The organism is Longimicrobium sp. (genome assembly GCF_036399935.1).
Classification (GTDB): Bacteria; Gemmatimonadota; Gemmatimonadetes; order Longimicrobiales; family Longimicrobiaceae; genus Longimicrobium.
The window spans coordinates 1-57671 of sequence record NZ_DASWMD010000055.1; the positions used below are offsets into that span (position 1 = coordinate 1).

At 70.0% G+C, this 57671-nt stretch carries 46 protein-coding genes and 1 tRNA gene (1 of these 47 running past the window's edge); 24 read left to right on the top strand and 23 right to left on the bottom strand.

All coding sequences use genetic code 11. From position 1 onward, the window contains the following. Positions 1-67 precede the first annotated feature (67 nt). Genes VGB24_RS16955 through VGB24_RS16965 form a run of 3 tightly spaced genes read left to right on the top strand, consistent with a single transcriptional unit; the run spans position 68 to position 1397 of the window. Complete coding sequence (locus tag VGB24_RS16955; protein WP_331074131.1) at positions 68-364, top strand: hypothetical protein; 297 nt, start codon at positions 68-70, stop codon at positions 362-364. Further along, a complete protein-coding gene (locus VGB24_RS16960) occupies positions 361-1209 on the top strand; it encodes a 1,2-phenylacetyl-CoA epoxidase subunit PaaC (RefSeq protein ID WP_331074132.1) in 849 nt (282 codons plus the stop codon). Before VGB24_RS16955 ends, VGB24_RS16960 begins: the two co-directional genes overlap by 4 nt. Then, a complete protein-coding gene (locus VGB24_RS16965) occupies positions 1209-1397 on the top strand; it encodes a hypothetical protein (RefSeq protein WP_331074133.1) in 189 nt (62 codons plus the stop codon). Before VGB24_RS16960 ends, VGB24_RS16965 begins: the two co-directional genes overlap by 1 nt. Before the next feature lie 127 nt (positions 1398-1524). On the opposite strand, the gene VGB24_RS16970 is transcribed toward VGB24_RS16965, so the two are convergent. Then, positions 1525-4014 carry a TonB-dependent receptor domain-containing protein gene (locus VGB24_RS16970; protein WP_331074134.1) on the bottom strand — a complete coding sequence of 830 codons (2490 nt, stop codon included), beginning with the start codon at positions 4012-4014 and terminating at the stop codon, positions 1525-1527. 900 nt (positions 4015-4914) lie between these two features. On the opposite strand from VGB24_RS16970, the gene VGB24_RS16975 reads away from it, so the two are divergent. Both VGB24_RS16975 and VGB24_RS16980 read left to right on the top strand, forming a co-directional pair. After that, positions 4915-6048: a GRAS family protein gene (locus VGB24_RS16975; protein ID WP_331074135.1), complete on the top strand. Its 1134-nt coding sequence runs from the start codon at positions 4915-4917 to the stop codon at positions 6046-6048. Positions 6049-6294: 246 nt separating this feature from the next. Next, on the top strand, positions 6295-6837 hold the full coding sequence (locus tag VGB24_RS16980) for a hypothetical protein (protein WP_331074136.1): 543 nt from the start codon (positions 6295-6297) through the stop codon (positions 6835-6837). Positions 6838-6913: 76 nt separating this feature from the next. Here VGB24_RS16980 and VGB24_RS16985 read toward each other — a convergent pair whose 3' ends face one another. After that, positions 6914-8326 carry a surface-adhesin E family protein gene (locus VGB24_RS16985; RefSeq protein ID WP_331074137.1) on the bottom strand — a complete coding sequence of 471 codons (1413 nt, stop codon included), beginning with the start codon at positions 8324-8326 and terminating at the stop codon, positions 6914-6916. 189 nt (positions 8327-8515) lie between these two features. Further along, positions 8516-10390, bottom strand: coding sequence for a DNA ligase D (gene ligD / locus VGB24_RS16990; RefSeq protein ID WP_331074138.1), 1875 nt, complete (start codon positions 10388-10390; stop codon positions 8516-8518). A 260-nt stretch (positions 10391-10650) separates the two neighbouring features. Here ligD and VGB24_RS16995 point away from each other — a divergent pair, with 260 nt between their 5' ends. The 3 genes from VGB24_RS16995 (at position 10651) to mazF (ending at position 13781) form a co-directional block, all read left to right on the top strand. Next, complete coding sequence (locus VGB24_RS16995) at positions 10651-13080, top strand: zinc-dependent metalloprotease (RefSeq protein ID WP_331074139.1); 2430 nt, start codon at positions 10651-10653, stop codon at positions 13078-13080. Between the two features lie 117 nt (positions 13081-13197). Next, a complete protein-coding gene (locus tag VGB24_RS17000) occupies positions 13198-13440 on the top strand; it encodes an AbrB/MazE/SpoVT family DNA-binding domain-containing protein (RefSeq protein WP_331074140.1) in 243 nt (80 codons plus the stop codon). After that, positions 13434-13781, top strand: coding sequence for an endoribonuclease MazF (gene mazF, locus VGB24_RS17005; RefSeq protein ID WP_331074141.1), 348 nt, complete (start codon positions 13434-13436; stop codon positions 13779-13781). The genes VGB24_RS17000 and mazF overlap by 7 nt, the downstream gene beginning before the upstream one ends. A 167-nt stretch (positions 13782-13948) precedes the next feature. On the opposite strand, the gene VGB24_RS17010 is transcribed toward mazF, so the two are convergent. The 3 genes from VGB24_RS17010 to mpl form a co-directional block, all read right to left on the bottom strand. Then, the gene (locus VGB24_RS17010) at positions 13949-15322 is read right to left on the bottom strand and encodes a cytochrome P450 (protein WP_331074142.1); all 1374 of its coding nucleotides are present in this window, start codon (positions 15320-15322) and stop codon (positions 13949-13951) included. 122 nt (positions 15323-15444) lie between these two features. After that, a complete protein-coding gene (gene lepB / locus VGB24_RS17015) occupies positions 15445-16299 on the bottom strand; it encodes a signal peptidase I (protein WP_331074143.1) in 855 nt (284 codons plus the stop codon). Between the two features lie 512 nt (positions 16300-16811). Next, positions 16812-18266, bottom strand: a complete 1455-nt coding sequence (gene mpl, locus VGB24_RS17020) for a UDP-N-acetylmuramate:L-alanyl-gamma-D-glutamyl-meso-diaminopimelate ligase (RefSeq protein WP_331074144.1) — start codon at positions 18264-18266, stop codon at positions 16812-16814. Between the two features lie 146 nt (positions 18267-18412). On the opposite strand from mpl, the gene arfB reads away from it, so the two are divergent. The 4 genes from arfB (at position 18413) to VGB24_RS17040 (ending at position 21555) form a co-directional block, all read left to right on the top strand. Further along, positions 18413-18850: an alternative ribosome rescue aminoacyl-tRNA hydrolase ArfB gene (gene arfB, locus VGB24_RS17025; protein WP_331074145.1), complete on the top strand. Its 438-nt coding sequence runs from the start codon at positions 18413-18415 to the stop codon at positions 18848-18850. A gap of 356 nt (positions 18851-19206) precedes the next feature. Continuing rightward, complete coding sequence (locus VGB24_RS17030) at positions 19207-20229, top strand: hypothetical protein (RefSeq protein WP_331074146.1); 1023 nt, start codon at positions 19207-19209, stop codon at positions 20227-20229. 274 nt (positions 20230-20503) lie between these two features. Further along, positions 20504-20743, top strand: coding sequence for a GlsB/YeaQ/YmgE family stress response membrane protein (locus tag VGB24_RS17035; protein ID WP_331074147.1), 240 nt, complete (start codon positions 20504-20506; stop codon positions 20741-20743). Between the two features lie 32 nt (positions 20744-20775). Next, positions 20776-21555 carry a DUF892 family protein gene (locus VGB24_RS17040; protein ID WP_331074148.1) on the top strand — a complete coding sequence of 260 codons (780 nt, stop codon included), beginning with the start codon at positions 20776-20778 and terminating at the stop codon, positions 21553-21555. Positions 21556-21639: 84 nt separating this feature from the next. Here the strand turns inward: VGB24_RS17040 and VGB24_RS17045 are convergent, their stop codons facing one another. Continuing rightward, entirely contained in the window at positions 21640-21858 is a 219-nt protein-coding gene (locus tag VGB24_RS17045; RefSeq protein WP_331074149.1) for an MbtH family protein, read from the bottom strand. Between the two features lie 272 nt (positions 21859-22130). Between VGB24_RS17045 and VGB24_RS17050 the strand changes: the two genes are divergently transcribed. The 4 genes from VGB24_RS17050 to VGB24_RS17065 all read left to right on the top strand — a co-directional run bounded on the left by VGB24_RS17050 (position 22131) and on the right by VGB24_RS17065 (position 26302). Continuing rightward, entirely contained in the window at positions 22131-23312 is a 1182-nt protein-coding gene (locus tag VGB24_RS17050) for a glycosyltransferase family 1 protein (RefSeq protein WP_331074150.1), read from the top strand. Then, on the top strand, positions 23309-24403 hold the full coding sequence (locus VGB24_RS17055) for a lysylphosphatidylglycerol synthase transmembrane domain-containing protein (RefSeq protein WP_331074151.1): 1095 nt from the start codon (positions 23309-23311) through the stop codon (positions 24401-24403). The genes VGB24_RS17050 and VGB24_RS17055 overlap by 4 nt, the downstream gene beginning before the upstream one ends. Before the next feature lie 84 nt (positions 24404-24487). Continuing rightward, complete coding sequence (locus VGB24_RS17060) at positions 24488-25213, top strand: RNA polymerase sigma factor (protein WP_331074152.1); 726 nt, start codon at positions 24488-24490, stop codon at positions 25211-25213. Positions 25214-26029: 816 nt separating this feature from the next. Further along, positions 26030-26302 carry a hypothetical protein gene (locus VGB24_RS17065; protein WP_331074153.1) on the top strand — a complete coding sequence of 91 codons (273 nt, stop codon included), beginning with the start codon at positions 26030-26032 and terminating at the stop codon, positions 26300-26302. Between the two features lie 95 nt (positions 26303-26397). Here the strand turns inward: VGB24_RS17065 and VGB24_RS17070 are convergent, their stop codons facing one another. Both VGB24_RS17070 and VGB24_RS17075 read right to left on the bottom strand, forming a co-directional pair. Beyond that, positions 26398-27447, bottom strand: coding sequence for a Gfo/Idh/MocA family protein (locus tag VGB24_RS17070; RefSeq protein ID WP_331074154.1), 1050 nt, complete (start codon positions 27445-27447; stop codon positions 26398-26400). A gap of 35 nt (positions 27448-27482) precedes the next feature. Then, on the bottom strand, positions 27483-29105 hold the full coding sequence (locus tag VGB24_RS17075) for an alpha-amylase family glycosyl hydrolase (protein WP_331074155.1): 1623 nt from the start codon (positions 29103-29105) through the stop codon (positions 27483-27485). 573 nt (positions 29106-29678) lie between these two features. Between VGB24_RS17075 and VGB24_RS17080 the strand changes: the two genes are divergently transcribed. The 6 genes from VGB24_RS17080 to VGB24_RS17105 all read left to right on the top strand — a co-directional run bounded on the left by VGB24_RS17080 (position 29679) and on the right by VGB24_RS17105 (position 40867). Continuing rightward, positions 29679-32651, top strand: coding sequence for a SusC/RagA family TonB-linked outer membrane protein (locus VGB24_RS17080; protein ID WP_331074156.1), 2973 nt, complete (start codon positions 29679-29681; stop codon positions 32649-32651). Positions 32652-32697: 46 nt separating this feature from the next. Further along, entirely contained in the window at positions 32698-34278 is a 1581-nt protein-coding gene (locus tag VGB24_RS17085) for a RagB/SusD family nutrient uptake outer membrane protein (protein ID WP_331074157.1), read from the top strand. A 107-nt stretch (positions 34279-34385) separates the two neighbouring features. Next, positions 34386-35975 (top strand): alpha-amylase family protein, encoded by a 1590-nt coding sequence (locus tag VGB24_RS17090; protein ID WP_331074158.1) that lies wholly within the window; start codon positions 34386-34388, stop codon positions 35973-35975. A 23-nt stretch (positions 35976-35998) separates the two neighbouring features. Continuing rightward, positions 35999-38044 carry a glycoside hydrolase family 97 protein gene (locus VGB24_RS17095; protein ID WP_331074159.1) on the top strand — a complete coding sequence of 682 codons (2046 nt, stop codon included), beginning with the start codon at positions 35999-36001 and terminating at the stop codon, positions 38042-38044. A gap of 71 nt (positions 38045-38115) precedes the next feature. Continuing rightward, the gene (locus VGB24_RS17100; RefSeq protein ID WP_331074160.1) at positions 38116-39312 is read left to right on the top strand and encodes an alpha/beta hydrolase-fold protein; all 1197 of its coding nucleotides are present in this window, start codon (positions 38116-38118) and stop codon (positions 39310-39312) included. Positions 39313-39490: 178 nt separating this feature from the next. Then, positions 39491-40867 (top strand): MFS transporter, encoded by a 1377-nt coding sequence (locus tag VGB24_RS17105; RefSeq protein ID WP_414676732.1) that lies wholly within the window; start codon positions 39491-39493, stop codon positions 40865-40867. A gap of 125 nt (positions 40868-40992) precedes the next feature. Here the strand turns inward: VGB24_RS17105 and VGB24_RS17110 are convergent, their stop codons facing one another. Next, positions 40993-43692, bottom strand: coding sequence for a hypothetical protein (locus tag VGB24_RS17110; protein WP_331074162.1), 2700 nt, complete (start codon positions 43690-43692; stop codon positions 40993-40995). A 7-nt stretch (positions 43693-43699) separates the two neighbouring features. Then, positions 43700-45322 carry a sodium:solute symporter gene (locus VGB24_RS17115; protein ID WP_331074163.1) on the bottom strand — a complete coding sequence of 541 codons (1623 nt, stop codon included), beginning with the start codon at positions 45320-45322 and terminating at the stop codon, positions 43700-43702. Between the two features lie 276 nt (positions 45323-45598). On the opposite strand from VGB24_RS17115, the gene VGB24_RS17120 reads away from it, so the two are divergent. After that, positions 45599-46819 carry an ROK family transcriptional regulator gene (locus VGB24_RS17120; protein WP_331074164.1) on the top strand — a complete coding sequence of 407 codons (1221 nt, stop codon included), beginning with the start codon at positions 45599-45601 and terminating at the stop codon, positions 46817-46819. Between the two features lie 8 nt (positions 46820-46827). Here VGB24_RS17120 and VGB24_RS17125 read toward each other — a convergent pair whose 3' ends face one another. Together VGB24_RS17125 and VGB24_RS17130 are read right to left on the bottom strand one after the other, a co-directional pair. After that, a complete protein-coding gene (locus VGB24_RS17125) occupies positions 46828-48048 on the bottom strand; it encodes an ROK family transcriptional regulator (RefSeq protein ID WP_331074165.1) in 1221 nt (406 codons plus the stop codon). 161 nt (positions 48049-48209) lie between these two features. Beyond that, positions 48210-48581: a helix-turn-helix domain-containing protein gene (locus tag VGB24_RS17130; protein ID WP_331074166.1), complete on the bottom strand. Its 372-nt coding sequence runs from the start codon at positions 48579-48581 to the stop codon at positions 48210-48212. A gap of 182 nt (positions 48582-48763) precedes the next feature. On the opposite strand from VGB24_RS17130, the gene VGB24_RS17135 reads away from it, so the two are divergent. Further along, on the top strand, positions 48764-49600 hold the full coding sequence (locus VGB24_RS17135; RefSeq protein WP_331074167.1) for a YaiO family outer membrane beta-barrel protein: 837 nt from the start codon (positions 48764-48766) through the stop codon (positions 49598-49600). 1 nt (position 49601) lies between these two features. Here the strand turns inward: VGB24_RS17135 and VGB24_RS17140 are convergent, their stop codons facing one another. The 10 genes from VGB24_RS17140 to VGB24_RS17185 form a co-directional block, all read right to left on the bottom strand. Then, entirely contained in the window at positions 49602-50033 is a 432-nt protein-coding gene (locus VGB24_RS17140) for a hypothetical protein (RefSeq protein WP_331074168.1), read from the bottom strand. Next, complete coding sequence (locus VGB24_RS17145; RefSeq protein WP_331074169.1) at positions 50027-50659, bottom strand: nucleotidyltransferase domain-containing protein; 633 nt, start codon at positions 50657-50659, stop codon at positions 50027-50029. The genes VGB24_RS17140 and VGB24_RS17145 overlap by 7 nt, the downstream gene beginning before the upstream one ends. A 173-nt stretch (positions 50660-50832) precedes the next feature. Then, positions 50833-50903, bottom strand: a tRNA-Gln gene (locus VGB24_RS17150). 37 nt (positions 50904-50940) lie between these two features. Then, positions 50941-51849 carry a 4-(cytidine 5'-diphospho)-2-C-methyl-D-erythritol kinase gene (locus VGB24_RS17155; RefSeq protein ID WP_331074170.1) on the bottom strand — a complete coding sequence of 303 codons (909 nt, stop codon included), beginning with the start codon at positions 51847-51849 and terminating at the stop codon, positions 50941-50943. Continuing rightward, positions 51839-52900 carry a lysylphosphatidylglycerol synthase transmembrane domain-containing protein gene (locus tag VGB24_RS17160; protein WP_331074171.1) on the bottom strand — a complete coding sequence of 354 codons (1062 nt, stop codon included), beginning with the start codon at positions 52898-52900 and terminating at the stop codon, positions 51839-51841. The genes VGB24_RS17155 and VGB24_RS17160 overlap by 11 nt, the downstream gene beginning before the upstream one ends. 13 nt (positions 52901-52913) lie before the next feature. After that, entirely contained in the window at positions 52914-54374 is a 1461-nt protein-coding gene (locus VGB24_RS17165) for an Hpt domain-containing protein (protein ID WP_331074172.1), read from the bottom strand. A gap of 17 nt (positions 54375-54391) precedes the next feature. Beyond that, positions 54392-55117: a pyridoxine 5'-phosphate synthase gene (locus VGB24_RS17170; protein WP_331074173.1), complete on the bottom strand. Its 726-nt coding sequence runs from the start codon at positions 55115-55117 to the stop codon at positions 54392-54394. After that, positions 55114-55998: a Rossmann-like and DUF2520 domain-containing protein gene (locus tag VGB24_RS17175; RefSeq protein WP_331074174.1), complete on the bottom strand. Its 885-nt coding sequence runs from the start codon at positions 55996-55998 to the stop codon at positions 55114-55116. Before VGB24_RS17175 ends, VGB24_RS17170 begins: the two co-directional genes overlap by 4 nt. After that, positions 55995-57254 (bottom strand): GTPase HflX, encoded by a 1260-nt coding sequence (gene hflX, locus VGB24_RS17180; RefSeq protein WP_331074175.1) that lies wholly within the window; start codon positions 57252-57254, stop codon positions 55995-55997. The genes VGB24_RS17175 and hflX overlap by 4 nt, the downstream gene beginning before the upstream one ends. A 235-nt stretch (positions 57255-57489) precedes the next feature. After that, positions 57490-57671, bottom strand: the 3' portion of a protein-coding gene (locus tag VGB24_RS17185) for a type II toxin-antitoxin system HicB family antitoxin (protein ID WP_331074176.1). 34 nt of this gene lie beyond the right edge of the window; the window shows 182 of its 216 coding nt (coding positions 35-216); its start codon lies beyond the right edge, outside the window; it ends in the stop codon at positions 57490-57492.

Here is a 57671-nt window from a genome sequence, read left to right on the forward strand (position 1 = left end):
GTAAACTGCACGAGGCGCCACGCAGTTCCGCACTCACGCACTCACGCACTCACGCACTCGTCCTTCCGTGATCGAACCCGTCTTCGAAGTCTTCGCCCGCAAGAACCGCGGCGAGCCGCTGCGGCACATCGGCTTCGTGAACGCCATGAACGGCGACCTGGCCCGCGTGTACGCCTGGAAGGAATACGACGAGCAGAACTGGGAAGAGATGTGCGTGATCCCGCGATCCGCCATCATTCCCGTGGACCCCGAGCACAGCACCTTCGTGACGATGATGGGACAGGACGGCGCACAGGAGATCGTCCACGCGCGCGGCACCGGCTCGTACGGCGGCAGCGAGATGGCCGTGAAGGAGGCCCGATGAGCGTCGCCTCTCCGGAAGCCCGCATCGAGTCCGCCTCGGAGCTTTCCGACGAGTCGCGCCAGGCCCTGGGCGACCTGATCCTGTCGCTGGCCGACAGCAAGCGCGTCCTGGGGCTGCGCTACAGCGACCGCATGCTGGGCGCGCCCACGCTGGAGGCGGGGATCGCCGCGTCGTCCATGGCGCAGGACGAGTGGGGCCACGCGCGCCTCACCTATGCGCTCCTGGGCGACTTCGGCGACGAGCCCAAGGTGCTGGAGCACGAGCGCCCGGCCGCCGAGTACCGCAGCCACCCCGCGCTCGACGCCGGTTTCGAATCGTGGAGCGACTTCATCGCCTGCATCCTGCTGATCGACACGGCGCTCGCCACCCAGTACGGCGCGCTGGCCGACAGCCGCTACACGCCGGCGCTCAACCGCGTGCAGAAGATGCTGGACGAGGAGCGCTTCCACTTTCAGTACGCCGCCGGCTGGGTGCGCAAGATCGCCTCGATCGACGAGCTGCGCCCCGAGCTGCAGGACTCGCTCTGCCGCTACATGCCCCAGGCGCTGCTCTGGCTGGGGGATGATGCGGCCCCGGGCACGCAGCGGCTGACGAGCGAGGGGCTGTCCGCGTACGATCCAGCGACGCTGCGCCAGCGCTTTCTGGCCAAGGTGGGGCCGGTGCTGGAGGAGATCGGGATGGGGGATGCGCTGGACGTGTCGCGCGGCGCGGAGGGCTTCGCCTGCGGCGCGGCGCTGGACTGGACAGGATGGAACGAGCGCACCCGCCGCACGGGCGGCGAGCTGGACGAGGTGACGGCCGCCCGCGCCCGCGGCGACAAGAACCGCGCCCTGCTGCTGGACTGATGCCCGAGCCCCGCGCCGAACCCGCCCGGGTGGACGGGCTCCCCGAGTCTGCCCCCTGCCCGTTCTGCGAGGGAACGGACACCAGGCTGCTGAACCCCTTCGGTGGACAGCTCTCGGTGGCGCAGTACTGGTGCAACCGCTGCCGCACGGGCTTCGAGTTCATCAAGTGGGACGACCACGACGACTGACCCGAACGGAAAACAGCAGCACGCAGAGGACGCGGAGGATGACGGAGAGGACGCAGAGAACCGAATGGGGTTCTCTGCGTCCTCTCTTTTTACTCTGCGTCCTCTGCGTGAAACCGCCGTTCCGGGATCAGAGGCCGCCGAACGGAGTGCCGCCACCGTCCTGCTGCTGCGGCGTCTGCCGCACGCGCGGCGGCCTGCCGAAGGTGTACTGCAGCGTCAGGTGCAGTGCGCGCGAGGTCTGCGTGCGCTCCGTCAGCTGGATGAGGTTGTCGTCGCCCGCGCGGATGCGGAAGCGCATCGTGTTGAACGGGTCCGACAAGCGCAGCGTCAGGTTCATCCTCTCGCCGTACAGCTTCTGCCGGACGGACAGGTTGGCCATCTGCACGGCGTCGAAGCGCCCGCCCTCGATCTGCATGGGAGCGCGGTACTGGTACTGCGCCGTGAACGAAGTGCGGGGCGTGACGTTGTAGGTGCCGTTGAACTTCGCCATCCACGTCACCGCGTCGGTGGCCAGGCTCGACTCACCGCCGGTGCCCGACGTGACCATCTTGAAGACGTTGAACGACGCCAGGCCGTTGAACGTCTGGCCCAGCCGCAGCGATCCGTTCATGTCCGCGCCCCAGGACGTACCCGTGTCCAGGTTCTTGAAGCTTACCGACGTCACCTCGCGCCCGTTCACGACGTCGTCCGTGTCCACGACGGCGCGAATGATGTCGGTGGTGCGGCGGTAGAAGGGCGAGAACTGGAGCGATCCCAGCGCGCCCGAGTGCTGAAGGCTCAGCTCCAGGGCGTCGGTGTACTCCGGGTTCAGCCGCGGGTTGCCCACGAAAACGTTCTGGATGTCGAAGAACGTGGGGAACGGGTTCAGCTGCCCGCTGCCGGGCCGGTTGATGCGGCGCGAGTAGCTGAGCTTGGCCTGCGTGTTGTCGCTCGCCTTGTAGCTCACCAGCCCGCTCGGAAAGAAGCTGGTGTAGTCGTACGGAAAGCTTTCCCCGGAGTTGGCCAGCGAGAAGTCGCGGCTGGCGTACTCCGCCCGCAGCCCGCCCTGCAGCTCCAGCTTGCCGATGCCGCGGCTGTACACGCCGTAGATGGCGTTCACGGTCTCGTCGAACTCCAGCGCGTTGCTCAGGTCGCTGGGCGCCCACACGCCGGTGCCCAGCGCGTCTTCGCGCACGTCGAAGTCACGGTCCAGCAGGCGCGAGGTGCCCTTGTACCCCGTCTCCAGCTTGGTGCGCTGCCCGAACGACCGCGTGTAGTCGGCCTGGGCGGTGAACTGGTACATCGTCAGCGCGGTGACGTTCTGCTCCGCGTCCCTCAAGCCCAGGCCGGGGGCCGTCTGGCGCCAGAGATCCACGCGGTCCTCGTCGGCCAGGCGATTGGCGCGCAGCTCGGCCGAGAACTCGTGCCGCTGCGGCTGGTACGTGCGCTTGAAGGCCAGGGTGTAGTCCGCCATGAAGGCGTCGGTCTGCGTGTCGCGCACCCGCTGGTACTCGTCCAGAAGCAGCCGCGAGCCGTTGAACACGCCGTAGGCGCTCAGCGCGTTTTCGTTGGAGTTGCGCAGGTTCAGGGCGAGCGCGTTGGAAACCACGTCACGCTCGTTCAGCCGGTAGTCGAGGGTGGCGTTCAGGTTGTGGCCGGCGTTTCCGTTGCCGCCGGTGATGTCCTGCTCCGTATAGGAGAGCGGAGTCCCGCCGGACAGCCGCGTGCGGTCGTTGACGCCGCCCACGGTGCGGTCGTCGGTGCTGTAGCCGTAGCTGCCGAAGAAGGTGACGGCACCCGCCTGGTATCCCAGGTTGCCCGACCCGGCGTAGCGGTCCGCCGTGGACGCCGCCAGCTGAAGGCCGCCGCTGACGCCCAGGTCCACGCCCTGCTTGAGGACGATGTTGATGATGCCGGCCATCCCCTCGGGATCGTACCGCGCCGACGGATTGGCGATCACCTCCACCCGCTCCAGCGTGTTGGCGGGAAGCTGCTTCAGGTAGGCGGCCAGCTGCGCGCCGCTGATGGGCGCCGGGCGGCCGTTGATCTGCACGACGACCCCTTCGTTCCCGCGCAGGCTCACCTTACCGTCGGAATCAACCTGCACCGACGGCACCGACTCCAGCACCTCGCTGGCGCTGGTGGCCGCGGGGGCCACGTCGCGCACCCGGTAGGCGTTGCGGTCCGGCGCGATGGTGACCTGCTGCGCCTGGCCCGTCACCTGGATGGCGTCGAGCATCACGGCGGCGCGCGGCAGGCGGATGCTTCCCGCGTTGGCCCGCGGCGCGGCGGGCGTGACCGTGAAGGTGGAGGTCTGGGCGGCGTACCCCATCATGCTCACCCGGAGCACGTAGTTGCCCGGGCGCAGCCCGTCGATGCGGAACGACCCGTCCGGGCGCGCGATGGCGCCGGCAACGAGCGTGGAGTCTGCCGCCCTGCGCACCGCCACGCTGGCCGAGGCCACGGCGGCGCTGGTGCCGGCGTCCACCACCGTGCCGCGGACTTCTCCGGGGCCGGCGGCGGGGGGCTGGGGTGCACCGCCTTGCTGGGGCGGGCGCTGGGGGGGTGTCTGGGCCAGGAGCGGGCCGCCGCCGCTCAGGAGCGTGCAGGCAAGGGCGGCGAACAGGAATCTCTGCATCGCAGGATCTCTCGGGGTTGATGGGTGAGCGCTGTACCAGCCTACTAGTACACTAACGATCCAGTACGGTGGAGGCAAGGGTTTCGTTTCGAGCCGGTGACTTCGGGCGGGCGGAAGTCACACAACGTTCGCTACGAGACCTGCAGGCCGAAGGTTTCGGAAATGCTCCGCCGTTGGTCAAGTACTTTACATCACAAACCACTTTCACGCAAGAGCGACGTGCGGGGGCAGACGACTGAGCGAGGCGATGTCATCCTGAGGCCCAGGCGCGCCGTACCAGCCCTGAAGACGAGCTTCGCGGGCCGAAGGATCCAGCCCGGGGCACGTACAGGCCCGGGCGCGGCAGCGGTCACGGAGCCCGGGCCTCGGCTGCCTGTCGGGGCCCTCACCCGGCCGCGCTGACACGCGTGCCACCCTCTCCCACAAACAGCGTGGGAGAGGGGGTACACCCCAGGGTCGGGTGCCTCGGTCGGGCTTCAACTCTCCCGGCGGGCGGCCCATCCGCCGCAGAACTGTGCGGGAACGCGGCATCATCACCCGACACGCCGATTCATGTGTGGCGCCGTTGTCTCATCCTCGCGGATGAACCTCGAATCCGATTGTCCGCTCGGTGGCGGGAAATGTGTAAAAAATATTCCGGATTTTTACTATCCACTGTGTTCACCTGCGTTTGATCGGTGGTGTACAAGTACCACCTGTGGCGTCAACTAAATCCACTTTACAGGGGTGTTTACCCCCGCTAAGTTGTGCGAACGCCACGACGTAATCTACGCGCGCTAACCCGCCACTGCCTTTCCTTCCCGCCGAGGCGAGAACGAAAGCGCAGGGCCGCACCAGCCGGCTGGCTGGGCGGCAAACCCCCGGCGCACCCGCGCCCATTCCGCACAGAGGAACCCTCGCATGGAAACTCGCAAGTACGCCTTCCTTGTGGCCGTGGTGCAGGAACACCTGGCCGGCCGCGACTCCGTTGCCCGCGACCTGCTGGCCGGCCTGGTCGACGGCCAGCTTCAGCCCGGGCGTCCCGAAGACCTTCGCTACTTCATCTTCGCCTCGGCGCTTTCGCGGCGGCTGCAGTCCGACAAGTCGGCCGAGATCAACCTGTACCTGCGCCAGTACGAAAAGACGCAGATCACCCTGTTCAACCTGCTGGCCGAGCACCTGCCCACCGTGGCCATGGCCGGCCCGCTGGCCAACGAGGTGCTGGCGAGCTTCGTGGGCGGGCACGACGAGGTGACGCTGCTGGACGTGGGCATCGGCTCGGGGCGGCAGGAGGTGGCCCTGGTGCACCTGCTGGCCCAGCGCGGCACCCTGCCCCGCAAGCTGAACGTGATCGCCATCGAGCCCGACGCGGGAAGCCTGCTGGAGGCCTCCTTCAACCTGGGCGAAGCCGCGGAGACGCTGGGCTTCGAGCTCGCCTTCTTCCCCGTGCACAAGCTGGTGGAAGACCTGGACGAGGCCGACTGGGCGGAGTTCGCCTCGTTCGGCGCGCCGCTGGTGGTGCTGGGCGCCTTTGCCGTGCACCACGTGCGCTCGGCCCCGGAGCGGCGGACGCGCGACGACCTGTTCCACCGCCTGCGCGAGCTCGAGCCGGATGCGGTGGTGCTGTGCGAGCCCAGCAGCAACCACGACTCCCCCGACCTGATGGAGCGGTTCCAGGCCGCCTGGCACCACTTCGGGCTCACCTTCGGCCTGATCGACGCGCTGGAGGTGGACGAGCCCACGAAGGCGGCGATGAAGATGTTCTTCGCGCGCGAGATCGACGACATCGTGGGCAACGCCGAAGAGGCACGCTTCGAGCGGCACGAGCCGGTGGACAACTGGGTGCGCCGGATGCGCGACGCTGGCTTTGAGCCCTACCCGGAGCTGGAGGCGTTCCAGGGCCGCGAGTCGGGCGGCGTGCGCGTCCGTGCGCGCGACGGCTACCTGGGGCTGGACCACGGCGACGAGACGCTGGTGGCCATCGTCTGCGCCACGCCGGGCGTGCTTGCCGGCGTCGGGGCCCCGCACCGCGCCGAACTGCAAACAGTCGCCTGAGGCGATCGGGGAGAGGCGGAGCAGGCTCCCGCTTTCCGACATCGGCGGCACAGACGGAATCTGTTCATCCAGTCCACTCCCTCTCGCCCGCAACCGTAACGGGCGAGGGAACATGGCCGCCGCGTCCTTGACAGGGGACGTGGCGGCCACATTTATTGTCATTCGCTCCATCCGCGTCACCGCGATGAATCGCCGCCGTCCTCGCGCGCGGCGGTCCGGCGGCTCTCCCCGAACCATCCCTGGCCCGTGACCAACCTTGACCGCATCCCCCTGGACGCCACCGTCAGCGGGGGCAACATCCTTTCCATGCTGGCCGCCATGGGCCCGTTCCGCCGACGCGGCGAGCAGATCCTGGGCGACCACGGAATCCGGGAGGTGACTCCGGCGGACTGGTATCCGCTGCGGCCGTACGTGGATTCGCTGCTGATGATCGGCGAGAAGATGGGGCCCAACACCCTCTTCCAGATCGGCCGGCAGATTCCCAACCACGTGCCGCTGCCGCCGGGGATCGACACGTTCGAAAAGGTGATGGGGTCGTTCGGCATGGCGTACGACATGAACCACCGCGGGGTGAAGCAGGGCGTGATCCCCTTCACCATCACCGATCCGCGCCACGGCACCATCACCACCGGCACGCCGTACCCCTGCGACTTCGACCGCGGCGTCATCCAGGGCTTCTTCGCCAAGCTGCTCTCCACCCGGCCTATCGTGGACCCGGTCGAGGGGCTGCCCTGCAAGGCGCGGGGCGGCGAAACCTGCACCTACGCCATCACCCTTCCCGCGCACTGACGCGGCCTGGGTGATGGACGAAGCCCCGCGGCGCACCTGGCGCCGCGGGGCTTCTTCGTATCGGGCAGGGGAACCGTCAGCGGGCCATGTACTCGCAGACGGCCTCGCCCGCGCTCCCGGCGGAGATGCTGCCCCACTCCGTCCACTTGGTGGGGCGGTCGTCGGACTCGTAGACCTGGCGCGTGCCCAGGTACTGGAGGATCTGCACCAGCCGCACGCGCCGCCGGCTGCAGTCGTAGTCCAGCTGCATCATCTCGCGGTCGTACGTGTCGCCGTACTGGTCGGTGGTCGGCTCTTCGTACAGGCGGCGCAGCCACACGCGGTACGTCCGCTCCGCCTGGGTGGCGATGCGCGTGCGGTCCAGCGTTTCGCGGTAGGTGCCGGTGGCGCCCACGGGCAGCCACCGCTCGTCCTCTTCGTCCGCAGCCGCGGCGGTCCGTGCCGGCGCGGCCTCGGCCCGGCGCACCAGCACCGTGTAGCTGCCCGTTTCTTCTTCGTCGAAGGCGCGCACGGCGATCACGTACTCGCCGTCCGCGGGCGCGGCGAGGGTCAGGCGCGAGTTGGTGCCGCCGGCGCCGTCGTCGTCGGAGCCCAGCACCTCCAGCCCCTTGCCCTGCCCCACGCGACCCACCGCCACGAAGGTATCGAAGTCGTTGGACCGCACGGAGATGGTCACGCGCTCCCCGCTTCGGGCAGTGAGGCGGTAGGCATCGAACCAGCCGCCGCCCTCCACCCGCTGGTCGCCGCTGCGCAGCGCACCCGTCACCGACTCGCCCACGGCAACCCGGCGCAGGCCATCCACCGACTCGATCGCGAATCCACGTGCACGCGTGGCTCCCTCCGCCGGAAAGGCCACCCGGCCGGGCGCCGCGGCCACCAGCGCCTGCACGTCGGCCAGGGGCACGGCGAAGTTCAGGTTCTGGCCGTCGCGCAGCACGGCCACGCTCACGCCCACCAGCTCGGCGCGGCGGTTGAGCACGGGCCCGCCCGACGATCCCTCGGAAAGCGGCGCGGTGATCTGCATCACCCGCTGCCCCTGCAGAACCCGAAACGCGCTGACGATGCCGTCCGACACGGTGTTGGTGAGCCCCTCGGGCGCGCCGATGGCCAGCACCGATTCACCCACTTCCGGGGGCGCCGCGGCCAGGGGGATCGGCGGCGCGGCGGGGGCCATTGCGGGGAGGATGGCAAGGTCCGACGTGGTGCTGATGGCCTCGGCGTGGTCGGCCGAACCCAGCAGCTTGTCGTCGCGGTCGTACACCCGCACCCGCGCGGCGCCTTCCACCACGTGGGCGTTGGTGACGATGCGCCCGCCGCGGATCACGAAGCCGCTGGCGATCCCCGTCTCCTCGCCGTCGGCGTCGAACGTCTTGATGGATACCACCGCGGGCGATGCGCGCTGCACCACCTGCGGAATCGGCAGCTCCTGGGAGCGCGCCACCGCCGGCAGGGCGGCGGCGCAGAGGGCCAGGGCAATGAATGGGCGCATGCGGACGGATCTTCCTGCGTGAGTTTTCGGAACCCGGTGAGGGCGCTCCCCAGAAACGCAAATCCGGTGCACCCCGGCCCCCCTGCCGTAACCCCAGTCACGGGCCAGCGTTCCACGCGCTCCGATCCGCCGGCTCGGGCGTGCCGCTGGGATGCGGCCGGGGCCGTGCCGCCTCACCTGTGGCGCGGCTCACCCAAGGGCCGACTGGCTCCACAGGTCGCCCACGGCACGGAGGCGCGCGGGCATCGTTTCCACGGTGAAGTCCAGCGGATCGAGCACGTCGGACAGCTCGCTCCAGGCGAGCGGGGCGGAGACGGTCAACTCCGGCGTGGCGCGGACGGCGTAGGCGCCGGCCACGTTGGCGCCGCGGCGCGACATCAGGTGGTCCACGTACACGCCGTCCCGCGGCCGGGCCGTCGTCGATCGCTCCACCGTCGCCAGGCCCGGCGCGCGCCGGGTCACCTCGCGCGCCAGGCGCTCGGCCACGACACCCGCCGCGCGCACCGTGGTTCCGGGAGGCAGCAGGGCGTAGACGTGCAGGCCGGATCGCCCCGACGTCTTCAGCCGGCTCTCCAGCCCCGCGTCGCGCACCACCTCTCCCGCCACCCGCGCGACTTCGACGACACGGCTGAACGACGCGGCCGGCATGGGATCCAGGTCCAGCACCACGTAGTCCTGCTCGTCGACGCCAGGGACGCGCGCGTGCCACGGATCGTGCGAGACGGCGCCGCGCGCGATGGTGAACAGGAGCGTGGCCAGGTCGCCGCCCACCAGCATCCGCTTCCGCTCGCGCCCCACCTGCACCTCGTCGACGCGTACCCCGTCCGGCGTGTCGGGTGGGGCGCCCTGGCGGTAGATCGGCCGCTTGCTGGGTGATCCGGGAAAGTAGGCCACGGCCAGGGGCCGGTCGCGCAGCACGGGAAGGACGCAGGGCGACATCTTCACGTAGTACCGCAGCAGGTCTCCCCGCGTGAACCGCGAGCCTGGATAGGCGGGACGCGCGAGGCCCGCGACGTCCAGCATGGCCCCGTCCACCTCGATCGTCCCGCTTCCCTCCCCTTCCTCGATCTCCCGCAGCGCGGCCTCGATGCGTCCCAATCCGCCATCGTCCGCACCCTCCGTCGCGTCACGCAGCAGGTCCGCGCCGGCCTTGTCGTCGCGCAGCCCCAGGAAGGTGGAATCGCGCAGCTTTCCCGCGGCGGTCCACTCCGAGTAGCGGATCTCCGCCACCAGGACCGGGTCGGCCCAGTGGTGCGCCTGCACGAGCCGCGGCTTCGGATCGAACGGGCTCGTTGAGCGCTCCAGCTGCTGCAGCCGGGCGTGCAGCGACCGCAGCATCCGCTCGCTGAATCCCTTTCCCGTGTGGCCGACGTAGCGGAGCCGGCCGTCGCCGCCGTACCGGCCCAGGAGCACGGCCCCCAGCTTCCGCGCCGGGTGGGTGGGGTCCGTCCATCCGCCGATGACGAATTCCTCCTGCGGCGCCAATTTCACCTTCAGCCAGTCGCGCGAGCGGATGCCGGGCTGGTAGCGCGCGCCGGTGCGCTTGGCGACGACTCCCTCCCACTGCTCGCGGCGGGCGTCCTCCATCATCGCCCCGCCGTCCGGCGAGGTGGCGCCCAGCCTCACCCGGTCCGTCTCGCGCCCGTCCAGCACGCGCTCCAGCGACGCCCGCCGCTCCGCCCAGGGCCGCGGCACCAGCGGGTCGCGGCCGGTGAGCAGCAGGTCGTAGGCGACGTACGCGGCCGGCTGCTCGCGCGAAAGGCGCGCGATGGAGCGGGGATTCTCGGTGTGCATGCGGCCGGCGAGCGCCTCGAAGCGAACCACCTGGCCCGCCCGCAGGGCGACGATCTCCCCATCCAGCACCAGGTCGGCGCCGTGGCGTTCGCGAAGCTCGCGGAGGGCGGCCAGCAGCTCGGGAAACTGGTGAGCCTTGTCGTTGCCGTTGCGGGTCAGCAGCACCACGGCGCCCGCGGTGACGACGGCGATGGCGCGAATGCCGTCATACTTGGGCTCGAACGTCCACTCCCCGCCCGCCGGCAGGTCGCGGGCGAGCGTTGCGAGCATGGGGCGGAACTCCGGCGCCGCGGCCACGTCAGCCCGCGCGGTGCGGCAGTGGATGGGGCTCCATTTTGACTACTTTGTCCACTATAATTCCTCTGGGGACTTCCGTCGTCCACATCGCACACACGTTGGCTACTTTGTAGCGATAGGGCCCTTGCAGCGCCTTTTCGTGTTGCCGGAACCGCCTTCGCGCACCTATAGTTGCGCGGCCCCTCGCACGTGTACTTTCCCAAGCAAGGCTTATGCGATCCGCACCGCGATTCGTGACCGCAGCCGGTCTGGCCCTCGCGCTGTTTACGGCCTCCCTGGACGCCGCCGCGCAAGGTCCGCTCCCCTCCATCGCCGAAAAGACGCGCGGCATGGACCGCCGCGACGGCTTCGTCCCCGTGTACTGGGACGCCGCCGCCGGCAAGCTGTGGATGGAGATCCCCCGCGCGGGCGAGGAGCTGATCTACGTGGTCTCGCTTCCGTCGGGGCTGGGCTCCAACGACGTGGGGCTGGACCGCGGGCAGATCGGCGGCGAGCGGCTGGTGCGCTTCGACCGCGTGGGCCCGCGCGTGCTGATGGTGCAGCCCAACCAGGCGTACCGCGCGGTGAGCGACGACCCCGACGAGCGGCGCGCGGTGGAAGAGTCGTTCGCGCAGTCGGTGCTGTGGGGCTTTACCGTCGGAGCCGAGACGGAGGGGCGGGTGCTGGTGGATGCGACGGACTTCGTGCTGCGCGACGCGCACGGCGTGATCCCCGCGCTCAAGCGCGCCCGCCAGGGCGACTACAGGCTCGACGCCACCCGCAGCGCGCTGTACCTGCCGAACACCAGGGCCTTTCCGCGCAACACCGAGGTAGAGGTGACGCTCACCTTTACCGGCGACGCCCCGGGGGCCCTCGTCCGCACCGTGGCGCCCACGCCCGAGGCCGTCACGGTGCGCCAGCGGCACTCGTTCGTGGCGCTACCCCCGCCGGGGTACCAGCCGCGCCGCAGCGACCCGCGCGCGGGCTTCTTCGGCATCTCGTTCTTCGACTACGCCACGCCCGTCGGTGAAGAGGTGGTACAGCGCTACATCTCGCGCCACCGGCTGGAAAAGCGGGATCCCACCGCCGCGGTCAGCGAGCCCGTGGAGCCCATCGTCTACTACGTGGACCGCGGCGCGCCCGAGCCCATCCGCTCGGCGCTGGTGGACGGGGCGCGCTGGTGGAACCAGGCGTTCGAGGCCGCCGGGTACCGCGACGCGTTCCGGGTGGAGGTGATGCCCCCGGGGATGGACCCGCTGGACGCGCGCTACAACGTCATCCAGTGGGTGCACCGCTCCACGCGCGGGTGGAGCTACGGCAACACCGTCACCGACCCGCGCACGGGCGAGATCATCAAGGGCCACGTGTCGCTCGGCAGCCTGCGGGTGCGCCAGGACTACCTGCTGGCCGAGGGCCTCCTGGCGCCGTACGCCACCGGGACGGAGATCCCGCCCGAGATGGAGCGGATGGCGCTGGCCCGCATCCGCCAGCTTTCGGCGCACGAGGTGGGGCACACACTGGGGCTGGCCCACAACTACGTGGCCAGCGCACAGGGCCGCGCCTCGGTGATGGACTACCCGCATCCGCAAGTGAGGCTGCGCGCGGACGGCACCATCGACCTGTCCGAGGCGTACACGGCCGAGATCGGCGCCTGGGACAAGCTGGCCATCACCTGGGGATACCAGCACTTTCCCGCGGGAACGGACGAACGCGCCGCGCTGGAAGGCATCCTGGCCGACACCCGCGGCCGCGGGCTGACGTTCGTGACGGACGAGGATGCGCGCGCGCCCGGCGGGCTTCACCCCCAGGCCCACCTGTGGGACAACGGAGCCGACGCCGCCGCCGAGCTGCGCCGGACCATGGCGGTGCGGCGCGCGGCGCTGCAGCGCTTCGGCGAGCGGGCCATCCGCGCCGGGCGGCCCCTGGCGACCATCGAAGAGGCGCTGGTGCCGCTGTACCTTCACCACCGCTACCAAGTGGAGGCGGCCGTCAAGGTGCTGGGCGGAGTGTCGTACACATACGCGCTGCGCGGCGACCGCCAGGACCCGCTGACGCCCGTTCCCGCCGGCGTGCAGCGCGCCGCATTCGAGGCCCTGATGCTGACGCTGGACCCGGCGGAGCTCGCCATGCCGCGGCCGCTGCTGGAGCTGATTCCCCCGCGCCCGTTCACGTACGGCGCGCACCGCGAGCTGTTCGACCGTTGGACGGGGCTGGGCTTCGACGCGGTGTCGCCGGCGGCCTCGGCGGCGGACCTGACGGTGGGGCTGCTGCTGAACGACGAGCGCGCCGCGCGGCTGGTGCAGCAGAACGCGCTGAACCCCGCGATGCCGGGGCTGGAGTGGACGCTGGACCAGCTGGTGCGCGGCACCTTCGCGCGGCGCCATGCCGACCCGTACCTGGCGGAGATCGACCGCGCGGTGGAGCGCGTGGTCGTGGACCACCTGATGCGCCTGGCGGGCACGGCGCCCATGCCGCAGGTGCGCGCCGTCGCCGCCGGGCAACTGATGCAGATCCGCACCAGTTACGGCTTCGAACACACTCCGAACAGCCCCGAGCAGGCGCACCGCGCCCTGCTGACGGCCGACATCACGCGCTTTCTGGAGCGCGACTACACCCCGGAGCAGCGCATCGCGCCACCCACCATCCCGCCGGGCGCCCCCATCGGCGACGACGGCGAGTTCTGAAATTCAAACCGGCCCCGCGGATCACCTCCGCGGGGCCGGTTTTGTTCTCGGCAGCCTTGTCACGTTTGTACGAATTGATTATCTTGCGTGTAGCAAACAAGTACTCAGGAGGAAGCCATGCGCGCGCAGATTCAGCAGTGGGGGCAGAGCCTCGCCCTCAAGATCCCGAACACCTACGCGGCTGAAACGGCCTTGTCCTCCGGGTCGGAAGTCGAAATGACCGTTGAGGACGGCCGGCTCGTGATCACTCCCGGCACGAAGCCCCGCTACACGCTCGAGGAACTGGTAGCGGGAATCACACCGGAGAACCGGCACGCGGAGATCGACACCGGCCCACCGGTCGGCAATGAGGTATGGTAGCGGGCAGTTACACGCCTGATCGAGGCGATTTGGTCTGGGTCACGTTCAATCCCCAGAGTGGACGTGAACAGGCCGGTCGCCGTCCTGGCGTGGTGCTGTCACCAGCATTCTACAACGGCGCTTCGGGGCTGGCGCTTGTCTGCCCGATTACAAGCAAGGCGAAAGGCTATCCTTTTGAGGTGGCTCTGCCCAGCACGGGCGCCATTCGTGGAGTTGCACTGGCCGATCAGGTAAAGAGTCTCGATTGGCATACACGACGGGTCGAGTTTGCCGAACGTGCTCCGCGCGACTTCGTGGTCGAGGTACAGGAGAAAATTGCAATCCTCCTTGGCGTTAGATAAGGACATCCCTGAGAGCAGGAAGGAGCCCCGAAGCTAAAACGCGCTTCGGGGCTCCTTTCACCTCCAAGAACAAACCCCTGACCCGCAGGCCAGGGGGACCCGGGATTCTACCCCCGGGGATGACGCTTTCAATATACACACAAAGCGCGAGGGCTGTCGAGCCCGCCTCATCTAACCGATTCCACCCGCATCTGCACGCCGATGGCGCGCAGGGTGATGCGGGGCTGGGGGGTGGGCGCCGCGCCGGCGACCGGGCGCAGGCGCCAGCGGCGAGCGAGCGTGGCCAGGGCGAGCACCCCCTCCATCCACGCGAACCCCTCGCCGATGCACTTGCGGGGCCCGCCGCCGAACGGAAAGTACGCGTAGCGCGGGTGCGACGCCTCGGCGTCGCCCAGCCAGCGCTCGGGGCGAAACTCCAGGGGCTCGCTCCACCAGCGCGGGTCGCGGTGCACCACCCAGGGGCTCACCAGCACGATGCTCCCCGCGCGGATGCGGTAGCCCCGCGCCTCGAAGTCCTCCAGCGGCTGCCGACCGATCGTCCACGCTGGCGGATACAGGCGCATGGACTCCGCCAGCACCGCGCGCGTGTACGGCAGCGCGGGATAGTCGTCCGCGCCCGGCGCGCGGCCGGCGAGAACGGTGCGCAGCTCGTCGTGAAGGCGCGCCTCGGCATCGGGGTTCTGCGCCAGCAGGTGCCACGTCCACGCCAGCGCGTTGGCGGTGGTCTCGTGCCCCGCCAGGAAGAGCGTCAGCATCTCGTCGCGCAGCTGAAGGTCCGTCATCCCGCCGCCGTCGCCCTCCTCGTCGCGCGCCGCCAGCAGAAGCCCCAGCAGGTCGTCGCGGTCCTCGCCGGAGCGGCGGCGCAGGTCGATGGCGCGGTAGATGGTGGCGTCCAACTGGCGGCGCGCGCGCTTCATCCGCAGGGTGCCGGGCACGGGCAGCCGGTCCAGCAGCGGCGCGAACGGGTTGTGAAGCCGGTCGAAGAGCGCCAGCGAGTCGGTGAGCGAGCGGTTGATCTCCTCCGCCTCGGCGCCCACGTCCGCCCCCATCAGCGTGTCGCCGGCGATGTCGAGCGCCATCCGGGTCATCTCGCGCCCGGTGTCGAACTCCATCCCCGGCCGCCACGACTGGGCCGTGCGTTCGGCGTGGCGCACCATGGCGGCGGCCATCGCCGCGATCTTTTCCTTGTGGAACGCGGGCTGGGCCAGCCGCCGCTGGCGCAGGTGGAACTCGCCCTCGCTGGTCAGCAGGCCGTTGCCCAGCAGCACGCGCGCACGCTGCAGCGCCAGGCTCTTGATGAAGTTGCGGTGGTGGGTGACCAGGACGTCGCGGACCAGGTCCGGGTGCGTCAGCAGGTACGCGCGGCGGTTGGCCAGGTGGAACATCACCACGTCGCCCCAGCGGGCGCTCATCCGCTGGAAGTCGCCCAGCGGGTCGCGGCGAAACGCCAGCAGGTGACGCAGCGAGGGGCGCTTTTCCGGCCCGGGGGGATCGGGAAGGTGCGCGAGGTTCGCGGGGGCTGCGGGAAGCGTCAGGCTCATCGGGGTCGGCCGGGATCTCGTTCACCTGCAGGAACGCGGAAGCGCCAGGGATCTCTCCCCGGCGCCTCCGCGTCTTTCGTACCCGCACGTCCCCGGCCCGTCCCGCCACCGGCCGAACGCTTCTACCGCACGCGGTCGAAGAACCGGCCCCAGCGCGCGGCGGTGATGGGCCGCGGGAACGCCGCATCCGCATCCATCTTGTCGTACGAGAAGTAGATGAACAGCGGCTTTCCGCGGATGTCCACGCGCGGCACCGGGCCCATGAAGCGCGAATCCAGCGAGCGGTCGCGGTTGTCGCCCATCAGCCAGTACTTGCCGGCCGGAACCACCAGCGGCCCCCAGTTGTTGCGGCTGGGGCGATAGGCGCGCTTGTCCACGGACGGCACTAGCAGCGGATAGTGGTTGTGCGAGCCGTACGCGTCGGTGCGCACCGTGGGGTCCATCATGATCCCGGCCCCGAACTCGGGGATGGGGTCGTCGCCCTCGTCCAGATAGCGCGCGTAGGCCTCGTCCAGCCGCTTGCCGTTGCGGTACATCACCTTGTCGCGCATCTGCAGCGTGTCGCCGGGAACGCCGATCACCCGCTTGACCACGTCGATGCGCGGCTCGTTGTACCCCGGGCGGAACACCACGATCTCGCCCGGGTGCGGGTCGCGGATGGAGGGAAGCTTGATGCTGGTGAACGGGATGGTGGCGCCGAACAGCGCGTTGTTCGCCATCAGGTAGTCGCCGATCAGCAGCGACTCCTCCATGCTTTCCGAGGGGATGGAGTACGCGGTGATGATGAACGTGCGGATGACGAAGAACAGCAGCACGGCCCAGAGCACGGACTTGATGCCCTCGACCGCGCCACCCGCGCTGGCGGTCGCCCCGCTTTTGACGGCCTTGCGAGCCCGCTGGCCCTTGAGCGGCGCGGACTGGTGCGGCTCGGCGTCGGCGCGGCGGCGCGAGGGAGCGTCGTTCGGGGGTTTCGCCACGATCGGTATCTCGGGGAAAAGCGGCCGGCGCCGTCGGTGAGGGCGGACGGCCGTTGTGGCATCGGGATCACAAACGATAGCCGCCGCGCGGTCGTGCTGGCAACCACGCGGCGTGCGCTCCCGTGTACGCCGGTGCGCCCGAAATGTTTCGGCACGCCTCCAACGGTGTCTCACACGATATACACGGAGGAAAAGCGGAGGGCACGAGCGCCCCGCGCTGTCATCCCGAAGGAGCGCCCCCGCCCCACCTGACCTCACACCGCGGTACGCAGCGACTGAGGGATCCGCCACACACTCGGCGGATCATCCCCGCGGCCCGCCCGGCTCAGACCTGTCTCCTCTGATGACGAGAGACCGGGCACGGAGCAGCCGCGGCTCCCTCGCGTCGCGCACGCTGTGTGGCGGATCCCTCGGTCGCTGCTGGCAACGGCGCAGCCGCGGGTTCGGCTTGGCCGCTCCGTCGGGATGACAGCGACGGGTTCTGCGTGCGTCTTGTCAGAGTCCGAGACGCCCTACGAGCCCAGCGCCTCCAGCAGCTTGCCGTGGATGCCGCCGAAGCCGCCGTTCGACATCACCAGGACCACTTCGCCGCCCTTGAACTCGGGGGTCAGGCGGGCGACGATGTCGTCGGGCTCCGGGATGAAGTCGGCCGTCTTGCCCTCGGCGCGCCAGGCGTCCACCAGCTCGTGCGGGTTCATCGCCGTTTCGGCGGTGTAGCGCTCGGGATGGAAGAGCCCCGCCAGCACCACCCGGTCGGCCCCGGCGAACGACAGCCGGTACGCCTCCTGGAATTCGCGGCGCTGCGCCGTGTAGCTGCGCGGCTCGAACACGGCCACGATCGGCCGTCCCGGGTAGCGCTGCCGCACCGCGTCGATGGTCTCGCGCACGGCCGTGGGGTGGTGCGCGAAGTCGTCGATCACCGTTACCCCGCGCACCTCGCCGCGCACCTCCATCCGCCGCTTGACGCTGGCGAAGGTGCGCAGCCCCTCGAGCACGCCCTCGCGATCGGCCCCGACGGACTCCGCCGCGGCGATCACTGCCAGGCAGTTTCGCACGTTGAAGGCGCCGGTCAGCGGCGTGCGCACTTCCCCCCACTCCTCCCCGTCGTGAAGCACCGTGAAGCGCGTGCCCTCTTCGCCGAACGACACGTCGCGCGCCGTCCAGCGCGGGTGCCCGTTTGCCCCGGCGGAGTCGTCGCCGTAGCCGAACGACTCGATGGGCGCGTGCGACGCGGGGGCCAGCTCGCGCACCAGGGGCGAGTCCCATCCCGCCACCAGCGCGCCGTTGCGGGGCACCAGGTTGATGAACCGCGAAAAGGCGAAGTTGTAGGCGATGTCGTCGCGGTAGATGTCGGCGTGGTCGAACTCGATGTTGTTGACGATGGCCGTGACGGGCAGGTAGTGCCACATCTTGGGGCCCTTGTCGAAGTACGCCGTGTCGTACTCGTCGCTCTCGATGGCGAAGAACTCCGAGTCCGTCAGCCGGAACGAGGTGCCGAAGTTCTCGGCGATGCCGCCGATGAGGAACGACGGGTTGAGCCCGGCCGATTCCAGGATCCACGCCAGCAGCGACGTGGTCGTGGTCTTTCCGTGGGTTCCCGCCACCGCCAGCACGTGCTTGCCGCGCAGGAACTCGTCCTTGATGACCACCGCCGCGGCGGTGTAGTGAAGCCGCCGCTCCAGCACCGCCTCCAGCTCGGGGTTGCCGCGCGAGATGGCGTTGCCCACCACCACGATCTCGGGGTTCACGTCCAGGTTGGCGGGCGAGTACCCCTCGGCGTAGTCGATGCCCAGGCCGCGGAGCTGCGTCGCCATGGGCTCGTACACGTTCTCGTCCGAGCCGGTCACCCGGTGCCCGGCGGAGCGCAGCAGGCCGGCCAGCGACGCCATGGCCGTCCCGCCGATGCCGATCAGGTGGTAGTGGCGCGGCGTGCGGGCGCTCGTCTGGGACACGGTGGGCTGCGGCATTCCGGCGTTCTCCTCTCGGGTTCGGGTCAGGGCGGCAGGGGCTTTGCCAGAGGCGTGCCCGCCGTCACGAACGGAGTAGATTGTGGCCGCGCCGCACGCCCGGCACCGCCGCCGGCCGCCAGAACCAATCCGGGAAGCGCCAGGGGATGAACGAAGAGACGGTCCTGCAGATCAACGACTCGCTGTGGATTCCGCGCGCGGAGCTCGGCTACAAGGCCACGCGGTCGGGCGGCCCCGGCGGGCAGCACGTGAACACGTCGTCCAGCCGCGTGGAGCTTACCTGGGACGTCGGCGCGTCGCCCAGCGTGACGGAGGAGCAGCGGGCGCGCATCCGCGAAAAGCTGGCGAACCGCATCAGCGGAGAGGGCGTGCTGCTGCTGGCCGCCAGCGACGAGCGAAGCCAGCACCAGAACAAGGAGCTGGTCACCGGGCGCTTCGTGGAGCTCGTCCGCCAGGCGCTCATTATCCCCAAGCCGCGCAGGAAGACGCGCATTCCCCGCGCGGCGAAGGAGGCGCGGCTGCAGGACAAGAAGCAGCGCTCGGAAACCAAGCGCAACCGCGGGTCCATCCGGCACGACGAATAGACGGCACTGGATCCCGCAGGAGCGGAGGTGACCCAGAAGCCGGGGCTCCTGATGGCACGAGAATGCCACCGTGTCCCGGCTGGGGCGCCGTCTCCCCAGCATCTCCGCTGGACGTTCCAATCAAAAACCCTCGTAATCCCGCACGTGACAGGGGGTTAGCCCGGCGTCGCCGATCCGGAGCCCGCCTTGCGTACGGTCGATTTCGAACGTGCCACCATGGTGGCACGGTGGTGGTCGAACACGCTCACGATTCGGCTTTCCAGCAAGACAAAGCTTGGTCCGCGCGCGCCTGAGCCGACGCGCCGCGGAATCTGGGGTCCGGCTCGCTCATCCCCCTTATGACCACGGAGGCAATCATGCGATCGATCGCGCGCTGGATCCGAAGGTCCGCAGTGGCTTGGTGCCTTGGCCTGGCACTCGCGCCGGAGGCCGCCGCACAGGTGGCGCCGCGAGACTCTGTTTTCCGCTACAACGTAAAGTTCGTCTGCGGGCCGTACCGCGAGGCGAACGGCGTGATGGCCCTCGGGCAGTACTTCACCGCCATCAACGTACGGAACCTCTCGTCGAGTGAAGTGGTGATCCGCAAGCGCTTCGCGCGGTCCGAACCGTTGGAGCGCGCGGGACAGCTCTCGCCCACTTTCAGGTCGCCGCTGCCCGCTGGACGCGCACTGAACATCGGCTGCCAGGACATTCGGGACCATGCAGGCGTTCCACCCACTGCGTTCGCCGAAGGCTTCGCGGAGATCGACAGCGAGCGCCAGTTGGAGGTAACGGCGGTCTACACGGCAGGCCCTTGGCAGCGGCCTGGTCAGACGCCGTCGGTATCGACCATGGACGTGGAGGATTGCCGCGGCGTTCGGGTCGCGGTTCAGCCCTGTCCCGCCCTCCGGGACTCGCTGCACACAGGGGTGGCCAACTGGAGGGTGGTGAGTGATCCCGCCGGATCCACGCAGCCCTACGCTGCCCAGGTCGTGGCGCAGCCCCCTTCGAGCTGGAGCCAGACGCATGCGGCTCCGGCGCGGTGGGTCACGGGCCACACGGAATCGACCGGCGTGACGGTGTACGAAGTCGATTTCTGCCTTTGCGAGGACTTCGCCGACGTGCGGCTCGACCTGGCGATGCTGGGCGACAACCAGATCACCGAGGTACGCCTCAACACCAACCCGGTGACCGGCACGAACCTGCCGCAGCCCGCGGGCAACCCCGCCGGCAACTTCAACGGCGCGAACCTGGGCACCCTGAGCCTCACCACGGGGTTCGTGGCCGGCACCAATACCCTGCGTGTATCGGTCCGCAACGCCGGGGGAGCTACCGGGCTTGTCGTGAATGCCCGATTGAGAGGACGCCGGGGCGCCTGCCCTGGAGGCGCGGGAAGTTGAACCCAAGCAGTCGGCGAAGCCTCCGCGGCGACGGAGGAGGGCTTCGCGAGTTGAAGCGCCGGAGCAGGGGCCGCCTCGCGAGGGCCCCTGCTCTGCCAGCGACTGCTCGGCGGGATGACCCTGAGGAAGTAACGGCCAGGGTGCCCTTTTGCATTCGGGCGCAAAGGCTTTGCGGCGACTGCCCGATTCGGCACGGAGTCTGCGTTGAGCGGCGCCCGACGGCGGGTCCAGGGGGAGCCGCCGGGGTACACGAAAATCAGAGGGGGAGGGGCTCATGTTGTGGATGATCCTGATCGGCCTGGTCGCCGGCGCCATCGCGAAGCTCATCATGCCGGGGCGCGACCCGGGCGGCATCATCGTCACCATCCTGCTGGGCATCGCCGGCTCGCTGGTGGGCGGCATGCTGTTCGGCGGGAGCGACAACCGGGTGGGCCTCATCGGGTCCGTCGTGGGCGCACTGATCCTGCTGTTCCTGTACCGGCTGGTGGTGGGACGCCGCCGCACGCACGTCTGACCTGAACCCCAATCACCCCGGAGGCGCACGCCATGCCCGCGACGGAATTGAAGGAGCTGCTGAAGCACGAACTGGGCGACATGCTCTACGCCGAGCAGAAGATCCTTCGGATGCTCGGCGCCATGAACAGGGAAAGCAGCAACCCCAAGATGAAGGAGCGGCTGGACGAGCACCTGACGGAGACGTACGAGCAGATCGAGCGGCTCAAGCGCGCCTTCGAGGTGATCGGCGAAGAGGCCGTGGCGGAAAAGTGCCACGCCGCCATCGGCCTCAAGGAGGAGCACGACTCCTTCGTCCGCGAAGAAGAGCCGTCGCCCCCCATGCTGGAAGCGTTCGACCTGGGCAACGGCCTGCGCGTGGAGCACTACGAGATCGCCGGCTATCGCTCGGCCATCGCCCTGGCCCAGGCCCTGGGTGAGAACGAGTGCGTGGCGCTGCTCACGGAAAGCCTGCGTGAGGAAGAGGCCATGGCCAGCTTCATCGAGCGCAGCGCGGTCCGCTCGCTGAAGCTGATCTCGGCCACGATGGAAGAGGGCGAGGACGGCGAGGAGGAAGAGGCGCCGAAGCGCGGAAGTTCGTCCGGCGCCAGGACCGCCAGCAAGACGGCGGCGAAATCCAGCGCCAAGTCTGGCGGCAAGGCGGCCGACACCGGTGCGAAGACGGCGAGCAAGTCGGCGTCGGGCAAGGGCGGCGCGGCCAAGTCGGCCAGCAAGACGGCGTCGAAGTCGGCCAGCAAGTCGGCGTCGGGCGGCGCCAAGTCCGGCTCCGCCCGGAAGACGGCGGCCAAGAGCGGCGGGCGCGCCAAGGGCTGACCCGGCGGCGTGCCGCAGCGAGCGAGGCCCCTTCCCCGTGGTTCCGGGGGAAGGGGCCTCGCTCGTTCGGGTCCTTCGGAAGGCTCAGCCGAGGCCGGCTTCGGCCATCTTGTCGCGGAGGCTCTTGGGGCGCATGTCGGTCCACACCTCTTCGATCCAGGCCAGCACCGCGGGCTTGAGCCCCGGGGTGCCTACGGCGGTCCAGCCCAGCGGCAGCTCGCGGTCCGCCGGCCAGATGGAGTACTGCTCCTCGTGGTTCATCACGGCGGTGTAGATGGTCGTATCCTCGCGCTCGTCGGACATCAGAATCCTCTCTGGCAAATCAGGAAAGTCCGGCGGCGCGGACGCGGCCGGGGTTGCGCCCGCCGGAAGTGCACCCCGCCGCGGGGAGCGGGGGCGGGTGCGCGGAATGGCGGGCAGGGGTGGATGCCGGTGAATGTATGCCGCACGGAGAGGGTGTCAAGCGACGGCGGATTTTGGGTGTGCCCTTCCCTGCATCCACCCTCAGCCTGTCTGCCGCGGCACCGGCGCGGTAGATTGGCGGGGCGTTCCCGCCGCAACCCGTTCAGCCAGCCGTGCAGCCGACCGAATCCGACGTGCCGGGCCGCCGCCCCCTGAGGGTGGTGTACTTCACCGAAAGCCTGCTTCCCCACGTGGACGGCGTGTCGCGGACGCTGGCGCAGCTGTTCGGGTTCCTGGAGCGGCGCGGGGTGGAGTTCCGCGTCTACTCGCCCTTCGTGCCCGGGCCCGAGGTGTCGTGGAGCGGGCGGGTGAGGCCGGTGAAGTTCGTCCGCTTTCCCCTGTACCCCGACTACCGCGTGTCGCTGCCGCTGGGGCGGGGGATCGCGCGCGAGCTGAAGGAGTGGGGGCCGGACCTGGTTCACCTGGTGAGCCCCACGCCCATGGCGTCGCGGGCGCAGACGTGGGCCGAACGGAACGGCGTGCCGGCGGTCAGCAGCTTTCACACGCACTTCGTCTCGTACTTCCGCTACTACGGCGTTCCCACGCTGGAGCCGTTCGGGTGGTGGATGCTGCGCCGGTTCTACGCACGGTGCCGCAAAGTGTACGCGCCGTCGCACAGCATGATCGCCGAGTTGGCGGACCAGGGGATCGGCAACACCGAGCTGTGGTCGCGCGGCATCGACCTGGCCCGCTTCTCCCCCGGCCACCGCGACCCGGAGCTGCGCCGGCAGGCGGGCGCGGAGGGCGAGGTGCCCATCGTGCTGATGGTCAGCCGGCTGGTGAAGGAAAAGGACATGGCCGACCTGGTGCGGATGGACCGCATCCTGCGGCAGCGGGGAAACCAGTACCGGCTGGTGCTCGTAGGAGATGGGCCCATGCGCGGCGAGCTGGAGCGCGACCTGCCCGGCGCCTTCTTCGCGGGGCACCAGTCGGGCGAGGGGCTGGCCCGGTGGTACGCCTCGGGCGACGTGTTCGTCTTTCCGTCCACGACCGAAACGTTCGGCAACGTGGTGGTGGAGGCGCAGGCCTCGGGGCTGCCCACGGTGGTGGTGAACCGCGGCGGCCCGCCGGATCAGGTGCAGCCCGGCCGTACGGGGTTCATCGCCCGTCCCAACGACCCGGATGACCTGGCCCTGGCCGTCGAGAAGCTGCTGCGCGACCCGGAAGGCCGCGCGCGGATGGGCGCGCAGGCCCGCGCCGCCGCCGCCGAGCGCGACTGGGCCGCCATCAACGGCCGCCTGCTGGAAAGCTACGCCCGAGTGATCGCCACCCACCGTTCGCCCCGTCGCCCATGACGCCCACGGCAGCGCCCGTAAACGAGCCCGGCAAGCTTTCACGGCACCTGGACCGGGTGCTGCGGATGGCGATGTTCCTGGTGCCCTTCGGCGTGCTGGGCAACTTGGCGCTGTCGTGGTTCGCCACCGACCACGACGTGCTGCGGCAACTGGGCAGCCTGGACCGCCGCTACCTGTACCTGGCCATCGTCCTGGCGCTGTTCCCCTGGGTCACCAACACGCTGCGCCTGCTGATCTGGGCCCGCTTCATCGGCCACCGCGTCAGCTTCCGCGACATGTTCCGGGTGACGCTGGGGGCCGAGCTCACCTCGTCGGTGTTCCCCACCTCGTCCGGCGGCGAGGTGTTCCGCTGGGGGATGATGGTGCAGAAGGGCATTCCCCAGGGGCAGGCGGCGTCCATCGTCACGCTGGGGTACATCGAGGACCTGGTGTTCTTCGCCTTCGCCATCCCCGCCTCCATCATCATCTCCGAGGCGTGGGAGCTCCCCGTGCTGCGCTCCATCGGCCGGGAGCTGCGGGGCAAGGTGCTGCTGGTGGTGGTGGGGGTGGCCGTGCTGATCGTGCTGGTGCGCCTGCTGTTCCGCGCCATCCTCCGCGGCGCGCTGGGCGAAAAGGCGCGGGCGTGGGGGCTGAAGTTCGCCGGGCGCTTCAAGCGGCGCACGCGCAAGACGCGGCACGACTTCCGGACGGTGAGGGACCTGGTGATCACCCGGGGCAAGAGCCGGTTCGTGCTGGCGGTGCTGATCACCGCCGTACAGTGGACCTGCCGCTACTCGGTGGTCACCGCGCTGGCGTACTTCTTCAAGGCGCCGGTGGACCCGGTGCTCTTCTTCCTGCTGCAGTGGGTGATCTTCACGGGAATGATGTTCGTTCCCACGCCGGGTGCGTCGGGCGGCGCCGAGGCCATGTTCTACGTGGTGTACCAGGCCCTCCTCCCCGCGGGGCTGATCGGGATCGTCACCGCGCTGTGGCGGATGCTGACCTTTTACCTGAGCCTGGCGCTGGGGTCGGTGATCTTTTTGGCCTTCAACATCGCCGATGCCCGCACGCGCGTACGCCAGCGGCGCCGGGACGTTCCCGAACGTGTGTAAGTGCCAGATTAACAACGGGTTAACCAGGGCGGAACGCTGTCCCAACCCTCGACAAAAGCTCGCCGGGGCGTTAGATTCCTCGGCATGAAGACCGCAATCGACCTCAGCAAGACGGCCGCGCTTTTCGAAGCGCCCACGCACGCCCCTGGCCGGGGGCTGCGTACCGACCGTGTGCGCCTGTCCAGCATCGAAGGGCTGGACGAGGTGAACCGGGAGCGGGCGGCGCTGCGCGACCTGGCCGACGAAGAGCTGTTTACGCGATATACGCAGGGCGACCAGGCCGGTTTCGACGTGCTGGTGCAGCGGTACGAGCCGCGGATCCAGGGCTTCCTGCGCAAGCGCTTGAACGACGAGGAGCGCGTGGCGGACCTTACGCAGGACACCTTCCTGCGCATCCACCGCGCGCGTGAAAGCTACGATCCCAGCCGCAAGTTCTCGACGTGGATCCACACGATCGCGAACAACCTGCTGAAGAACGAGTTCCGCAACCGCTCCCGCCGCCGCGAGACGGCGTTCTCGGAGCTGCGTCCGGATGCCACGTCGTCGGGGGCCCCGGCCCGCCCGGTGGAGTTCGCCAGCGGCGCGGCCGACCCGTCGCGCGAGGCGTACCGCAGCGAGCTGCGCAAGGCCATCGACATGGCCATCGAGCGGATGGACGAGCACCACCGCATTCCGTTCGTGATGCGCGAGGTGGAGGACCGCACCTACGAGGAGATCGCCGAGGAGATCGGCATTCCCGTGGGCACGGTGAAGAGCCGCCTGAACCGCGCCCGCAACTCGTTCCGGATGCTGCTGCCGGTTCCGGTCTGAGCTTCGGCGTGAGGGTGTGATTCGGCCCGTCCCGGCAGCTGCCGGGACGGGCCGAACTGCGTTTGGGGGAACCGCGGTCGCTACGGTTCCCCCTCCCCCGGCCCCTCCCCCGCAAACAGCGCGGGAGAGGGGAGAACTTCGGGCGGGGTTCGACTCGGTGCCGGTGCATGCCCCTGGGAGCCCCCTCCCCCCGGCCCCTGTCCCCCGCTGCGCAGGGGAGGGGGAGACCTTAACTGCGCTTCGGCCGGCCTTGCGCACCCTACAGCCCCGAGGGCCAGGAACGGTGCGCTTCGGGGGGAATCGGCGCATGCCCCTGGCGGCCCTCTCCCCCGCAAGCGGGGGAGAGGGAGAATTCGATTGCGCTTCGGCCGGCCTCACGCACTCGACTGCGCGTGCAGTCCGCGAAGGCGGACTTCGGGCCTTTGTTGCCGCGACTTCAGTCGCCCCAGCAGGGCCACGGCCTCTGCTCCTGTGCTGCCGCCCCGCCTCGAAACCTGAAGTGTACCCCCTCTCCCACGCTGTTTGTGGGAGAGGGTGGACGAGCATAAGCGAGGACGGGTGAGGGCCTCAGCGGAGCCGAGGTGAAGGCACCTGTAACCGCTGCCGCGCCCGGCCTTTTACGTGTCCGCGGCTAGATCCTGCGGCCGCGACGGGTGTGCTGCGGGTGGGTTCGGCGGGCTTGGGCCTCAGGACGACAGGCGGTGGGGGTGCCCCGGGGAGCCGAGGCGCAACCGGACCTCTTGCGCTCGGCGAGGGTATCACTAATTTGGAAGGAACTCTTCCAATTACGAACCGCATAGGTTTCTGGAGGTGCGCGTGACGACCATGATCGCCCAGGCGAAGGACCCGGCCCTGCACCAGGCCGAAAATCTGACCGGCTTGCTCTTCTCGACCCCCAAGGACCTGCGCCACAAGGCCGAGGAGGTGCTGGGACAGCTCTTCGTACCCATCGAGGTGCTGAGCGCCGGCGAAGAGTCCGCCGACATCGTCCTGCGGCCCTCCGGCCTCGGCGAGATCCACGTGCACGCCGAGCGCGAGCGGCACTGGTACCCGTACCAGGTCACCCGTGTGGATACCGTGGTCCGCTGATCGGCGGGTCTAGCGCGGAGGCACGGAGGCCGCGGAGAACTGCAGGGGAAAAGGGAGCGGGGGATTCGCATCGGCGCGAATCGCCCGCTCTTCGTTCAGCGGAGCTGGACGACGGTGCCATCGTCCGATGATCTACGTGCCGCTTCGATGATCTCCAGGCCGGCGATGGAGTCCATCGGGTCCACGGGGGGCGGGGCGCCGTCCCGCAGCGCGGCGGCGATGCCGGCGTAGAAGGCGCCATAGTCGCCTCGCTCGGTGCGGACCGGCGTCCACTCGTCCCCGGCGCCCAAGCGGCCCCAGTCAGCCTCCGGCTCTTCGCCCCAGCCGGGGCCGGGACGCTGCCCCGCCTTCAGCGCCGCCTCCTGCACGTCCAACCCGCGCTTCACGTACGCCGCCCGCGTGCCCAGCACGCGCATCCGCGTTCCGTGCTCCGCGGCGGTGGCGCTCACGTGAAGGTGCGAGCGGACGCCGGACGCGTGGGTGAGCGCCACGAACGCGTCGTCGTCCACCCGCACCCCCGCGCGCCGCGCGCCCACCTCGGCGTAGACGTGCGTCACGGGTCCGAAGAGCACCAGCGCCTGGTCTACCAGGTGCGGTCCCAGGTCGAACAGCGTCCCGCCCGCCCCGGCGGGATCGGGGTCCTCGCGCCAGCCGCCCTTGGGCGTGGGCCGCCACCGCTCGAACCGCGACTCGAAGCGGAAGACGTCCCCGAGCGCCCCCTCCGCCATCAATCGCCGCAGGGTGAGGAAGTCCCCGTCCCAGCGGCGGTTCTGGTAGACGGAGAGCAGCAGCCCGCGCTCGCGCGCCTCGTCAGCCACTTCCCTGCCCTCCGCCGCGGTGGCCGCCATCGGCTTGTCGATCACCACCGCCAGCCCCTCCCGCAGCGCCGCCCGGGCCAGGGGAACGTGGGTCCGGTTGGGCGAGGCGACCACCACCAGGTCCATCTCGCCCGCCCGCTCCCACAGACGGTCCGCGGAATCCACCACCTCCACGCCGGGATTCTCCGCCCGGGCCTGCGCGGCGCGATCCGCGTTGGAGGTGACGACGAACGCCAGCCGCATCCCGCGCGTCGTGGCGATCAGCGGAGCGTGGAACGCAGACCCGGCTAGCCCGTACCCGATCAGCCCTACCCTGATGTCTCCCATCCCTTTACCTGTTTGGTCTGACGCGATTCTTTTCGTCAGCGACGCAGAGCAAGCTCGAAGACGTAGGTCTCGAACGGCTCCAATGCGGCGACCGGAATCCACCCGGCGAGCCGCCCGTCGCGCCTCACCGGGACGGAGGATGCTCGCCCGCCGCCGAGCAGCGGACGCGCAACGTAGCGGCCTGGCGGAAGGACGGACGCGGACGACGAAAGCGCCGCGCCCGAAAGCCGCTGCGCTCCCAGGTTCGCGACGACGAGCACCGTCTGCCCCTCCGCGCGCCGCAGGTACGCGAGCGCGGAGCCCCGGTTGGCGTCCAGCGCAATGAACTCGCCCGCCGAGCCCAGCGCCGGATGGGCCGCGCGCAGGTGCACCAGCCGGCGGTAGTGGTTCAGCAGCGATGACGGATCGCCCTCCTGCGCCTCGACGTTGGCGGTCAGCGAGTCGGGCTGCAGCGGCTCCCACGCGGTGCCGGTCGTAAAGCCCACGCCCGGGCGGCGGGCCCAGTGCATGGGGGTGCGCAGCCGCGGGTCCGGCTTGTCGGCCGCCATCCCGATCTCCTCGCCGTAGTAGACGAAGGGGATGCCGGGAAGCGTCAGCAGCAGCGACGCGGACAGGCGGGCGCGCGCTGCGTCGCCCCGGAACTCCGTCATCGTGCGCGTCTGGTCGTGGTTGCGCTGGAACGACGCCCAGCGCCCCGGCGGAATGTCGCGCTGCACCCGCCGCACGGCCGCCACCAGGCTGTCGCCACGCCCGGAGCGTACCGCGCCGAGCAGCGCGTCAGACACCTCGAACGCAAAGTAGGCGTCCAGCTGGTCGGGATAGTAGCGCAGGACCGCGCCCATGCTGTCCCACACCTCGCCCACGGTGAACGCGCCGGGGCGGATGCGCTGGATGTACGCCTGGTAGTCGCGCAGCCAGGGGTGCGTGCCCGGGCCGTGGCGCGGGTCCGTTCCCTGCTCGAAGAAGTGCCCCACCGCGTCCAGCCGGAACCCGTCGACCCCCATCTCCTCCAGCCAGAACCGGGAGATGCGCTCCGCCTCGGCGCGCACGGCGGGGTTGTCGAGCCGCAGGTCGGGCATGCCGCTCCAGAACAGGCCGTAGTAGTACTCGTCGCGGGTGGGCGCCTTGTGCCAGGTGGGCACCGTCCACCCCTGCGTCCTGCCCTGCGTGGGCGACCAGGTGAACCAGTCGCGGTACGGCGATGCGGGGTCCAGCAGCGCCGACTTGAAGTACGGGTGCTCCGACGACATGTGGTTCAGCACCAGGTCCACCACCACCGCGATCCCGCGCCGGTGCGCCTCGGCCACCAGGTGCTTGAAGTCGGCGTTGGTGCCGTACTCGCGGTTCACCTCGTAGTAGTTGGTGACGTCGTACCCGTGGTAGCTGGGCGACTGCGCCACCGGCATCAGCCAGATGCAGCGGGCGCCCAGGTCGCGTTGCGCCGCGGGATCGCCGTCGTTGATGTAGTCCAGCTTGCCGGCCAGGCCGCGCAGGTCGCCCACGCCGTCACCGTCGCTGTCGTGGAAGGAGCGGACGAACACCTCGTAGCACACTCCGCCGCGGCGCCAGTCGGCCGTTACGGCGGCGGGGGCCTGCGCGGCCAGCGGGGGCACGGGGGACAGGAGCAGGGCGCAGAGCGCCACGGCGATGCGACGCATGGTGGGTCCTGTGGGGAGGAGAGGGGGAGCGGGACGCGGATGGGGCGGATCGTAGCACGGGCACCACGCGCCGAACAAGGCCGCCATCCGCCAGCCCGCGCGCATTCGGACGGATTCGTGGACCGGGGCGCGGACCGGTCCCCGTTCAGCCCGGCGCGGTCGCTGAACCGGGCGCCGATGGAAGCTTGCAGGCGCCCGCCGCGAATTTGTAAAAACGTGTGCCAAATTCCCGCAGGCACGTAGCACCACCGCCTCCGGAACCTTTTACGATGTTGACATTCCGAGTTTGGCAGCTTACGATACAAATCATCCAGCCCGTGTTCCGCCGCACCCCGTCCCACGATCCAGTCCGATTCCGCCAGGCGAGCCAGAGAGGCTTCCGGAATGCTGCTCGTAGGACACCAGTGCGCCCCACAAGATCACGCCGGTACCGCTCCGGGCTTCCCCGCTCGCCACACGAAGGCGGCGATCGGGGGTGGATGCACCACTTCCCACCTCTGCGAGGTCACACCCATGGCACTCGGTCGTCAGTTTTTCCTCGCGCTTGCCGCCTGCCTTCTCGGGGCGGTGCCGTTGAGCGCGCAGTCGGGCACCGTCACCGGGCGCGTCGTCGAAGGGACGACGCAGGAGCCCCTGGCGGGCGCCACGGTGAGCGTGACCCAGCGCACCACCGTCAGCGGCGCGGACGGCCGCTTCACCGTGGGCGGCGTTCCGGCCGGCACCCACACCGTGCAGGCCACGCGCATCGGCTACGGCACGGTTTCTCGCACGGTGACGGTGGCCGCCGGCCAGACGGCCACCGTGGACCTGTCGCTGTCGTCGCAGGCGGTGCTGCTGGAGAGCGTGGTGGCCATCGGCTACGGCGAGCGCCGCATCCGTGACGTCACGGGCTCGGTGGCGCCGGTTTCCGAAGAGCAGTTCAACACCGGCCGCGTGGTGAGCCCCGACCAGCTGATCCAGGGCAAGGTGGCCGGCGTGCAGGTGGTGAGCACCGGTGAGCCGGGCGGCGGAAGCAGCATCCGCATCCGCGGCGGCACCTCGGTGAACGCCAGCAACGAGCCGCTGATCGTGGTGGACGGCGTGCCGCTTCAGCCCGGCGGCGGCCTGTCGGCGGGGCGCAACCCGCTGAACTTCATCAATCCGCAGGACATCGCGCGGATGACGGTGCTCAAGGACGCCTCGTCCACCGCCATCTACGGATCGCGCGGCGCCAACGGCGTGATCATCATCGAAACCAAGACGGGAGCTTCCACCGGTCCCCAGTTCCACTACGGCAGCTCCGTCTCGGCCTCGACGGTCACCCGCTCGCCCGAGCTGCTGAGCGCCACGGACTTCCGCGCCGCCGTCACCGAGTACGCACCCGGCCGCGTGGGCTTCCTGGGCAACGCCAACACCGACTGGCGCGGCGCGGTGGAGCGCGACGCCAGCGGCCAGGAGCACGAGCTGGCCATGTCGGGCGCAGCCGAGAACCTGAACTACCGCCTGTCGCTGAACTACCTGGACCAGCAGGGCGTGCTGCGCGGTTCGGAGACGGAGCGCGTGTCGGCCGCGGTGAACTACAACCACCGCATGTTCGCCGACCGCCTGAACGTGCGCGCCAACGTCCGCGGCGCCCGCACCGACGACGTCTTCACCCCGGGCGGCGTGCTGGGCAGCGCCACCGTGTTCGACCCCACGCAGTCCATCCAGACCGCCACCGGGGGGTACTACGAGGCCACGGCGTTCCCGCTGGGCCCCAACAACCCGCTGGCCGAGCTGGCCCTCGCCGTGGACCAGGGCACCACCTACCGCAGCGTCGGCAGCATCGAGGGGCAGTACCGCATGCCCTTCCTGGAAGGGCTGTCGAGCACCCTGCGGGTGGGCTACGACGTGGCCAAGTCGGAGCGGCGCCGCTTCTTCCCCAGCATCATGCAGTCGCAGGTGGAGAACCGCACCACCTGCACGCGCACCGCCACGGACCCGCCCTGCCCCACCGGCTTCGTGGACCGCAGCAACCCCAGCGAAACGGCGGGGCTGCTGGAGGCGTTCGCCAACTACACCACCCGCCTGTCGGCGCTGAACAGCGACATCGACGCCACGGCCGGCTATTCGTACGAGACGTCGCGCGGCGACCGCCCGTACTTCTACGCGCGCGGGCTGAGCACCGACCTGCTGGGCACCAACGGCATTCCCACCGCGGTGGAGAACGTGTCGCGGGTGGACGTGGACGAGAGCAAGCTGGCGGCCTTCTTCGCCCGCGTGAACTACACCCTCGCCGACCGCTACCTGCTGACGCTGAGCGTGCGCCGCGACGGCTCGTCGCGCTTCGCCCCCGGCAACCAGTGGGGCACGTATCCCGCGGCGGCGCTGGCGTGGCGCCTGGGCGACGAGGCGTTCATGGACCGCTTCGGCTGGATGTCGGACCTGAAGCTGCGCGCTTCGTGGGGCATCAACGGCAACCAGTCCATCGGCAACTACCTGTGGGTGCCCAACTACCGCATCGGCGACGCCTTCACGCAGGCGCAGTTCGGCGACCAGTTCATCACCACCATCCGCCCCACGGCGGTGGACCCCGACATCCAGTGGGAAGAAACCACGTCGTACAACCTGGGCCTTGACTACGGCCTGTTCGACGACCGGCTGACGGGCTCGGTGGAGTACTACACCAAGGACACCGACGACCTGATCTTCACCGTTCCGGTGGCGGCGGGCACGTACGTCTCGAACTTCGTGACCACCAACGTGGGCAGCGTCCGCAACGAGGGCGTGGAGTTCAGCCTGAACGCGCAGGTGCTGGATGCGCCCCGCGGCGGCTTCACCTGGAACGCCAGCTTCAACGCGGCGCACAACACCAACCGCCTGCTGACGGTGAACCCCTTCGGCGGCGGGGCCGAGCAGATCCTGGTGGGCGGCATCGCCGGCGGCGTGGGCGCCAACATCCAGGTGCTGCAGCCGGGCTCGTCGGTGAACTCGTTCTTCGTGTACCGGCACCGGCGCGACGGCGCGGGCAACCCGGTGTACGCCGACACCGACGGCGACGGGCAGATCGAGGACATGGAGCTGTACGAGGACGTGAACAACGACAAGAACATCACCTTCGACGACCGGGTGGCCATGCACGACCCGGCGCCGGACTGGACGTTCGGCCACACCTCGAACATCGGCTTCCGCAACTTCGACCTGGGCTTCACCCTGCGGGCGCAGACGGGCAACTTCGTCTACAACAACCTCGCCTCCAGCCAGGGCTACTACAACGCCCTGAACGCCGCGGGCGGCCTGGTGAACCTGCACTCGTCGGTGCGCGAGTACGGCTTCCGCGAGCCGCAGTACTACTCGGACGTGTACGTGGAGGACGCCTCGTTCCTGCGGATGGACAACCTGACGCTGGGCTACACGATCCCCGAGTTCCGCGGCGTGCAGCAGATGCGCCTGTTCGGCACCGTGCAGAACGTGTTCACCCTCACGGGGTACAGCGGCGTCGACCCCGAGGCGGGACTGAACGGCATCGACCTGACCATCTACCCGCGCTCCCGCACCCTGACGGCTGGCATCAGCTTCGGGTTCTGAACCGCGCCGGCGTGAACTCAACGCATAGACGAGGACTGATACAGCCATGAACATCAAGGCGTGCAAAACGCTGATCGTCGCCTCGGGGCTGCTGCTGGCGGCCGGGGCGTGCACCGACCTGACGACGGAGCCCAAGAGCTCCGTCAGCGGCGGAACCGTGTTCTCCGACCCCAGCTCGTACCGCGCCTTTCTGGCGAAGCTGTACGCGGGGCTCTCGGTGACGGGCCAGGAGGGGCCGGCGGGCTCGGCCGACATCTCGGGGATCGACGAGGGCTTTTCGCAGTACCTTCGCCAGTACTGGTCGCTGCAGGAGCTTCCCACCGATGAGGCCATCATCGGGTGGGGCGACCCGGGGCTGCCGGAGATGAACCGCCAGGGGTGGACGGCGAGCAACCCGTTCGTTTCGGCCCTGTACTACCGGATCTTCTTCCAGGTGGCGCTGGCGAACGAGTTCATGCGCGAAACCGCCGACGACCGCATGGCCGAGCGCGGCGCGGGCGCCGAGCTGCGCGCCCAGGTGGCGGGCTACCGCGCCGAAGCGCGCTTCCTGCGGGCGCTGAGCTACTGGCACGCGACCGACCTGTTCGGCAACGTGCCCCTGGTCACCGAGGCCAACCGGTCGGGCGCCGAGCCCCCGGCGCAGGCCACGCGGCAGGCGCTCTTCTCCTTCGTCGAAAGCGAGCTGAAGGCCATTCTGCCGCAGCTGCCGGCGGTGGGCCAGGCCGAGTACGGCCGCGCCGACCAGGGCGCCGCGCAGATGCTGCTCGCCAAGCTGTACCTCAACGCGCAGGTGTACACCGGGCAGGCGCGCTACGCCGAGGCCCGGGCCGCGGCCGAGGCCGTGATCGGCTCGGGCGCGTACCAGCTGGACAACGACTACCACCACCTGTTCCTGGCCGACAACCACACGTCGCCCGAGATCATCTTCCCGATCACCTTCGACGGCCGCCGCACCCGCACCTGGGGCGGGATGACGTTCCTGGCCCACGCGGCCGTGGGCGGCAACATGAACGCGGGCAGCTACGGGCTCGACGGGGGCTGGTGGGGGCTGCGGCTGAAGCCGGAAGCCTACGCCTTCTATCCCTCGAACGGCGCGGACCGGCGGTCATCGTACTTCGTGATGCAGAACTCCGTGACGATCAGCGACGTGGGCGACTTCTTCCAGGGGGTCGGGGCGCCCAAGTTCCGCAACATCACGTCGGCGGGCGCGGCGGGGTCGAACGCCACCTTCCCCGACACCGACTTCCCCATGTTCCGCCTGGCCGACGCGTACCTGATCTACGCCGAGGCGGTGGTGCGCGGGGCGGGCGGCAGCCGGCCGACGGCGCTGGGGTACATCAACCAGCTGCGTACGCGCGCCTATGGCAACGCCAGCGGCAACATCACCGACGCGCAGATGACGCTGGACTTCATCCTGGCCGAGCGCGGCCGCGAGCTGCTGTGGGAGGCCCAGCGCCGCACGGACCTGGTGCGCTTCGGGCGCTACACCGGCGGGGCGTACGTCTGGAGCTTCAAGGGCGGCGCTCCGGCGGGAACGGCCACGCCCGCGCACCTGGACCTGTACCCGATCCCGGCGGCGGAGCTTTCGGCCAACCCCAACCTGAGCCAGAACCCCGGCTACAACTGAGCCGGCACGGCCCCGGAGCCATCCGGGGCGCGGACTGACGTTTTCCTGCAGCTCCGCCGCCCCCGCGGCGGGGCTGCAGCCCTTTGTGGACCTGGTGGACGATCGCCATGCCTCTTCTTCGATTCCGGCCCGGCGCGGCCTGCTTCCTGGCCCTGGCCGTGCTGGCCGGCGGCTGCAAGGAGCCCGTCGGGCCCCCGCCGCCCATCGTCGAACCGCCGCCCGCGCGGCCGTCGCTGCCGCAGACGTACCGCGCCAGCGGCCACACGGCGGCGGGCGACGTGTTCGTTCACCTGTTCGAGTGGCGGTGGACGGACATCGCCGCCGAGTGCGAGGCGGTGCTGGGGCCGGCGGGCTACGAGGCGGTGCAGGTGTCTCCGCCCCAGGAGCATGCCGTCATCAGCGGCCACCCCTGGTGGCAGCGCTACCAGCCGGTGAGCTACAGCCTCGCCCGCAGCCGCTCGGGAACGCGCGCCGAGTTCGTCGACATGGTGACCCGCTGCAAGGCCGCGGGGGTCGACATCTACGTGGACGCGGTGATCAACCACATGACGGCGGGCGCGGGCACGGGGAGCAACGGCACCGTCTACACCAAGTACAGCTATCCCGGCCTGTACTCTCCGGGCGACTTCCACGGGGAGTGCGGCGTCCACGACTACGGCAACGCCGCCAACGTGCAGGACTGCCAGCTGGTGGGGCTGGCGGACCTGAACACGCTGCTGCCGGAGGTGCGCGGGAAGATCGCCGCGTACCTGCTGGACCTTTCGCGCATCGGCGTGGCGGGGTACCGCATCGATGCCGCCAAGCACATGCAGCCGGTGGACCTGGACTCCATCGTGGGCCGGGTGAACCGCGCGCTGGCGGCGGAGGGGCGCCCCCTGCCCTACTACTTCGCCGAGGTGATCGACTACGGCAACGAGGGTGTGTCGCGCACCGACTACTACGGGCTGGCCTACGCCTCCGGCGGCGCGGCCGACATCACCGAGTTCAAGTTCCGCGGCGTCGGCGAGAAGTTCCTGGGCGCCAACGGGGGACGCCTGGCGCAGCTGAACCCCAACGGGACCGCGGGGAACCAGTTCTCCGTGGGCGCGTGGGGATTGATGCCGTCGGACAAGGCCGTGGTGTTCCTGGAAAACCACGACACCCAGCGCGACGCGGCCGGCATCGGCTACCGCTCGCCCGTGCCGTTCCGGCTGGCGAGCGTGTGGATGATGGCGCAGCCGTACGGCTATCCCTCCATCATGTCGAGCTACGCCTTCACCCTGGGCTCGGGGCGCGACACCGGCCCCCCGTCCAACGCCGCCGGGGAGACCAACCCCGTGAGCTGCGTGGCCAGCATGGAGGCCGCGCAGAGCGGGCAGTGGGTGTGCGAGCACCGCGATCCCACGATCCGGCGGATGGTGGGCTTCCGCCGCGCCGTGGCCGGCACGGACCTGAACCGCTGGTGGGACAACGGCGCCAACGCTATCGCCTTTTCGCGGGGCGACAAGGGGTTCGTGGCCATCAACCGCGAGGCCGCGGCGGTGGACGTCGCCACGCCGACGGGGCTGGCCGCGGGCACCTACTGCGACGTGATCACCGGCGGCAGGGCGGGTGCCGCCTGCGCCGGCACCTCCGTGACCGTCGCAGCGGGGGGCGCGGTGCAGTTCAGCCTGCCCTCCAACACCGCGGTCGCCATCCACGCCGGTACCCGCCTTTGAACGGACGCATGAGGAGAATGCAGATGCACGCTCGGATGTGGCCCCTTCTGGTGGGCGCGGCGCTGGGCCTGAGCCTGTCCGCCGTCCCCGCGGACGCACAGGATTCGCTACGCGTCGCCTCGCCGGACGGGAAGAACACGGTAACGGTACACGTTCGCGAAGGCGGCCTGTACTACGCGGTCAGCCGCAACGGGCAGCCGGTGCTGCTTCCCTCGCGGCTGGGCTTCGCCTTCCGCGGCGGCGACTCGCTGCGCAGCGCGCTTCGCATCACCGGCAGCTCGCGCAACACGGTGGACCAGAGCTGGACGCAGCCGTGGGGCGAGGTGGCGCGCGTGCGCGACCATCACCACGAGCTGCGCGTGCGCATCGCCGAGGACCGCGCGCCCAACCGCCGCTTCGCCGTGGTGTTCCGCGCCTTCGACGACGGCGTGGGCTTTCGCTACGAGCTGGCCGACAGCGCCGGCTTCCGCGACTTCGAAATGATGGAGGAGCTGACGGAGTTCGCCCTGGCCGACAACGCGCGCGCCTGGTGGATCCCCAGCAACCGCCCCGAACCCGACCGGCAGGAGATCCTCTACTCTTCGTCGCCGGTCAGCCGCCTGGACTCGGTGCACACGCCGCTGGCGCTGCAGATGACCAACGGCGTGCAGGTGGTGATCCACGAGGCCAACCTGGTGGACTACGCCGGGATGTACCTGGCGCGGACGTCGAACCGCACCCTGCAGTCCACCCTGGCGCGCTGGGCGGACGGCGTGGCGGTGCGCGGCCGGGCGCCGTTCGTCACTCCCTGGCGCACCCTGCAGCTGGCGGACCGGCCGGAAGACCTGCATCCCTCGGTGCTGACGCTGAAGCTGAACCCGCCCAGCCGCATCGCCGACACGCGCTGGATCACGCCCATGAAGTACAACGGGGTGTGGTGGGGACTCCACATCAACACCGAGACGTGGGGCCAGGGGCCGAAGCACGGCGCCACGACGGCCAACGTCAAGCGCTACATGGACTTCGCCGCGGCCAACGGGTTCGGCGGCACGCTGGTGGAGGGGTGGAACACGGGGTGGGACCAGGACTGGTTCAACACCATGAAGGCCGACTTCTCCTTCACGCAGTCGTACCCGGACTTCGACCTGGCCGAAGTGGCCGCGTACGCACGCCAGCGAGGGATGACGCTGATCGGGCACCACGAGACGGCCACGATGATCGACCCGTACGAGCGCCAGCTGGACTCGGCCATGGCCCTGTACAACCGCGTGGGCGTCCGCGCGGTGAAGACCGGGTACGTGGGCGACAGGACGGAGCACGGGCACGCGCACCAGTCGCAGTTCATGGTGCGCCACCACCGCCGGGTGATCGAGGCGGCAGCGCGCAACGGCATCATGGTGAACGTGCACGAGCCCATCAAGGACACGGGCGAGCGGCGCACCTGGCCCAACATGCTGTCGCGCGAGGGCGCGCGGGGGATGGAGTACAACGCGTGGGGCGGCGAAGGCGGTAATCCGCCGGAGCACGAGACCATCCTCTTCTTCACGCGGATGATCTCCGGGCCCATGGACTTTACGCCGGGCATCTTCGACATCCTCATCCAGCGCCCCACCGGCACGCCCCGGCAGCCGCACGAGTCGCGGCCGCGCACCACCTTGGCCAAGCAGTTGGCGCTGTACGTGGTCCTCTACTCGCCCCTGCAGATGGCGGCGGACCTGCCCGAGAACTATGCGGGGCAGCCGGCCTTCCAGTTCATCCGCGACGTGGCGGTGGACTGGGACACCACGGTGGTGATCGACGGGGAGATCGGCGACCACGTGATCGTCGCGCGCAAGCAGCGCGGGGCAGACGACTGGTTCCTGGGCGCCATCAGCGACGAGGAGGGGCGGACGTTCGAGGTGCCGCTCTCGTTCCTTCCCGCGGGGCGCGGCTACGTGGCGGAGATCTACGCGGACGGCCCGGGCGCCAACTGGCGCGACAACCCGCTGCCGATCACGATCTCGCAGCAGCAGGTGAACTCGGGCACGACGCTGCGCATCCAGATGGCACCCGGCGGCGGCCAGGCGATCCGCTTCCGCCCGGCACGCTGATCTTCGTCCGACAGCCGGCGGACTCCATCCGCCGGCTGCCGTCCATCGCACCTGTCCCACTCCACCGCTCCATGACCGTCGTCCATCGCCACATCCGCCACACCGGCGCGCTCGTCGCCAGCGCGCTGCTCCTGGGTGCCGCCCCGGCGAGCGCGCAGCTCACCATTCGGCTGTCCGCGCCGGCGAACACGCCACCGGGGGCTGCGATCTACCTCGCGGGATCGTTCAACGGGTGGAATCCCGCGTCGCCCGATTACCGGCTGACGCGCGAGGCGTCCGGGGAGTACGCGATCACGCTGCACGAGGACGTGCGGGGCCCGGTCGATTTCAAGTTCACCTTGGGATCGTGGGAGGCGGCGGAAACCGACAGCACGGGCGCGGACGCCCCCAACCGCCGTTTCGTCGTGCCGGCCACGGGCGCCGCGACGTACGCCGGGTCGGTGGCGGCGTGGCGCGACGGGAGCCCGCGCCCGGCGAGACCGTCCACCGCGAGCGCGTCGGTGACGGTGCTCGACACGGCGTTCGCCATCCCGCAACTGGGGCGCACGCGCCGCGTGTGGATCTACCTGCCGCCGGACTACGCCACGACGGCGAAGACGTATCCCGTGCTGTACATGCACGATGCGCAGAACGTGTTCGACGACGCCACCAGCTACGCGGGCGAGTGGGGCGTGGACGAGGCGCTGGACAGCCTGCACGCCGCCGGTGACTGGGGCGCCATCGTGGTGGCGGTGGACAACGGGGGGCAGCGGCGGCTGGACGAGTATTCGCCGTGGACGCATCCCCGCCACGGCGGCGGCGAGGGCGACGCGTACGTCGATTTCCTGGCGAACACGCTCAAGCCGTACATCGACGCGCGCTATCGGACCCGGCCGGACCGGCTGAACACGGGCGTGGCGGGGAGCAGCATGGGCGGGCTGATCTCGCTGTACGCGGCGCTCAAGCATCCCGACGTGTTCGGCCGGGCGGGAGTGTTCTCGCCCGCGTTCTGGTTCAGCGAGCAGAACTTCGCATACGCCCGCGCGGCGCGTCCGCTCGGCGGCGAGCGCTTCTACCTGGTGACGGGCGCGCGCGAGGGCGATGCGCCGCAGGTGTACGAGAACGACCACCGGCGGATGGTGGATACGCTCGCCGCGGCGGGATTCCGCATGGGGCGCCAGGTCGTGGGCCACGTGCGGGAGGACGGGACGCACTCCGAGGGGTTCTGGCGGCGCGAGTTCCCGGCGGCGTACCGGTGGATGTTCGGCGGCGGCACCGACTGCCCGTAGAACTGCTTGGCAGTAGCGAAAAGTCTCTCCATCCCCAATTTTGTACGAACAACGTACAAAGGGCAGCGCGCCGTGCGCCGCGCTGCACCACATTCGCATCCCGCGCCGTCCCCCACACCCCCCTGGAGCCACCGACGTGAGCAAGAAACCGCGCCTGAAGTTCGGCGAGATGTTCAACATGAGCTTCGGCTTCCTGGGCATCCAGTTCGGCTGGGGGCTTCAGCTGGCCAACATGTCGGCCATCTACCAGCGGCTGGGGGCAAGCCCCGACGAGGTGCCCATCCTGTGGCTGGCGGCTCCCATGACGGGGCTGCTGGTGCAGCCCATCGTCGGCGCGCTCAGCGACCGCACGTGGACGCGGCTAGGACGGCGCCGGCCGTACTTCCTGGTGGGCGCCATCCTGTCGTCGATCGCGTTGTTCTTCATGCCCACCTCCACCACGTTGTGGATGGCGGCGGCGCTGCTGTGGATCCTGGATGCGTCCATCAACGTGTCGATGGAGCCGTTCCGCGCCTTCGTGGCCGACAAGCTCAACGCCAGCCAGCGCACGGCGGGTTTCGTGATGCAGTCGTTCTTCATCGGCATCGGCGCCAGCCTGGCCAACGCCCTGCCCTACATCTTCAGCCGGATGGGGGTGACGGGCACCACGGCCAGCGGCATTCCGCTGACGGTGAAGTACTCGTTCCAGATGGGCGCCGTGGTGTTCCTGCTGGCTGTGCTGTGGACGGTTTTCACCACCAGCGAGGCGCCGCCGGAAGACATGGAGGCGTTCGAGCACGAGCGGCGCCACCGCTCCGGTCCGGGCGCGCTGTTCGCGGAGATCGCCGGCGCCGTCCGCGACATGCCGCGCACCATGAAGCAGCTGGCCGTCGTCCAGTTCTTCACCTGGCTGGGGCTGTTCTGCATGTGGATGTTCTACGTGCCGACGGTGGCGACTCACGTGTTCGGGGCCACGGACCCGCAATCGGAGCAGTTCGCGCGGGGCATCGAGTGGGGTGGGCTCACGTTCGCGGTGTACTCCATCGTCACCTTCGCCGTGGCGTTCGCGCTGCCCGTCGTGGCGCGGGCCACGAGCCGCAAGGCCACGCACGCGCTGGCGCTCATCTGCGGCGGCGTGGGCCTGCTGAGCGTGGCGGTGATCCACGACCGGTACCTGCTGCTGATGGCCATGGTGGGCGTGGGCATCGCGTGGGCGTCCATCCTGTCGATGCCCTTCGCCATCCTGGCCGGCGCGCTGCCGGCGAACCGGATGGGCGTGTACATGGGCGTGTTCAACTTCTTCATCGTGATCCCCGAGATCCTGGCGGCCCTGTTCTTCGGCAGGATCATCCGTGGCGTGTTCGGGGCGGACAACCCCAATGCGTCGCTGTACATGGTGATGGTGGGCGGGGTGTGCATGCTCGTGGCCGCGGCGTGCGTCACCCTGGTGCACGACGCGGGCGACGCCTCTGACGACGACGTGATCGGCGGCGACGCGCACGAGCCGCTGACGGTGCAGGGCTCCGTGCAGCCGGTGCCCAGCAGCGGCCTCATCGATCGCGACCCGAACAGCTAAAAGACGGTTTCACGCAGAGGTCGCAGAGGGAACAGAGAGGACGCAGAGAAAAAGCCATCTTTTCTCTGCGTCCTCTCTTTTATCTCTGCGCCCTCTGCGTGAAGCTGCCGTTCAGACTGGCGGCCTCACCGGCACTCCGAGGCTGGCGAGAGGTGAATCAGGCGCAGGTGGTCCAGCAGCGCTGTGTTCACGCGCCGGTCCATGTTCTCGTCCAGGGGCGTGTAGGCGAGCGTCAGGCGGTGCCCGCCGGGCGACAGGTTCACCCGCAGCGACGTCCCGTAGCCCCACTCGCTCCAGCGGTCCGTTCCCCGTTGCGGCATCACCAGCACCCCCGCGGGCTTCCCATCCACCAGCAGCGTGCGGACGGCCGCCTTCGCGTCGGTATTGATGGGCCCGCTGCCATTGGCGTAGCGCGCGTCGATGAGGTACTCACCGCCGCACGCCACGATTACCGGAAACTCCACGGTCGTGTTCGTCGCGCGCGTCACCCGCACGTAGCCCGCGCCCGTGAAGCCCTCGTGCTCGCGCTCCAGCGGCGCTCCCCGGGGCCGCGCCACGACGACCGCCTCGTCGCGCGCCATCAGCACCGGCGCGCTCAGGAACGACTCAAGCCCAGTGGAATCCACCGCCAGCACCTGGTACTCGGCCACGCGGTCCAGCCGGCCCAGTGAAACGCGCGTCCCCGTCATCGTCGCGGCCGGGCGCCCGTTTCGGAGCACGACGTAGCGCACCGCGCCCGGGACCGGCTCCCACGCCAGCACCTCTCCCCGCAGCGTAACGGACGGCGTCTCGGGCGCCCAGCGGTTCTCTACCAGGTTCACGCGCCCCGCCGGCCACCGCCCGTTCATCGTGATCTCCACCACGTGCTCGCCCGTGAGCGTCGCGGGAACCTCCGCGCGCTCCAGCGGCTGGCCGTCGAGCGTCGCACTCGCCACGCCGTCGCCGAAGCCGCGTACGGTGATCGACAGGGTCGCACCGCGGTAGCGCAAGTTCGAAAGCGTGCGCTCGCCCTCGTAGCCGCGCGGCACCATCGGGCGAAAGACCAGGCCGTGCGGCCGGAACCGCATCCCGAAGAGCACGCGGTAGCTGGCGGCCAGGTTGCCGGCCACGCTCCACAACTGGCGGTCGGAGTTCAGCTCCGTCCCGTCGAAGTGGCCCGTGCTGGCCATCATGTTTTCCTTGTTGGTCAGGAACAGCGCGGCCGGGCGGTAGATGGACGCCAGGCCATGCTCCACGGCCGCCGTGTTCCCCGCCTCTGCCGCGGCCCAGAGCGAGTACGCGTTGACGAACGGCCAGATCGCCGCGTTGTGGTACGAGGGGACGGCGGGGATGTACGGCCAGAACGTCGGCGCGCCGAACTCCACCATCGGCGCGCGGGCCGAGATCAGCCCCTGCTGCTCGGGGTCCGCCACGCCGTAGATCACGGCCAGCGCCTGGGCCAGGGCGTCCGAGCGCGGGGCGAGGGATGCAAAGCCGCGCCCGTAGCGGAAGACGGCGTAGTACCCCGCGTCCGGCATCCACAGGTGCCGGTTGATGGCCGTGCGCAGGCGCTCCGCCACGTTCGCCCAGTAGTCGCCCGGCTCGCCCAGGGCCGACGACATGTTCGCCAGGATGCGATACGTGGCGAAGTGGACGACGTTGGTGCTCGTCCCCGCCGAGCGGGCGATGTCGCGCGGCTCCATCCAGCGCGGGTACGACTGCTCCCGCCAATCCATGAACGACGTTTCGCCCGTCGCCAGCCCCGTCGCCGGGTCGAAGATGGCGTGCAGGTCCGCCTCCGCCGAGCGGCTGATGATGTCGTACGCCTGCCGCAGCCAGTCGCCGTCCCCGGTCACCGCGTACAGCTCCCACGCGGCCAGCGCCCACGTCATCCGGTCGGTGGAGATGGGCCACGATCCGCCCGTCCCCGTGTCCTGGATGATGCGTCCGGCCGAATCGACCTTCGCCATCAGGCTGCGCTTCACCGCGTCCGGCGCCGCGACGGCCAGGGCGAGCACCGAGGCGTACGAGACGTCGCGCGTCCACACGCCCGGCCACTTGGCCCCGGCGCTGAGCGCGCCATCCTCCCGCACCAGCTGCGTCAATTCTTCCAGCGACATGCGGTAGAGCGCATCCACCAGCCGCTCCGGCGAGCGCAGCTGCGGGAACGCAGACACGTCCGCCTGCCGCGTCCACACGGCCCGTCCTGGATCCGCCAGCGGACGCGTGTACTGCGCCTCGACCGGCAGGGTGAGCGTGTAGATGCCGTCGCCATCCTCGTCCCGCAGCTGCGCGGGCGAGCCGGGGCGCAGGGCGCGCGCGTCCCAGCTCAGCGGCTCCACGTCACCGATGGCGTACACGCCCTGGAAGTCCGCGCGGCGGATGGGCGGGCCCTGCGGCGGATCGTACACGCCGGTCCGCTCCAGCTCGCGCAGCACGTGCCGCAGGTCCAGGCGGATGGTCACCCGCGCGACGCCCTCCTCGCTCGTGGAATACGCCTCGGGCGTGGGGATGAACGGCGGCTGCTCCTGCCCGAAGACGTACACGGGCGAGACGATGGCGCCGTTCGCCGGGCGCACGTACAGCGTGTGCTCCGTCCCGGACGGGAACTCGTTGTCCACCCCGTTCAGGCTGAAGCGGAAGTGCATCTCGCGCCCGGCGCGCGGATAGGTGCTGACGATGCTGTCCCGCGAGAGCGCCACCGCCGCGAACCGCCCCTGGTGCACGGACGTGTCGGTGACGGTGAACGCGTCCGATCGATACAGCTCGCGCTGCGCCCCGAGGTCCCCGGCGGATGCCACGAGGGCGGCGGACACGGCGCCGAGCGCGCGAATGCGATGGGTCATCGGCCGATCAGGAGAAGTACAGCCAGATCGCTACGACCGTGGCCACCAGAAGCCCGCTCAGCACGAGTCCCTCGGTGCGGCTTCCCGTGTTCTCCGCCGGCTGCACCCGCGCGGTGGTCTGGAAGGTGAGCCCCTCCAATTGCTCGCGAGACGGGGCCGGTGCGGTCATCGACGCCGCCACCAGCACCAGCGAGCAGATGATGAACAGCAGGGCCGCGAAGTGGAGGAAGTTGATCTCGGCGTAGGCCAGCAGCCATCCATCCAGGTTCGCCTTGTTCAGCTCGGCCGCAAGGCGCCCCATCCCCAGGACGAAGCCCACCAGCAGCGACGCCATCGCCCCGCGGGCGTTCAGCCGGCTCCACAGCAGCCCCAGCAGGAACACGGCGGTGATGGGGGGCGCGATGTACGCCTGCACGCTCTGGATGTACTGGTACAGCTGCCCGGAAATCAGCTTCATCAACGGAATCCACGCCAAGCCCAGCACCACCAGTACACCCGTGGAAAGACGCCCGACGAGGACCAGCCGCCGCTCCGACGCGTCCGGCCGCAGCTTCTTGTAGACGTCCCAGGTGATCAGCGTGGAGGTGGAGTTGAAGACGGACGACAGTGAGCTCATCAGCGCCGCCAGGAGCCCGGCGACGACCAGCCCGCGCAGGCCCACGGGAAGCAGCGTGCTCACCAGCGCCGGCAGCGCCTGGTCCGGGGCGCCCAGCTGCAGCTTGCCCTGCCGCGCGAGCACCGTCGCGATCACGCCGGGGATGACGAAGATGAACAGCGGCAGGATCTTCAAAAACCCGGCGAACACCGTCCCGCGCCGCGCCTCCTGGAGGTTGCGGGCCGCCAGCACGCGCTGCACGATGAACTGGTCGGTGCACCAGTACCAGATGCCCAGGATCGGCGCGCCGAAGAGAATGCCCGTCCAGGGGAAGGAGGGATCCGTCGCCGGCTTCCACATGTCCATGAACTCGGGACCGGCCGCGCGGGTGAGCTCCCCCCATCCGCCCACGGCGTTCAGCCCGATGACCGTCACCACGATGGATCCAAGGATCAGCACCACCATCTGGATGGTGTCGGTGATCAGCACCGCGCGCAGGCCGCCGAACAGGGTATAGATGCCGGTGGCGACCACCACGACGAGCGCGCCCGTCCAGAAGTTGATCCCCATCACCGCCTCGAACACCACCCCGCCCGCGAAGATGGTCACCGAGATCTTGGTCAGCACGTATCCCACGATGGAGATGCCCGCCAGGTACCACCGCGCCGCGGGCGAATAGCGGCGCTCCAGGAACTCCGGCATGGTGTACACGCCGCTGCGCAGGTAGAACGGGGCGAACAGCCACCCCAGCAGCAGCAGGATGAAGGCGGCCAGGATTTCGAACTGCGCCACGGCCACGCCACTCGCCGCGCCGGTGCCCGCCAGCCCCACCAGGTGCTCGGACCCGATGTTCGACGAAAAGAGCGACGCGCCCACCACGAACCAGCCGGTGTTGCGCCCCGCCAGGAAGTAGTCGGCCGATGTCTCGCCGCCGCCCTCCCGCCGTTCCCGCCAGGTGGCGTACACCGCGCCGAACGCGGTCACGGCGAAGTACAGCGCGATCACCAGCCAGTCGATGGTCGTCAGGTGCGCCAAGGTGAGTTCTCCGGGTGATGTTCCGTGGGGCGGGTGTACCGTTTCGGGCCGCCGTCCACGCGCGAAACAGCGGCGGAACCGGCCGAACGGGTGATGACCGGGAGGGGACCGGATGACGGCGGGCTTGACGGCGCGGGTCCGGAAGCCGACTTTCCGGTTTTGGAACGATCAGTGACAAAATGGATGGCCGTACGATAGCGGCCCTCCCACGGGTCCGCAAGCACTTTTCGCCCGCGCATCCGGCGCCGCCACATCCATCCCCCGCCCCCCCGCATCGTGCGCAAGATCGACCCCCGCAACTTCCAGCGTGCCACCCGCACCACCAGCAAGGAGATCAACCGCCAGATCGTGCTGAACCTCGTCCGCGAGTACCAGCCGATCTCCCGGGCAGACCTGGCGCGCCGCATGGAGGTGGCGCGCGGCATGGTGAGCCCGCTGGTGAACGAGCTGATCGAGGGCGGGCTGCTGTACGAGGCGGCGGTGGGCACCTCGCGGCGGGGCCGCAAGCCCACGCTGCTGCACGTGCGCGCGCACGACCGGTTGGCCGTGGGCATCGACGTGCGCCTGAGCGAAACGCAGGTGATGCTCGCCGATTTCGCCGGCCGCACCCTCGCGCTGGAGATGCTGCGGACCCCGGCCACGCCGGACGAGCTGATCGCGGAGCTGGGCGCGCGCGTCCGCCGGCTGCTCGAAGCCAACTCCGCCGCCGGCGAGTGCCAGGGGATCGGCCTGGTCGTCCCCGGTACGGTGGACAGCGAGACGGGGCGCCTGGTGAACGCGCCCACGCTGGGCTGGCGCGACGTGGACCTGCGCGGCGCGCTCGAGGCGGCGGTAGGGATCGAGGTGACCATCGAGCGCGACGCCGTGGCCTGCGCCCTGGCGCAGATGTGGCTGGCGCACCCGGTCGGCGGGGCGCTGGACAGCTTCGCCTATGTCACCTTTTCCGACGGCGTGGGCGCGGGCCTGGTGATCAACGGGCGGGTGGTGCGCGGGCACCGCGACGCGGCCGGCGAGTTCGGGCACATCCCCCTGACGATGGACGGACCCGCCTGCCTCTGCGGCTCGCGCGGATGCTGGGAGGCGTACACCTCCAGCCACGCCATCGTCGCGCGCTACCTGGGCCGCGAGCTGGCGACCCGCGACAGCTACGCGGCCGTCCGCGAGTCGGGGATGACGGTCGCCGACGTGATCGCCCGCGCCCGGTCCGGCGACGCGGGGGCCCTTTCCGCGCTGGAGCTGACGGGGCGGCTGATGGGGCTGGGGCTGGCGGCCATCGTCAACGCGGTGAACCCGGCGCGGATCGTGGTCGGCGGCGAGGTGGCGGCCGCGTGGGACATCGTCGGGCCCCCCGCGCTGGCCGCCATGGCCGAGCGCACGCTGACCACCGGCACCGCCTCCACCCCCGTGTCGCCCGAGGCATCGGACCAGCAGACCCGCCTGCGCGGCGCCGCGGCCCTGGTCGTCGCCCCCACCTTCGCCGCACCCGCCATCGGCTGAACGCGGCGTCAGGCCACCTTGGGCGCGGCGAACTTGCGGGCCACCAGCAGGGCCGTGGCCCCGCGCAGCCGCGCCGCGCCTCCCTCGTGCGGCGTGGGGACGAGCGGGGTGGCGGCCGCGGCGGCGGTCAGCGTGCGGCGGCGGACGCCCTCGGCCACCACCTCGGCAATCAGGTCCCACCCGGCGGTGATCTCGCCCGCCACCAGCACCCGCGCCGGGCTGAGCGCGGTGATGATCCCCGCCAGCCCGATCCCCAGGTACTGCCCCGTTTCCAGCAGCGCCTTCCTGGCCCGTTCGTCGCCGGAGCGCACGCGGGCGATCAGGTCTTCCATGGTGAAGCCGCTCTGCCGCAGGTGCTCGCGGCTGTCGGGCGCGCGGACGTCCAGGCCGAAGTAGCGGGCCATCGTGGCCACGTTGGAGGTGTACGCCTCCAGGCACCCCTGCAGCCCGCACATGCAGTGGGGCCCGTCCAGCGAAAGCGGCAGGTGGCCGAACTCGCCCGCCGTGTCTCCGTGGCCCCGGAACACCTCCCCATCCTCCACCACGCCCACGCCCACCCCGTCCGACACGGTGACGTAGACGAAGTTGTCGGCCTCGTCGCCGTGGAAGGGGGGCAGCCACATGTGCGCCAGGGCGCAGGCGATGGGCGCGTTCTCCACGAACACGCGCAGCCCCGTTCCCGCCGCCAGCGCCTCACGGATCTCCACGTCGCGCCAGCCGAGCTGCGGTGAATTGAGGATGTGGCCGGTGCGCCGGTGGATCATGCCCGGCACCACGATGCCGATTCCCTCGCACCCCTGCACCTGGTGCTCGCGGAGCAGGCGAGTGACGCGGGTGACGAGCTCGGCCACCAGCGCGCCGGGCGAAAGGAGCGTGGGGAACGACTCCAGGGCCACCTGCCGCCCGTCCAGGTCGGTGAGCGCGACGACGGTGCGGCTGAAGCGCACGTCGACGGCGATGGCGTACTGGTCGCGCGAGCGCACGTGCAGCAGCGTGGGCTTGCGGCCGCGCGGCACGTTGGCGAGCGCGCCCTCGAAAATCACGCCGTCGGCGATCAGCCCCTCGACGATCTGGGTGATCATCCCGCGGCCCACGTGCATGCGCCTGGCCAGGTCCGCCCGCGAAAGCGGCTCGTGCTCGCGAACCAGGTTCAGCACGATCTTGCGGTTGATCTCCCGGGGGGTGGACCGCGTCGCGCGCCGAAACTGCCCCGTGTTGATCTTGCGCATCGGTCGTCTCCGGGATTTGGAAGCTTCTCTTCCAATTTCTACGGATCGCGCCCGTCACACAAGGCTTTCTTACGGAACGTCCCGATCCACACGCCAGGCCGGCCGCAGGCAATACGCTGCGGCCCGCCATGAAGCGTGATTGGAACCAGGCAGCCCGCGGTCTACAACAGGAGATCGGCGGGGATCCCGAGCTTATCCCGCAGGGCCTGGATCTGGCCCTTCGAAAGATCGCGCTTACCGCTCATGAAATCCGAAAGCCGGCTCCGTCCGCCCATGATCTCAGCGAGTTCCGCGCGGTTCATGCCCCTCTGTTCGGCCATGAACTGAACGAGGTCCGCGGGTGTGAGGTCGGAATCGTCGATGGGATCGTGTCGCGCTTCGTAATCCTCCACGAGGACCGACAGCAGTTCCAAACGATCCGACTCCGCGCTGAAAGGCGCAGGATCCAGGTCCAAGAGGCGGTCGATCTCCGCAACGGCGGTATCGTACTCAACCGGCGTGCGGAGAACGTGCGGACCCGGGCTCTCGCTCATTGTAACCATTCCGCTTCCCACGTTGATCGTCGGCCGCTCAGCATCACTGCCTGGGGGGGCTTCTTCGTTTGGCAATTCGATGGCCCTGCTCGTGCGAAACGGCGGGGCTTCACGCTACTTTATGCGTTCAGGCAGTCATCGCGGGCGGCCACGCCGACAGGAGCCGATCAGGGATGAGGGAGATGAGCATCGTGGGTCGCGGACGTATCGCCCTGATGGCGGCGTCGATCCTGTTGTGCAGCCCGGCGGCTGCCCAGGAGACCGCATGCCCCGTGGACGTGGGCTGCGTGCGAACGCCGGAGCCGGGGACGGCAGCCGTGGAGTGGCGCGCGGGGCTGGACTACGGGCACGTGAGGTTCAGCGGCGCGAGCGTGGACCCCTGGCACACCACCACGGCCGAGGTGTCGCGCAAGGACCCGGGCGTCAGCCTGATCGCGCGGCTGAACTGGGCGCAGCGTTTTGGGGAAAACGGAGTGCAGGTGGAGATGGATGCGTATCCGCGTATCGCCCGCGGCACCTACGCGTACCTGAACGCGGGGTATTCCGAGGCTTCCATCTTTCCCATCGCGCGGATCGGGGCGGAGATCTACACCAGCCCCGCGAGCGGCACCGAGGCCTCCATCGGAATGCGGCACCTGGAGTTCCAGAACGCGCGCGCCACCATCTTCACGGGCTCGGCGGGGCTGTACCGGGGCAACTACTACTTCTCCGCGCGCCCGTTCATCACGCCGCAGGACGACGGCACCTCCGTTTCGGGATCGCTCCTGGCGCGCCGCTACTTCTCCTCCGCCGATTCCTACGCCACGCTCGTCGTCGGCGCGGGAACGTCCCCCACGGAGTCGCCGCTGGAGTTCGAGCTGGGGCGCGCGAACACGTACCGGGTGGGGCTGTACGGAAAGACGCCGCTGGGCGGGGGCCTGGGCGTGCGCTGGTCCACCGGCTACGAGCACGAGTCGCTGAGCGATGTGGAGGACCGTGACCGCGTGTCGTTCAGCCTGGGCCTGGACGCGCGGCTGTAAGTCACGCGGGCGGGCGCCGCTGGTACGCTTCCTCGGCCCAGGCGCAGAACGACTCCGCCTTGCGAAGGATCGCGGACGCGTCTGCCATCGTACTGTACACTCCCTGGTAGGAGACGGCGTCCTTCTTCTTGACGATGGCCCTGAGCAGGTCGACCGCCTCGGGCGAAGGGTTCTTCAGGGCGGCGAGCAGGGCGTCCGGCGCTCTGACGTGCTCGCCTTCGGTGGACTTGAACCCGCCATACGCAATCGTGATCGCGTCGTTGTAGGCGATCGCCGCGTGAATGGCGATCACCGAAATCGCGTTGCCGTACCGGGTCTCGTCCGTCGCGAGATTTTCCAGAGCCTTCGCGCTCTGCAGCAGGGCAGAGCCGACGTTGCGGTACTTCGCCGCCTGGTGCCGGTCCGTATCCTTGCGCCGCCCCCGTGTTACCACAGCAGTTCCTCCAGTGGCTTTCCATGGATCCGCCGGCCTTCGCGGATTGCGTCGCCTAGGAAGCTCTCTGAGCTGCGCGCCTGCCGGCGAGCCGTCGCCAGGTCCAGCACCACGGGCGAGAGCACCACACCAAAGTACGTTCGGAGTGCTGGCGCACGCGCCGAGAGCGTGTCGTGCACCGCTTCGGCATCCCGTGCGTCGGGCGTGATGACGAGAACGTCGAGATCGCTTCCGGGAACGTCGTCGCCCCGGGCGGCGCTCCCGAACAGATAAGCGCTCAGCACACGTCCCTCCGCCGCGCCTGCCTCGTCCAGCAGTATCCGCCGCAGTTCCACGAACAACTCTTCAGCCCGCTGGCGCTCCGCGCGAAAGAGCGGCAGGAGACCGTCGCGCACGAGGTGGTGGTTCTCGTTCAAACGATAGAGATGCTGGGCCGACGTTTCCTCCATCAGCACGACACCGAGTTGCGTCAGCTCTCCCAACCCGCGTTGCGTCATTGCGCGGCTGGCATGTGCCTGCCGCGCGATTTCACGCCCGGACAGCGGCTGATGTGCGTCCGCCAGCACGCGCAGTGCACGCACGCGTACGCCTGAGGAAAGGATACCATTGAGCGGGGCGAAAAGCATGGTATACGTCGCTGAGGGCTCCCGTCCGATGATCTTGCGCGTGGCCGCTCGAATAGGCCATGTGGCCTAGTTTTGCGGCCATCCGAAAGATGCTTGAACCCGCTACGGAGCGCAAGCGTCAGTGTTGCGACGTGAAAAAAGCAGGGTGGCTTCGCAGCCACCCTGCTTGAAAGTTGCCCCCGGAGGATTCGAACCTCCACTAGAAGTTCCAAAGACTCCTGTGCTGCCATTACACCAGGGGGCACCGAGCGCGTCGCCTTAAGCTACATGCACGCCGAAAATTATCCCACCTCGCCAATCGGGTCAACCCGGCATACGGGCTCATCCTCCAGCGTATCCGCCGCCCACACGCTCATCCCCAGCCCACGCAGCCGCTCCATCGCCGCATCCCGCTCCGTCGCGACATCGAACACGCCGAAGACGGATGAGCCGCTTCCCGCCATCAGCGCGACAGATGCGCCGTGGTCTCGGAGCGCGTCCACGGCATGCGCGATCAGCGGGATCTGCTCGGCGACGACGGGCTGGAAGTCGTTCTCCGCGAGCGTGGCGACGGCGGCCCAGTCCGTCAACTGCTCGATCGGGATGGACCTGGATCGGGGCTGATATCCGCCACCCCTCTGCTCGGCCACGCGCCGGAAAGCGTCCGGCGTCGCCATGGCCACGCCGGGATGCGCGATCACGATTGGACGTGTGGGAAGCGGCGGCAGGGACAGCAGGCGCTCGCCGCGGCTCCACGCCAGGGCCAGCGGCGACCCGGAGAGGAAGAAGGGGACGTCGCTTCCCAGCTCGATCGCCATCCCCAGCAGCGCGGCGCGGTCAAACGGCTCCCCGTGCAGCGCATTCAGCGCCCGCAGCGTGGCCGCGCAGTCCGATGAACCGCCCCCCAGCCCCGCGGCGGAGGGGATGCGCTTGGTGAGGTGGATGTCGACCGCCGCGGCTTCGCCCAACTCGCGGTACAACCGCTCCACCGCGCGAACCGCCAGGTTTCGGTCGGGAGGGCCTGTATCTACGCCACCGTCGACCACCAGGCGGATGCCTGGCGCACCACGATGGACGGTGACGGTGTCCGCCAGTGACACCGCGCAGAACAGCGTCTCCAGGCCGTGGTACCCACTTTCCTCGCGCCCCAGGATGCGCAGGAAGAGGTTGACCTTGGCCGGTGCGCTGGCGGTGACGGAGTCAGCGCGCACGGATACGGGGGTTCAGCGCAGGGTCCGTTTCCACCGCATCCTCCACGCTCGTCTCGCTGCGGCGCAGGTCCCGCCAGCGCAGGTTGAGGCGCGCGGCGTAGTACACGCCCAATCCCGTGACCGTGAACCATCCGCCCAGGTGAAAGCCGATGGCGAACGAGGCGGCGCGGCTCTTGTCCACTCCCCACAGCCCCAAGCCCCACACGCTCGCCGCCTCGAACGGCCCGAAGAACCCGGGCCCGGAGGGGATGGAGACGGCCAGCGCGATACACGACTGCAGGAAGAGCGCGCCCACGTAGCCCGGCTCGTCGATTCCGAAAGCGCGAAAGGCCAGCACGAACGAGCCGGCGAGGAACGCCCACTGGAAGAGCGCCCACGCCACGGAAACGGCCAGAAGCCGGGGGTTCCGCAGCACGTGCAGCCCGCCCAGGAACGCCTTCAGCGCGTCGACGAGCGGCCGGCGGAAGGCGGAGGGAAGGATGACCGCCGCTCGTTCCGCCACCGACGCGGCGCGCACGGGGAAGTACGCCATCCACACCAGCGTCGCCAGGAGCACCGCGGAAACGGCCATCACCACCCGGACGGTGGCCTGCAGGTCTACCGGGCCGCCCGCCACCAGCTCGGGGAACCCGGGCAGCGACATGGCCAGGAGCAGAAAGGCGATCATCACCACGCCGTCCAGCGCCCGCTCCAGGACCAGCGACGCGAACGCGGCGCTCAGGGTAACGTTCGCCTGGCGCGCGAGGACCCAGGTGCGGGCGAACTCGCCCAGCCGCGCGGGGAACACGTTGTTCGCGCCAAAGCCGATGCAAACGCCCGCGATGCGCGGCTTCCAGCCGATTCCCGGCGCCACCGGGTCCAGGAGCGGCTTCCAGCGCATGGCGCGAATGTGCATCCCCACCGTCGACACCAGCACGGCAGCGCCCAGCAGCAGCAGGTCCGCCTCGCGCAGGTGCCTCCAGACGTCCGCCCACTCCACGTCCTTCAGCGCCAGCCACAGGAAAAAGACGGTCGCCGCAACCCCGACGACCGTCTTCAGGTGCCGCTTCATCGATGCTGCCCCGTCACGACGGTGCCCCCATCGCCAGCTGCACCAGGCCGAAAAGCTCGTCCAGCGCCTCGGTCAGCGCCGGTCCGTTCTCCCCCCCCGCGAGCTGCTCGATGCGGCCGCGCAGGGTCAGCGCCACGCGGAAGGCGTCGCCGGGCTCGTAGAGCAGCGTCTCCACGGGAACGACGCCCTCCTCCTCCTCGGCCGCCAGCGTGGATGCCGGGGGAACGTCGGAAGGGGCGGCGGGCTCCGGCGGCTGCGCGGCGACGGCCGGAGCCGGAGTCGGAGCCGGCTCCGCGGCGGGCGGGGGCGGCGCGCCCGGGAGCGCGTAGCGCAGGGTGCGCAGGGCCTCGCGTGCCTCGTCGGGCGTGGTGGACGCGCCGACGCGGGTGGCGGCCAGGTTTGCCGCGGCAGACATCCCCGCCACGCCGTACGTAGTCGCCAATTCGCGCACGGACGCCGCCAGCTCCGCCACCTCGCGCGCAATCCGGCCGAACCGGCGCGGGCGCGCGGGAAGGCTGGCCAGCAGCCCCTCGGCGCGGTCCAGAAAGCCGGTGCCCTCAATGCGCAGGAACTGCTCGACTTCGGGCGATGCCCCGCCGCCCTCGCCCGGCACCGGCGCCATGGGCGACGACACCAGGTTGCCCACCCCGCCGTCCGCGAACAGCCGGCTGATGGGCACCACGTCGGTGTCGCCCGCGTCCTGCGCGTCGTCGGCGCGGTCGCGCAGCTCGCGCATGCGCGCCAGCTCGGCAGAATCGCCGGGCGGATCCCCGTTCGCCAGCGTGCGGCCGGCGGCGTCCAGCGCATCGCGGGCGGCGCCCAGCAGCTCCAGCTCGGCGGCGTTGACGGCGGACGCGCGGCCCAGGATTTCGTGGGCGGTGTCCTCGATCCCCTCCAGCCCCTCCAGCACGGGGGCCAGCACCTCCATCCCCGCCACGCCACGAACGGGACGCATCCGCCGGAGGACCACGCGAAGCGGTTCGCGCGCCTCGGGATTGTCGCGCAGCTCGCCGAGCACGCGGTCCAGCTCGGCGACGACGCCGGTGATCTCGCGCTGCACGAAGCCGAACAGCTCATCGCCGGGGGCTCGCGGGCCAGTTTCTCGGCGCCCGCCGGCCACGTCGGTCCAGCGTTCGGCGGCGGCGTGGGCGCGCTCGTCGTCGGCCGCGGACCAGTCGGCGCCGAAGCGGATCACCAGCGCGCGCAGGTCGCCGGCGGTAGTCCGGGCGCGGTCGCGCACCTCCGGCGACCAGGGGAGCACGCCGTCGCGGATGGCGCGGGCGCCGTCTTCCAGCCGCTCCGCCACCGTGGCGATGGCCGTGGCACCGGCAAGCTGGGCGCTGCCGCGCACGCCGCGGGCAAGGCGGAAGAAGCGCATGGGGTCCGGCCGCTCCGAGCTGGCCAGCAGCGCGTCGAGCTGGTCCAGGAACTCGCCGGCTTCCAGCGCGAAGTATTCGCTGAGCGGTTGGGCCATGGGATTGTTCTGGGGGGTCAGCGGCGGGCGCGGCGGATGATTTGGGCCATGTCGTGCACCGCCCGCTCCATGCCGGTGAACATGGCGCGGCTGACGATGGAGTGGCCGATGTTCAATTCCTCGATCTCTTCCACGGCCGCCAGGGGGGTCACGTTCTCGTACGTAAGGCCATGCCCGGCGTGCACCGCCATCCCCAGCGAGCGGCCCAGCGCGGCGGCGCGGCGCAGGCGTCCCAGCTGCTCGTGCCGCTCGGCGCCGCGCGCGTTGGCGTACTCGCCCGTGTGAAGCTCGATGGCGTCGGCGCCCAGCTCCAGCGAGGCGCGCACGGACTCGGGGTCGGGGTCGATGAACAGCGAGGTGCGGATTCCCGCGTCCTTCAGGCGCCGGACGGCCTCGGCCAGCGATCCCCGCATGCCCTCGCCCGTAAAGGTCAGCCCGCCCTCGGTGGTCACCTCTTCGCGCCGTTCGGGAACCAGCGTAGCCTGGTGCGGCCTCCACTCCTCCGCCAGCGCCAGCACGTCCGACGCGGCGGCCAGCTCCAGGTTCACCGCCGTCCGCGCGGTTTCCATGAGCAGGCGAACGTCGCGGTCCTGGATGTGGCGGCGGTCTTCGCGCAGGTGAACGGTGATGCCGTCGGCGCCGCCCAGCTCGGCCAGCACGGCGGCGCGCACCGGGTCGGGCTCGTCGGTGCCGCGCGCCTGGCGCACCGTAGCCACGTGGTCGATGTTGACGTAAAGCCTCACTCCGCCCCTCCCAGCAGGTCCGCCAGCCGCGCCGCCGCCGCGGGATCGATCCCGGCCAGCCGCGCCAGCCGCAGGGCCTCCCGCCCGAGCAGGCAATATAACGGGCGCTCCGCCGCCGACAACCGTTCCAGGTGAAGCGCCACCGTCTCCACGTCGCCGCGCAGGATGGGCCCGGTGAGCGCCGCCACCGGCCCGCGCGCCGCCACGTTCTCCACCGCGCCGGCGGCCAGCGCCGTCAGGGCGGGACGCGCGTCCCGGGCGTGCACCCCGGCCTGCTCCATCAGCCCCTCGGCCACGGAAAGCAGGGCGACCGCGTAGTTGCTGGCGAACACCGCCGCGGCGTGGTACGCCGGCTTTCCGCCTGGAGCAATCCGCAGTACCCGTCCCCCGCACGCGGCGACGATCCGCTCCGCCAGGTCCAACGCCGCGCCATCCCCCTCCACGCCCCACGACACTCCTGAGAGGCGATCGGCCCCATCCACCGGGTCGGAGATGGCGGCAAGGGGATGCGCCGAGCCTACCGCGTGGCCCCGTGCCGAGAGCGGCGCCAGTACGTCCATCGACCGGCTGCCGCTGGTGTGCAGGACGGGGAGTTCGGGAGATGGATGAAGGGATGCGAGCCGGTCCGCCACTTCGCCGATGGCGCCATCGGGGACGGCGATCACGATCCCGCCGATCCCCTCCGGTACGCCATCCATCGCCGGGCGATACGCCACGCCGGGCTCGCCGAAGAGCGGATGGTCGGGCGCGGACGGGCGCCGCCCCGTCACCGTCAGCCTATCGACCGCGCCGTCCCGGTGCAGCCGCAGCCCCATCGCAAGCCCCGTTCGCCCCGCGCCGATGATCCACGGGTGGCTCAGGCGGCCCGGCGACGCGTTCACCCCCAGCCGTAGATCTTCACGCCGCGCGTGCGCAGGCGGCCGAGGGAGGCTTTCGACAGGCGCGCGCGGATGTGGATCTCGGCGCCCTTGTCCTCGCGCTCCAGCACTTCGCCGTCGCGGTAGATCTCCGCCAGCAGGCCCCCGTGCGACGACGACAGCGTTAGCCGCACGTCGGGGCGGATCTTCTGCAGCTCCTCGTGAAGCAGCACGCGCAGCGGCTCCAGGCGCCCCTCCTCCACCGTGCTGACGAAGATGGAGCGCGCGCCCCCGAACGACCGCTCGCGCAGCGCCTGCTCCTCGGCGTGCGTCAGGCGGTCGATCTTGTTGAAGACGAGCACGGTCGGGCGCTCGGCCAGTCCCAAATCACCCAGCACCTCGGTGACCACCTCCATCTGCTCTTCCCATTGCGGATGGGAGGCGTCGATGGTGTGGAGCAGCACGTCGGCTTCGGCGGCCTCTTCCAGCGTGGCGCGGAAGGAGGCGACCAGGTGGTGGGGAAGCTTGCGGATGAACCCGACCGTATCGGTCAGCAGCACCTCGGCGCCCTCGCCCACCTCGATGGAGCGCGTGGTGGGGTCCAGCGTGGCGAACAGCCGGTCCTCGACGAACACCTCGGTGCCCGAGATCCCCCGCAGGATGGACGACTTGCCCGCGTTGGTGTAGCCCACGAGCGACGCGCGGAGCTGGCCCTCGCGGCTCTTTCGCTGGGTGGCGCGGGTGCGGGCTACGCGCTCCAGCTCGTCCTTCAGCCGGGTGATGCGGTGGTCGATCATCCGGCGGTCCGTTTCCAGCTGCGTTTCGCCGGGGCCACGCATGCCGGGCCCGGAGCGCGACCGCGAAAGGTGCGACCACATGCGGGTCAGGCGCGGCCGCATGTACTGGAGCTGCGCCAGCTCCACCTGCGCGCGTGCCTCGCTGGTGCGGGCACGCGTGGCGAAGATGTCCAGGATCAGCTCCGCGCGGTCCATGATGCGGGTGCCCAGCAGCTTCTCCAGGTTGCGCCCCTGCGCCGGCGAAAGCTCGTCGTCCATGATGATGAGCGTCGCGCCCGCCACCTCCACCCGCTGCTTCAGCTCCTCGGCCTTCCCCTCGCCGATGTAGAACTTGGGGTGCGGCGAATCCAGGCGCTGGACGAACGTGTCCAGAACCTCCACGCCCGCGGTGTCGGCCAGGCGCCCGAGCTCCTCCAGGTGCTCCTCGGTCACCTCGGCGGTCTGCTGCTTGGAGGGAGCGGCCACCAGGATGGCCTGCTCCACGGGCGCCGCCAGTTCGATCAGGTCTCGCGTGGTGATGGTAGTCCCGTCGTGTAGAGGTTACAGGTCGTCGGGCCTGGGCCCCGTCCGTTCGTAGTGTTTTCGATCCGGTCTGCGATGACATGCAACGCAAGCGCCTGAACCTTGTCGATGGCCTGCGCATGGCTCTCTCCGTACACCATCACGCCCGGAAGCGACGGCACCTCAGCGATCCACCGGCCGGCCGTCTCACGGTCGATCAGGATGCAGGTGCACCGGCTTGATCGCGCGGCTGGGGGATCGCGTCTCCGAATTCCTCAACGGTGGCAACCCATGCCTGGATCGCGTGCTCCGCATTTGCGCGTGCCTCTTCACGGGATCGGCCATGCGCCATGCATCCGGGCAGGTCCGGCACTCGGGCGACGAACGCCCCGTCGGCAT

Coding starts and splice junctions, on each gene's coding strand:
- VGB24_RS16960 (WP_331074132.1), top strand. CDS start 361: ATGAGCGTCGCCTCTCCGGAAGCCCGCATCGAGTCCGCCTCGGAGCTT.
- VGB24_RS16965 (WP_331074133.1), top strand. CDS start 1,209: ATGCCCGAGCCCCGCGCCGAACCCGCCCGGGTGGACGGGCTCCCCGAG.
- VGB24_RS16970 (WP_331074134.1), bottom strand. CDS start 4,014: ATGCAGAGATTCCTGTTCGCCGCCCTTGCCTGCACGCTCCTGAGCGGC.
- VGB24_RS16975 (WP_331074135.1), top strand. CDS start 4,915: ATGGAAACTCGCAAGTACGCCTTCCTTGTGGCCGTGGTGCAGGAACAC.
- VGB24_RS16985 (WP_331074137.1), bottom strand. CDS start 8,326: ATGCGCCCATTCATTGCCCTGGCCCTCTGCGCCGCCGCCCTGCCGGCG.
- ligD (WP_331074138.1), bottom strand. CDS start 10,390: ATGCTCGCAACGCTCGCCCGCGACCTGCCGGCGGGCGGGGAGTGGACG.
- VGB24_RS17000 (WP_331074140.1), top strand. CDS start 13,198: ATGCGCGCGCAGATTCAGCAGTGGGGGCAGAGCCTCGCCCTCAAGATC.
- mazF (WP_331074141.1), top strand. CDS start 13,434: ATGGTAGCGGGCAGTTACACGCCTGATCGAGGCGATTTGGTCTGGGTC.
- VGB24_RS17010 (WP_331074142.1), bottom strand. CDS start 15,322: ATGAGCCTGACGCTTCCCGCAGCCCCCGCGAACCTCGCGCACCTTCCC.
- mpl (WP_331074144.1), bottom strand. CDS start 18,266: ATGCCGCAGCCCACCGTGTCCCAGACGAGCGCCCGCACGCCGCGCCAC.
- arfB (WP_331074145.1), top strand. CDS start 18,413: ATGAACGAAGAGACGGTCCTGCAGATCAACGACTCGCTGTGGATTCCG.
- VGB24_RS17030 (WP_331074146.1), top strand. CDS start 19,207: ATGCGATCGATCGCGCGCTGGATCCGAAGGTCCGCAGTGGCTTGGTGC.
- VGB24_RS17035 (WP_331074147.1), top strand. CDS start 20,504: ATGTTGTGGATGATCCTGATCGGCCTGGTCGCCGGCGCCATCGCGAAG.
- VGB24_RS17040 (WP_331074148.1), top strand. CDS start 20,776: ATGCCCGCGACGGAATTGAAGGAGCTGCTGAAGCACGAACTGGGCGAC.
- VGB24_RS17045 (WP_331074149.1), bottom strand. CDS start 21,858: ATGTCCGACGAGCGCGAGGATACGACCATCTACACCGCCGTGATGAAC.
- VGB24_RS17055 (WP_331074151.1), top strand. CDS start 23,309: ATGACGCCCACGGCAGCGCCCGTAAACGAGCCCGGCAAGCTTTCACGG.
- VGB24_RS17060 (WP_331074152.1), top strand. CDS start 24,488: ATGAAGACCGCAATCGACCTCAGCAAGACGGCCGCGCTTTTCGAAGCG.
- VGB24_RS17070 (WP_331074154.1), bottom strand. CDS start 27,447: ATGGGAGACATCAGGGTAGGGCTGATCGGGTACGGGCTAGCCGGGTCT.
- VGB24_RS17075 (WP_331074155.1), bottom strand. CDS start 29,105: ATGCGTCGCATCGCCGTGGCGCTCTGCGCCCTGCTCCTGTCCCCCGTG.
- VGB24_RS17085 (WP_331074157.1), top strand. CDS start 32,698: ATGAACATCAAGGCGTGCAAAACGCTGATCGTCGCCTCGGGGCTGCTG.
- VGB24_RS17090 (WP_331074158.1), top strand. CDS start 34,386: ATGCCTCTTCTTCGATTCCGGCCCGGCGCGGCCTGCTTCCTGGCCCTG.
- VGB24_RS17095 (WP_331074159.1), top strand. CDS start 35,999: ATGCACGCTCGGATGTGGCCCCTTCTGGTGGGCGCGGCGCTGGGCCTG.
- VGB24_RS17100 (WP_331074160.1), top strand. CDS start 38,116: ATGACCGTCGTCCATCGCCACATCCGCCACACCGGCGCGCTCGTCGCC.
- VGB24_RS17105 (WP_414676732.1), top strand. CDS start 39,491: ATGAGCTTCGGCTTCCTGGGCATCCAGTTCGGCTGGGGGCTTCAGCTG.
- VGB24_RS17110 (WP_331074162.1), bottom strand. CDS start 43,692: ATGACCCATCGCATTCGCGCGCTCGGCGCCGTGTCCGCCGCCCTCGTG.
- VGB24_RS17125 (WP_331074165.1), bottom strand. CDS start 48,048: ATGCGCAAGATCAACACGGGGCAGTTTCGGCGCGCGACGCGGTCCACC.
- VGB24_RS17130 (WP_331074166.1), bottom strand. CDS start 48,581: ATGAGCGAGAGCCCGGGTCCGCACGTTCTCCGCACGCCGGTTGAGTAC.
- VGB24_RS17135 (WP_331074167.1), top strand. CDS start 48,764: ATGAGCATCGTGGGTCGCGGACGTATCGCCCTGATGGCGGCGTCGATC.
- VGB24_RS17145 (WP_331074169.1), bottom strand. CDS start 50,659: ATGCTTTTCGCCCCGCTCAATGGTATCCTTTCCTCAGGCGTACGCGTG.
- VGB24_RS17160 (WP_331074171.1), bottom strand. CDS start 52,900: ATGAAGCGGCACCTGAAGACGGTCGTCGGGGTTGCGGCGACCGTCTTT.
- VGB24_RS17165 (WP_331074172.1), bottom strand. CDS start 54,374: ATGGCCCAACCGCTCAGCGAATACTTCGCGCTGGAAGCCGGCGAGTTC.